The organism is Pseudoxanthomonas sp. LH2527, assembly GCF_022539275.1.
In the GTDB taxonomy this organism is placed as follows: domain Bacteria; phylum Pseudomonadota; class Gammaproteobacteria; order Xanthomonadales; family Xanthomonadaceae; genus Pseudoxanthomonas_A.
The window spans coordinates 1-55910 of record NZ_JAKZBW010000012.1 but is presented as its reverse complement, the minus strand read 5'-3'; the positions used below and the strand labels follow the sequence as shown (position 1 = coordinate 55910).

The 55910-nt window shown below is 64.8% G+C and carries 55 protein-coding genes, 1 tRNA gene and 1 pseudogene (1 of these 57 running past the window's edge); 27 read left to right on the top strand and 30 right to left on the bottom strand.

All coding sequences use genetic code 11. The features are described 5' to 3' along the window. Positions 1-183 carry the 5' end (the start) of a helix-turn-helix transcriptional regulator gene (locus tag MMG85_RS08715; protein WP_277399803.1) on the bottom strand. It extends 210 nt beyond the left edge of the window, so the window shows 183 of its 393 coding nt (coding positions 1-183); it begins with the start codon at positions 181-183; its stop codon lies off the left edge, out of view. 329 nt (positions 184-512) lie between these two features. On the opposite strand from MMG85_RS08715, the gene MMG85_RS08710 reads away from it, so the two are divergent. Both MMG85_RS08710 and MMG85_RS08705 read left to right on the top strand, forming a co-directional pair. Continuing rightward, on the top strand, positions 513-740 hold the full coding sequence (locus tag MMG85_RS08710) for a hypothetical protein (protein WP_241045686.1): 228 nt from the start codon (positions 513-515) through the stop codon (positions 738-740). Positions 741-784: 44 nt separating this feature from the next. Further along, the gene (locus tag MMG85_RS08705) at positions 785-1129 is read left to right on the top strand and encodes a hypothetical protein (protein WP_241045685.1); all 345 of its coding nucleotides are present in this window, start codon (positions 785-787) and stop codon (positions 1127-1129) included. Positions 1130-1250: 121 nt separating this feature from the next. Here MMG85_RS08705 and MMG85_RS08700 read toward each other — a convergent pair whose 3' ends face one another. The 3 genes from MMG85_RS08700 to MMG85_RS08690 all read right to left on the bottom strand — a co-directional run bounded on the left by MMG85_RS08700 (position 1251) and on the right by MMG85_RS08690 (position 4279). Beyond that, positions 1251-2576: a DUF3987 domain-containing protein gene (locus tag MMG85_RS08700; RefSeq protein ID WP_241045684.1), complete on the bottom strand. Its 1326-nt coding sequence runs from the start codon at positions 2574-2576 to the stop codon at positions 1251-1253. Positions 2577-2628: 52 nt separating this feature from the next. Further along, complete coding sequence (locus MMG85_RS08695; protein ID WP_241045683.1) at positions 2629-3921, bottom strand: inovirus-type Gp2 protein; 1293 nt, start codon at positions 3919-3921, stop codon at positions 2629-2631. A 163-nt stretch (positions 3922-4084) separates the two neighbouring features. Beyond that, a complete protein-coding gene (locus tag MMG85_RS08690; protein WP_241045682.1) occupies positions 4085-4279 on the bottom strand; it encodes an AlpA family phage regulatory protein in 195 nt (64 codons plus the stop codon). Positions 4280-4662: 383 nt separating this feature from the next. Here MMG85_RS08690 and MMG85_RS08685 point away from each other — a divergent pair, with 383 nt between their 5' ends. After that, a complete protein-coding gene (locus tag MMG85_RS08685; protein ID WP_241045681.1) occupies positions 4663-5898 on the top strand; it encodes a hypothetical protein in 1236 nt (411 codons plus the stop codon). Between the two features lie 121 nt (positions 5899-6019). Here MMG85_RS08685 and MMG85_RS08680 read toward each other — a convergent pair whose 3' ends face one another. The 5 genes and pseudogenes from MMG85_RS08680 to MMG85_RS08655 all read right to left on the bottom strand — a co-directional run bounded on the left by MMG85_RS08680 (position 6020) and on the right by MMG85_RS08655 (position 12319). Then, complete coding sequence (locus tag MMG85_RS08680) at positions 6020-8206, bottom strand: xanthine dehydrogenase family protein molybdopterin-binding subunit (RefSeq protein ID WP_241045680.1); 2187 nt, start codon at positions 8204-8206, stop codon at positions 6020-6022. Positions 8207-8217: 11 nt separating this feature from the next. Further along, complete coding sequence (locus MMG85_RS08675) at positions 8218-9210, bottom strand: xanthine dehydrogenase family protein subunit M (RefSeq protein ID WP_241045679.1); 993 nt, start codon at positions 9208-9210, stop codon at positions 8218-8220. Positions 9211-9292: 82 nt separating this feature from the next. Continuing rightward, a pseudogene (locus MMG85_RS08670) lies at positions 9293-10015 on the bottom strand (2Fe-2S iron-sulfur cluster-binding protein); the annotation flags it as partial. 303 nt (positions 10016-10318) lie between these two features. Beyond that, positions 10319-11344, bottom strand: a complete 1026-nt coding sequence (locus MMG85_RS08660; RefSeq protein ID WP_241045678.1) for an XdhC family protein — start codon at positions 11342-11344, stop codon at positions 10319-10321. 87 nt (positions 11345-11431) lie between these two features. Then, a complete protein-coding gene (locus MMG85_RS08655) occupies positions 11432-12319 on the bottom strand; it encodes a LysR family transcriptional regulator (protein ID WP_241045677.1) in 888 nt (295 codons plus the stop codon). Positions 12320-12458: 139 nt separating this feature from the next. On the opposite strand from MMG85_RS08655, the gene MMG85_RS08650 reads away from it, so the two are divergent. From MMG85_RS08650 to MMG85_RS08625, 6 genes are read left to right on the top strand one after another with little or no spacing between them, the layout of a single operon-like run. Next, positions 12459-13508: an NAD(P)-dependent alcohol dehydrogenase gene (locus MMG85_RS08650; protein WP_241045676.1), complete on the top strand. Its 1050-nt coding sequence runs from the start codon at positions 12459-12461 to the stop codon at positions 13506-13508. Positions 13509-13521: 13 nt separating this feature from the next. Next, a complete protein-coding gene (locus MMG85_RS08645; protein ID WP_241045675.1) occupies positions 13522-14550 on the top strand; it encodes an alpha/beta hydrolase in 1029 nt (342 codons plus the stop codon). Positions 14551-14608: 58 nt separating this feature from the next. Continuing rightward, entirely contained in the window at positions 14609-15100 is a 492-nt protein-coding gene (locus tag MMG85_RS08640; RefSeq protein ID WP_241045674.1) for a cupin domain-containing protein, read from the top strand. After that, positions 15078-15866 carry a carboxymuconolactone decarboxylase family protein gene (locus MMG85_RS08635; RefSeq protein WP_241045673.1) on the top strand — a complete coding sequence of 263 codons (789 nt, stop codon included), beginning with the start codon at positions 15078-15080 and terminating at the stop codon, positions 15864-15866. The genes MMG85_RS08640 and MMG85_RS08635 overlap by 23 nt, the downstream gene beginning before the upstream one ends. A 54-nt stretch (positions 15867-15920) precedes the next feature. Continuing rightward, positions 15921-17135 (top strand): MFS transporter, encoded by a 1215-nt coding sequence (locus tag MMG85_RS08630; RefSeq protein ID WP_241045672.1) that lies wholly within the window; start codon positions 15921-15923, stop codon positions 17133-17135. Between the two features lie 27 nt (positions 17136-17162). Then, positions 17163-17684 (top strand): cyclophilin-like fold protein, encoded by a 522-nt coding sequence (locus MMG85_RS08625; protein WP_241045671.1) that lies wholly within the window; start codon positions 17163-17165, stop codon positions 17682-17684. 119 nt (positions 17685-17803) lie between these two features. On the opposite strand, the gene MMG85_RS08620 is transcribed toward MMG85_RS08625, so the two are convergent. Continuing rightward, positions 17804-18664, bottom strand: a complete 861-nt coding sequence (locus MMG85_RS08620) for a hypothetical protein (protein ID WP_241045670.1) — start codon at positions 18662-18664, stop codon at positions 17804-17806. 52 nt (positions 18665-18716) lie between these two features. Beyond that, on the bottom strand, positions 18717-19001 hold the full coding sequence (locus MMG85_RS08615; protein WP_241045669.1) for a transposase: 285 nt from the start codon (positions 18999-19001) through the stop codon (positions 18717-18719). A 278-nt stretch (positions 19002-19279) separates the two neighbouring features. Here MMG85_RS08615 and MMG85_RS08610 point away from each other — a divergent pair, with 278 nt between their 5' ends. The 5 genes from MMG85_RS08610 to MMG85_RS08590 all read left to right on the top strand — a co-directional run bounded on the left by MMG85_RS08610 (position 19280) and on the right by MMG85_RS08590 (position 24038). Then, positions 19280-19504 (top strand): IS3 family transposase, encoded by a 225-nt coding sequence (locus tag MMG85_RS08610; protein WP_241045668.1) that lies wholly within the window; start codon positions 19280-19282, stop codon positions 19502-19504. 147 nt (positions 19505-19651) lie between these two features. After that, positions 19652-21937 carry a TonB-dependent receptor gene (locus MMG85_RS08605; protein ID WP_241045667.1) on the top strand — a complete coding sequence of 762 codons (2286 nt, stop codon included), beginning with the start codon at positions 19652-19654 and terminating at the stop codon, positions 21935-21937. A 31-nt stretch (positions 21938-21968) separates the two neighbouring features. After that, entirely contained in the window at positions 21969-22247 is a 279-nt protein-coding gene (locus MMG85_RS08600) for a hypothetical protein (protein ID WP_241045666.1), read from the top strand. Further along, a complete protein-coding gene (locus MMG85_RS08595; protein WP_241045665.1) occupies positions 22237-22512 on the top strand; it encodes a hypothetical protein in 276 nt (91 codons plus the stop codon). Before MMG85_RS08600 ends, MMG85_RS08595 begins: the two co-directional genes overlap by 11 nt. Then, complete coding sequence (locus MMG85_RS08590; protein ID WP_241045664.1) at positions 22509-24038, top strand: PepSY-associated TM helix domain-containing protein; 1530 nt, start codon at positions 22509-22511, stop codon at positions 24036-24038. The genes MMG85_RS08595 and MMG85_RS08590 overlap by 4 nt, the downstream gene beginning before the upstream one ends. Before the next feature lie 39 nt (positions 24039-24077). Here the strand turns inward: MMG85_RS08590 and MMG85_RS08585 are convergent, their stop codons facing one another. From MMG85_RS08585 to nirK, 5 genes are read right to left on the bottom strand one after another with little or no spacing between them, the layout of a single operon-like run. Next, positions 24078-24317, bottom strand: a complete 240-nt coding sequence (locus MMG85_RS08585) for a hypothetical protein (RefSeq protein ID WP_241045663.1) — start codon at positions 24315-24317, stop codon at positions 24078-24080. A gap of 59 nt (positions 24318-24376) precedes the next feature. After that, positions 24377-24832 carry an azurin gene (azu, locus tag MMG85_RS08580; protein WP_241045662.1) on the bottom strand — a complete coding sequence of 152 codons (456 nt, stop codon included), beginning with the start codon at positions 24830-24832 and terminating at the stop codon, positions 24377-24379. A gap of 55 nt (positions 24833-24887) precedes the next feature. Beyond that, complete coding sequence (locus MMG85_RS08575; protein ID WP_241045661.1) at positions 24888-25454, bottom strand: SCO family protein; 567 nt, start codon at positions 25452-25454, stop codon at positions 24888-24890. Further along, positions 25451-26233, bottom strand: a complete 783-nt coding sequence (locus MMG85_RS08570) for an SUMF1/EgtB/PvdO family nonheme iron enzyme (RefSeq protein ID WP_241045660.1) — start codon at positions 26231-26233, stop codon at positions 25451-25453. The genes MMG85_RS08575 and MMG85_RS08570 overlap by 4 nt, the downstream gene beginning before the upstream one ends. A 7-nt stretch (positions 26234-26240) precedes the next feature. Continuing rightward, complete coding sequence (nirK, locus tag MMG85_RS08565; RefSeq protein ID WP_241045659.1) at positions 26241-27299, bottom strand: copper-containing nitrite reductase; 1059 nt, start codon at positions 27297-27299, stop codon at positions 26241-26243. Positions 27300-27513: 214 nt separating this feature from the next. On the opposite strand from nirK, the gene MMG85_RS08560 reads away from it, so the two are divergent. Further along, positions 27514-29577 (top strand): TonB-dependent copper receptor, encoded by a 2064-nt coding sequence (locus MMG85_RS08560; RefSeq protein WP_241045658.1) that lies wholly within the window; start codon positions 27514-27516, stop codon positions 29575-29577. Between the two features lie 198 nt (positions 29578-29775). Here the strand turns inward: MMG85_RS08560 and MMG85_RS08555 are convergent, their stop codons facing one another. Genes MMG85_RS08555 through MMG85_RS08535 form a run of 5 tightly spaced genes read right to left on the bottom strand, consistent with a single transcriptional unit; the run spans position 29776 to position 33077 of the window. Continuing rightward, positions 29776-31011 (bottom strand): hypothetical protein, encoded by a 1236-nt coding sequence (locus MMG85_RS08555; protein ID WP_241045657.1) that lies wholly within the window; start codon positions 31009-31011, stop codon positions 29776-29778. After that, a complete protein-coding gene (locus tag MMG85_RS08550; RefSeq protein ID WP_241045656.1) occupies positions 31008-31274 on the bottom strand; it encodes a DUF2249 domain-containing protein in 267 nt (88 codons plus the stop codon). Before MMG85_RS08550 ends, MMG85_RS08555 begins: the two co-directional genes overlap by 4 nt. Next, positions 31259-31408: a hypothetical protein gene (locus MMG85_RS08545; protein WP_241045655.1), complete on the bottom strand. Its 150-nt coding sequence runs from the start codon at positions 31406-31408 to the stop codon at positions 31259-31261. The genes MMG85_RS08550 and MMG85_RS08545 overlap by 16 nt, the downstream gene beginning before the upstream one ends. A 5-nt stretch (positions 31409-31413) precedes the next feature. Next, on the bottom strand, positions 31414-31815 hold the full coding sequence (locus tag MMG85_RS08540) for a SirB2 family protein (RefSeq protein ID WP_241045654.1): 402 nt from the start codon (positions 31813-31815) through the stop codon (positions 31414-31416). Positions 31816-31820: 5 nt separating this feature from the next. Continuing rightward, positions 31821-33077, bottom strand: a complete 1257-nt coding sequence (locus MMG85_RS08535) for an NnrS family protein (protein ID WP_241045653.1) — start codon at positions 33075-33077, stop codon at positions 31821-31823. Positions 33078-33241: 164 nt separating this feature from the next. Here MMG85_RS08535 and MMG85_RS08530 point away from each other — a divergent pair, with 164 nt between their 5' ends. After that, positions 33242-33484, top strand: coding sequence for a hypothetical protein (locus MMG85_RS08530; protein WP_241045652.1), 243 nt, complete (start codon positions 33242-33244; stop codon positions 33482-33484). A gap of 235 nt (positions 33485-33719) precedes the next feature. Here MMG85_RS08530 and MMG85_RS08525 read toward each other — a convergent pair whose 3' ends face one another. The 5 genes from MMG85_RS08525 to hemN all read right to left on the bottom strand — a co-directional run bounded on the left by MMG85_RS08525 (position 33720) and on the right by hemN (position 41811). Then, positions 33720-35936 carry an AAA family ATPase gene (locus tag MMG85_RS08525; RefSeq protein ID WP_241045651.1) on the bottom strand — a complete coding sequence of 739 codons (2217 nt, stop codon included), beginning with the start codon at positions 35934-35936 and terminating at the stop codon, positions 33720-33722. A gap of 70 nt (positions 35937-36006) precedes the next feature. Next, positions 36007-36825 carry a restriction endonuclease gene (locus MMG85_RS08520; RefSeq protein ID WP_241045650.1) on the bottom strand — a complete coding sequence of 273 codons (819 nt, stop codon included), beginning with the start codon at positions 36823-36825 and terminating at the stop codon, positions 36007-36009. A 329-nt stretch (positions 36826-37154) separates the two neighbouring features. Continuing rightward, positions 37155-39428, bottom strand: coding sequence for a nitric-oxide reductase large subunit (locus MMG85_RS08515; RefSeq protein ID WP_241045649.1), 2274 nt, complete (start codon positions 39426-39428; stop codon positions 37155-37157). 210 nt (positions 39429-39638) lie between these two features. Continuing rightward, positions 39639-40394 carry a helix-turn-helix domain-containing protein gene (locus MMG85_RS08510; protein ID WP_241045648.1) on the bottom strand — a complete coding sequence of 252 codons (756 nt, stop codon included), beginning with the start codon at positions 40392-40394 and terminating at the stop codon, positions 39639-39641. A 19-nt stretch (positions 40395-40413) separates the two neighbouring features. Continuing rightward, positions 40414-41811 (bottom strand): oxygen-independent coproporphyrinogen III oxidase, encoded by a 1398-nt coding sequence (gene hemN / locus MMG85_RS08505; protein ID WP_241045647.1) that lies wholly within the window; start codon positions 41809-41811, stop codon positions 40414-40416. Between the two features lie 196 nt (positions 41812-42007). Here hemN and MMG85_RS08500 point away from each other — a divergent pair, with 196 nt between their 5' ends. The 8 genes from MMG85_RS08500 (at position 42008) to MMG85_RS08465 (ending at position 48547) form a co-directional block, all read left to right on the top strand. Beyond that, a complete protein-coding gene (locus MMG85_RS08500) occupies positions 42008-43231 on the top strand; it encodes a molybdopterin molybdotransferase MoeA (protein WP_277399801.1) in 1224 nt (407 codons plus the stop codon). An 8-nt stretch (positions 43232-43239) separates the two neighbouring features. Further along, complete coding sequence (locus MMG85_RS08495; protein WP_277399800.1) at positions 43240-43788, top strand: molybdenum cofactor guanylyltransferase; 549 nt, start codon at positions 43240-43242, stop codon at positions 43786-43788. A 98-nt stretch (positions 43789-43886) separates the two neighbouring features. Beyond that, complete coding sequence (locus MMG85_RS08490; RefSeq protein ID WP_241045645.1) at positions 43887-44057, top strand: periplasmic nitrate reductase, NapE protein; 171 nt, start codon at positions 43887-43889, stop codon at positions 44055-44057. Between the two features lie 21 nt (positions 44058-44078). Then, a complete protein-coding gene (gene napF, locus MMG85_RS08485; protein ID WP_241045644.1) occupies positions 44079-44573 on the top strand; it encodes a ferredoxin-type protein NapF in 495 nt (164 codons plus the stop codon). Further along, entirely contained in the window at positions 44570-44887 is a 318-nt protein-coding gene (locus MMG85_RS08480; protein ID WP_241045643.1) for a chaperone NapD, read from the top strand. Before napF ends, MMG85_RS08480 begins: the two co-directional genes overlap by 4 nt. After that, positions 44884-47376: a periplasmic nitrate reductase subunit alpha gene (napA, locus tag MMG85_RS08475; protein WP_241045642.1), complete on the top strand. Its 2493-nt coding sequence runs from the start codon at positions 44884-44886 to the stop codon at positions 47374-47376. Before MMG85_RS08480 ends, napA begins: the two co-directional genes overlap by 4 nt. 10 nt (positions 47377-47386) lie before the next feature. After that, a complete protein-coding gene (locus tag MMG85_RS08470; protein WP_241045641.1) occupies positions 47387-47944 on the top strand; it encodes a nitrate reductase cytochrome c-type subunit in 558 nt (185 codons plus the stop codon). Positions 47945-47947: 3 nt separating this feature from the next. Further along, positions 47948-48547, top strand: a complete 600-nt coding sequence (locus tag MMG85_RS08465) for a NapC/NirT family cytochrome c (protein WP_241045640.1) — start codon at positions 47948-47950, stop codon at positions 48545-48547. A 69-nt stretch (positions 48548-48616) separates the two neighbouring features. Here MMG85_RS08465 and MMG85_RS08460 read toward each other — a convergent pair whose 3' ends face one another. After that, positions 48617-49873 carry an integrase arm-type DNA-binding domain-containing protein gene (locus MMG85_RS08460; RefSeq protein WP_241045639.1) on the bottom strand — a complete coding sequence of 419 codons (1257 nt, stop codon included), beginning with the start codon at positions 49871-49873 and terminating at the stop codon, positions 48617-48619. 176 nt (positions 49874-50049) lie between these two features. Beyond that, a tRNA-Met gene (locus MMG85_RS08455) sits at positions 50050-50126 on the bottom strand. Positions 50127-50242: 116 nt separating this feature from the next. Between MMG85_RS08455 and MMG85_RS08450 the strand changes: the two genes are divergently transcribed. The 3 genes from MMG85_RS08450 to bfr all read left to right on the top strand — a co-directional run bounded on the left by MMG85_RS08450 (position 50243) and on the right by bfr (position 51716). Beyond that, positions 50243-50839, top strand: a complete 597-nt coding sequence (locus MMG85_RS08450; protein ID WP_241045638.1) for an RNA pyrophosphohydrolase — start codon at positions 50243-50245, stop codon at positions 50837-50839. Positions 50840-50905: 66 nt separating this feature from the next. Next, complete coding sequence (locus MMG85_RS08445) at positions 50906-51118, top strand: (2Fe-2S)-binding protein (RefSeq protein WP_241045637.1); 213 nt, start codon at positions 50906-50908, stop codon at positions 51116-51118. Between the two features lie 121 nt (positions 51119-51239). Next, entirely contained in the window at positions 51240-51716 is a 477-nt protein-coding gene (gene bfr / locus MMG85_RS08440; RefSeq protein ID WP_241045636.1) for a bacterioferritin, read from the top strand. Here the strand turns inward: bfr and MMG85_RS08435 are convergent. Together MMG85_RS08435 and MMG85_RS08430 are read right to left on the bottom strand one after the other, a co-directional pair. Next, the gene (locus MMG85_RS08435) at positions 51683-54163 is read right to left on the bottom strand and encodes an ATP-binding protein (RefSeq protein ID WP_241045635.1); all 2481 of its coding nucleotides are present in this window, start codon (positions 54161-54163) and stop codon (positions 51683-51685) included. The genes bfr and MMG85_RS08435 overlap by 34 nt on opposite strands. Positions 54164-54192: 29 nt before the next feature. Next, a complete protein-coding gene (locus MMG85_RS08430; protein WP_241045715.1) occupies positions 54193-55899 on the bottom strand; it encodes an EAL domain-containing protein in 1707 nt (568 codons plus the stop codon). Positions 55900-55910 lie beyond the last annotated feature (11 nt).

Sequence of the window (55910 nt, the reverse complement as noted above, 5' to 3'; positions counted from 1 at the left end):
AAAGAGGGACTCCAGGCTGACTGCCATGGACTCGCTCTCGTAGCGGCTTATGCGAGCCGACGCCGTGTCTTTGTCCAGCCCCATACGCACCCCAACTTCCCTTTGGCTCAGCCCACGTAGCTGGCGAGCTTGGCGCAGACGCGCGGCCACCACGCTACGAGGCGCGGACGGGGCGGTGCTCATTTGCTGACGGAAAGCGCTGTACGCATGCCGACAGGATGGCCCATGGGCTACGCCCCGGGTAGACTCTACGTAGCACGTAAGTTAAGTGCAAGCCCTAAGCGGGCGCATGGGGTCGTTTCGCAATGATCAGAAATTTCACATTGAAAGGAGAAGACATGAAGCATGTGGCTGGAGTGGGCTCATTGTTCGTAGCAGTTCTCGTGTCGGGATGCGCAGGGGGCACGCCCGACTGCGGTGACACGGACACGCTTTCCATCCTCGATCAAGCCATCGAGGCAGAGGTGGAGAAGTACGCCCCTCAGACCCAGCGGGGAACGTCTGAGGAGTTCATGGGGATCCTCGACACCTACGAGATCTCCAACATCCGCACGCAGGCCTACGACGAAGACGTCGACAGCTATCAATGCGATGCCCGCGTCACCTACACCTACTACGAGCGCGTTCGATCCGTGGATTTCAGCTACCGCGTGGATACCGATCAGTCCAGCGGAGAGGTCCTGGTCCAGTACCAGAACAAGATGCTCCACCCGATCCTCGGCTACGCCATGGGCTTCTGAGCCGGCCCGATCTACAACCCAATCAATCAAGGAGCAGCAACAATATGGGCGTTTTCATCTACAGCCTTGCGCTGGTCTTCTTCATCATCCCCGTCACCACTCGGGCCTACCTGAGTTTGAAGAGCGGACACTTCCCGCTGCCGTACTTCCAGAACAACGTGGTGGCCAATCGCATCAAGCTGCGCAAAGCCATCGGCGTCTTCTCGCCGCTGCTGTTCTGGGCGTTCCACGTGTTCTTCCTGTTCGTAGCCCTGATGATGGAGGCTTGGCTCTCGGCCGTGGCGGTCATCGTCTACATGGTGGTCAGCCCACTGCTGTCCGGCGAGATCAGGGCCCGGCAGGTCCAGGTGCTTCAGGAGAGCGTCGCACCGTCACAGGAGCAGGGTTGAGACAATCCAGATCATCGCCGGGCTCTGGGGAGCTGATTCGGCTCTGCCGCATAGACGCAGGGAGGGAGCCGCTGGCTCCCTCCCTGCGTGACAGTCCCATTGATTTTTTCTTTCTCTGGGATCAGAGCGTCCCGGTGCTTGTATACCGCTGCAATCGACAGCAGAGCTGGCCTCTCTGAACCCGCGTATTGAGCCGTCCATCATGTTCGAGACGTTGTGCCGCCCGCTTGAGGGCATTGCCGGTCAAATGGGCCCTGCTCCCTGCCTCGTCCAGACTTACCCACTCCTCGCCTCGCTCTGCAGCGATTTCCTCGATCCGTAGTAAGAGCAGCTGAGCCTTCTGGACGGGGCGGGCCCTACTTGTTGCTCGGACAGCGATCAGAGGACGCGTTGCCTTTGCGCTAGCGACGGGCTTGGCAATCGCGTCCACGAAAATCTTGCGGTGTTGCGTGAGCGACCATTCGACGATGGTCCATGCCCGCTCCACCATCTCCAGGCCGATGGCCGTGGTCTGGTTCGCGCACATCACATGGAAAACCGCGCCCAGTCGAAGCGTGTTCTCCCACACCCTGTCACGGGCCTCTTCAACATCGTCGTACTCCGAACCCCACTCCTTGAGCCAATACTTGAGTCCGATCAGGAAGGCGGCCGCCGACTCGTCCAACACAAGTCGTGTGCGCTCAAGCTGGCCATCATTAGCCCGTTCGCTGGCAAGAAGCAGCAGAGCCTTCAGACGATCCTGGAAGGTGGCTAGCGTGAGCCCGGCGGCAGACGGCCGAGGAAATCGTGCCAAGGGCTCGTTGAACTTCGCCGGGTCATGACATGCCGCGATGGCCCGTGGCCAGAGACCTTGGACAAACGTCTTGCTGCTTGTCTTGATGAGAAAGGGATAGAAGATCTTGGGCTGGATGCGCATTCCCAGTGAACAGCGCGCGTCCCGCGCGGCGAGTGAGACACCATGAACCTTGTGCTTGACCGGGGGCTTTCCACTCCAGAGTTGTGTCAGCTTGTCCGGAAAGTCGTTCAGGAGGGGTCCCTCCAGAAAGCTGGCCCCATCCTCATGCTGGATCGAGACGTTACGCCCCGTTCCTGCAACGGAATCCATGAGCCCGCGATAGCTCACCTCTTGGAGGAGCAGGCTGCCATCTCCCGCCTCGGCTTCGAGCTGATAGAACGGCGCGAAGAACCCCCAATAGGATCCTCCTTTCCCCAAGCCACTGCGACACACAGCGAGCGTATTGATTGTGCAGGGCATAAGTCGCCCATCCGGCCCGGCCACGTCGTAGGAAAGGTGCACCGCGGCTGCCGAAGCGGCGATGGCGTCGGTCAATAGCACGCCCGGTGGTATGTCCGTGTCCTCACGATAGAGGTGATAGGCCGCGTTGTATAGGAGATCAGGAAGCGCGTCGACAGGGCAGTGGGGGTACTGACGGGGGAAAGGAAACATCCGGAGCCTGGTTCGAGTCAGTTAACAATGCAGTGGTCGGAAAGCAAGGCCATTACAGGGCGAGCGTTTCCAACGGTCGGTCACGACGCCCGGAAAGCACGCGGCGGAGCGTGGCCATGCTATCGGAACTCGCCCGAGGAGCGCCACGCGGCTTCTTGTCCTTGTCCCGAGGCTTACTGCTTCGGTAGTGCTGGTCCTTGCCGCCGTGAAGCTTGAGCACGCAGTCGCGTTTGGTTAGATACACCAGCGCGGCGCGCAGGCCAAGAAGCTTCTTCGTGTCAGACACATGCACCAGTCCCAAGCCGTTGAACTTGAACCGGTGCGCTCTCACATAGCAGTTGAAGTAGCTTGATCGGTTGACGCCAGCCAGGCGCATCCAGTCCTCCCCGATCCGCCTTGTCAAACCATAGGCGTCGCGGCGACGGTGGCCGTCCAGCATGATCAGCCAGTGCCAATGCGCTCCTCGGCTGATGCCATCCTCGCGCTTGTAGATGGCGCCCAGGTAGTCATCGACGATGCGTCCATCCCGCAGTCGGCGGTAGAACTTCTCGATCAGATCATCTGCGTCCTGGCTGATGCCCAGGGCCTTGGCCCAGGGGCGGAAGTAGAGATCCACCCGCAGTACCAGCAGCCGCGAGCAGCGCGAGAACAGCTTGAACAGCAGCTTGCGACCGCTGGCGAAGTTGTCCTGGGCCTGCCGCTGGATCTTGCGACACGCATTGATGAACGGCCAGGAGCGACAGACCCGCCTCACAAAGCGGGCAAGCCGGCTCAAGGCGATCACCGACTCCATATCCGGGGAGTCATCGCAGGCAGGAACGCCAGGCTCCAGCCACATGCCGATGGGCTTGGCCCAGCGCTGCAGCGCGCGCAGCATCACCGTGACTTGGGGACTGAAGACATAGTCGGCGTAGGCGCACAGCCAGTCGGGTGTGCGCTCCTCAAGGGCAAGGTAACGCACACAGCACGTATGCAGTGACCTACCCAAGCCGGAGAGGGCGTACTGGTCCACGGCCACCCCGGGCGCTGGCCGCCACGGACCAATGCGCCTGACCGGACTGCGGTCGTTAGCCAGCAGCGCTTTGTGCACGCTGGTCAGCAGGTCCATGAGCTCCTTGAGTGCACGGTCCTGGGTGTCGGCTACAAACTGGCTGCCGTCATCGGTCTGACGGCAGAGAAACCGTTCAGCCGCCTGCTGGTGCTGACGCTCGCGACGCAGAATGTCCTGCGTGCGTTGGTCGGCGTAGTCGTCCTCGCCCTCAGGCTCCAGGGGCGGATTGCGTACCAGGGCAGGCAGCGGCTGCACGCGCTGGTTAAGGTGCATACGATAGGTAACTGCTTTCATAGCATTAGTGGTTATGGATTGGTGTTGCGCTTCGCTATTGGATACAGATCCGCAAATCTCATCTCTTCAAGACGTGGAGAATCTGGAACTGCCCGGGATCGTTGTGCCCATGAACGGCCCGATCTGGCTGAGCGATGGCGTCGTCGAATTAGCGTTAGATGACTCAGGCGGCAAGCTCACGCGCCGCTACCCAGGCAAACACTTCGCTGGCGAACCAACCCACCGCGCGGGCACCAAGCTTGCGCGGCTTGGGAAACTTGTCTTGGCTGATGTAGAGGTAGAGCGTCGACCGCGAGAGGCCGGTTACCTCAAGCACACGGGCCAGGCGGAAGATGGTTTCAAGGGGATACGTGGTCATGCGGATCTCGGTGGGTGAACACGGATCGCATGCTGCCGATCCACGCGGGATAAGGCATTCATTCCGCCGGATTGTTCCAACATTCCGTCATGTGGACGCCGACGAAAGCCATGTGAGACAAGGCTTTGTTCCATTGGAGATGACGATTTTTCCGCGCCCCGGATTTTCTGGTCTACGGGGTTAATTCGACTGTGTCCGAGGACGTCCGTGCGGGAACCGGTATGCGATTCTGAGAGCCGCGAGCGGGGTGTTGCACGACGACCAGTTAGAGAACGACGCCTACGTCGGTAGTTGCTGCAGACGAAGATGCGGGCCGTTGCCTAACCGAGATCTTGTGCGCAAAAATCCGTCCGCCAGATTCGGCAGGCCACACGGATGGGTTGATGAAGAAAAGGAACGCGCAGGACCGAATGATTCCGCTGACCGATGCCGGCTGGCAGAAGTACAAGCCAGAAGGGGTCGAAGGCCTAGAGTTCCTCGCACAGGAGAATGTGCCGGTATACGTGCAGGTGAGCCCAGCCAGACATCTGGTCTACTGCTATCTGCAGGCGGCCCTCGCCCTACCGAGCAAAGCCCACGAGGTGGACGCTGTCGACCATGACACCGCGGTCACCGGCCCTCTCGATGCCGGGACCTTTCCGGTCAAGCGCTTCTGCAATGACGTGCTGTACTTGCAGTTGTCGAACGATTCCTACGAACAGGTCGCTCACTCCCGCCGAGCCGTTAAGCCGACCTTTGCTGGTGGTGGGCTGAGCCGGCGAAGGGTGTACACGGTAACCGGTCGGGATAAGCGGGGTCGCGAAATCCGGAAGTACAGCGAAGTAAGAATTCACGACCTTGAGCGGGTCGAGTTTGACGGCGCCATTCTCATCGACGCGCCACTTTGGAACGAAGTCCTTGCGTACAGGCGCGACCAGATACTGCGTGGCAAGGGCGATCCAGGGATGGGACCTCCGGAGGCCTTCGCTGTCGGCCTGGACCAAATCCTGGAGGCGGACCTCTACCTCGATGCGGAGGACGTAGAGCGTCTCAAAGCCCAGATCCTGGAGCGAGAGGGCCATGGCAACTATCCGTTCGGCCACAAGGAGCGCATGCCGGGCATCTATCTGATGTTCCAGGCCGCGTGGCTGCTCAATGAGAAGAGGGAGGCCATTGATCCGAAGGCATGGATTGCTTCGGAGGCCAAGAGGCAAGGTTTGACGCTCACGGACAAAGAGATACGCACGGCGGCCAAGTTTTCCAGGTTGGAATTTAGCCGGACAAAAGGCGGTGGAAAAAGAGGAGATCTTCGGACGTCTGACTTCGTTGGTTGGGATGACGGTGCCAAGTACAGATTCGCGTTTGTCAGCAGTTGGCTTTCGTTCGTGTTGGCTCTCGCTGACTGGTGGGATGTCCAGTCAGGAACACAAGCTCCGCCGCCGACCGTGGATCTGGCGAAAAAGCTGTTGCGCGCAAATTTCGCAGGACACGAGGTCGGTCACCTAACCTCAATGATCAGTGGCAACTCATTGCAGGAGACGGATCTTCCAGAGCTCCGGTCGTTCTTCAGGATTCTTCGCAAGCCTTGGAGGCCAGTCTTCGAAATCGACAAACGGCGTAGGAAGAGCAAGGGTCATTAGGATGTCAAGGGGGACGGCTGTCCGTTTTCGACCCGAAGCGGACATGATGTAGTGGCTGCTTGATGCAGCGGGCTGACCGTCTCCTGCACCTGCGCTCGGATACAGGCGAGTTGTCGTCTGGCTAGACCAGCTTGTCGGGCGTGATGGGAAGATCGCGAATGCGCTTGCCTGTGGCGTGGTACACCGCATTGGCAATAGCAGCCGGAATGCCGACCATTCCGAGCTCTCCCATGCCCTTGACGCCCAGCGGATTGACGATGGTGTCGTCCTCCTCGACGAAGATCGTCTCGATGGCGTGGATGTCGGCATTCACCGGCACGTGGTAGTGCTGCAGGCTGGCATTCATGATGCGGCCGTAGCGGTGGTCGATCTCGGTGGCTTCTTCCAGGGCCATGCCGATGCCCCAGACCACGCCGCCGATCTCCTGGCTGTGCGAGGCAAGGGGGTTGAGGATCTTGCCGCACGCGGTGATCTCGATGACGCGGCTGACACGGACCGTCCCAAGCTCGGGGTCGACCTTGACCTCGACGAACTGGGCGCCGTGCGCGAGCGATGCGAACTTCTCGCGCTCGGGGGAAGGCTTTGAGTCGTAGACCTCGGTCAGCTCCTGCGTTCCAGCCCGCTGCATGAGAGCGGCGATGTCGACCGAACGTGTCGCGTCGCTCTTCAGGCGCAGGCGGTTCTCGAACATCTCCACCTCATCGATCGAAGCACCTCGCAGCGGCGAGCCCGCGTCCTGGTTGGCCAGGTCCAGCAGCTTCCCGGTGATCGTCAAGGCAGCGCCGCGTACAGCGGACCCTACACTGGACGTGGTCCAGGAGCCGCCTTGCGCGGGCGCGCGCGGCTGATCGGTATCACCCAACTCGAACTTCACCTTTTCCAGCGCCAAGCCCAGGAACTCGGCGGCGATCATGGTCATGACCGTATAGGTGCCGGGCCCGATGTCACTGGTCGCACTGGCGACGCTGGCAGTGCCATCTTCCCGGTAGGTCACCCGCGCACTGGCCGGCATCTGCATGGCGCCCCACACGCTGGAGGCCATACCCCAACCGACCAGCAGGTTGCCATCGCGCATCGAGCGTGGCTCGGGATTGCGCTTGCTCCAGCCGAACTTTTCGGCGCCCAGCCGGTAGCATTCGCGCAAGGCCTTGCTGGAAAACGGTTTGCCGCTCTCCGGATCCACTTCGGCGTAGTTGATCAGGCGAAGTTCCAGCGGATCGATCTTCAGCGCGTAGGCCAACTCATCCATCGCGCTTTCAAGAGCGAACATGCCGCTCACCGCTCCGGGAGCTCGCATCCACGTGGGGGTGGCCAGGTCGGTGGCGGCGATCTTCAGCGGCGCGTGCAGGTTGGGGCAGGCGTAGACCTGCTTTAGAAAGCCCGTGGTGTTGTCCGAGAAGGACTCGAAGGAGGAGGTGTTGTGGAAGGCCTCGTGGATGATGGCCTGCAGCTTGCCGTCGGGTGCTGCGCCCAGTGCGACCTTCTGGATCGTCTCGGGGCGGTACCCGTGTCCGGTGAACATCTGCGCGCGGGTGAAGACCACCTTGACCGGCCGCTTGAGCTCGCGCGCGGCCATGGCGGTCAGCGAAGGGTAGTAGTTGGGCTTGAGCGAGGCGCCGAAGGCACCGCCCACGAAGGGAGACACCACGCGGATATTGCCGGTCGGCACGCCCAGACCTTGCGACAGATGCTGCTGTACGCCGTAGACGTTCTGGGTCTTGTCGAAGATCGTCAGTTGATCGCCTTCCCAGAACGCGATGGCGGCGTGCGGCTCCATCGGATTGTGGTGTTCGATCGGAATTCGATACTCGGAATTGACCTTGACGGCAGCGGCTTGCAGAGCAGCCTTCGGATTGCCGCGCGGTGGCGCCTCTAGGGGCGCTGGCTTGGCCCGATCCAGCAGGGTGGCCACGTTGGTCTCATGTGGCTGCGCCTGGTAGCTCACCTGCACCAGCCGCGCGGCGTGACGCGCTTGCTCGTAGGTCTCTGCCACCACGAGGGCGATCGGTTGGCCGTTGAAGAAGACTTGGTCCGATTGCAGGGGCCAGGCCCACTTGGGCGACGCATCGGCAGCCGGGGGCTTGCCCAGTTTGCCGGCATTGAGATGGGTAAATACCTTGATCACGCCGGCAGAGGCTTCGGCCGCACGGGTGTCGATCCCGGTGATCCGCCCCTTGGCGATCGTGCTCAGGACGATGAAACCGTACGTCAGGTGAGGGATCTGGAACTCGGCGGCGTACTTGGCCTTGCCGGTGACCTTGGCGATCCCGTCTACGCGTGTTGTTTCCTTGCCCAGGTAACGAGCCATGGTGGTTCTCCTCAAGCCAGATGCGCAGCGCGTATCAGGGCGCGCACGATGGCGCGTTGGGCCAGTTCGACCTTGTAGCCGTTGTAGGCCAGGGGCCGCGCCTGCTGCAGCGCCACCTGCGCGGCCTGCTGGAAAACGGCTTCACCAAGTCGCTGGCCCTTCAATGCCGCCTCGGCCTCGGCGCTGCGCCACGGCTTGTGTGCCACGCTACCCAAGACCAGCCGTGCATCCTTGATGGCGCCGTTCTCCACGCGGAGCGCAGCCGCCACGGCCACCAGGGCGAATGCGTAGGAACTGCGGTCGCGGACCTTCAGGTAATACGAATGGCGGGCAAATTCGGCCGAGGCCACCGGCAACTGGATGGCCACGATCAGATCGCCATGCTCCAGCACAGTGTCCCTGTGCGGCTCGTCGCCTGGCAGGCGATGGAACTCGCCAATGGGAATCAAGCGTTCTTTCCCGCCGGCACCACGGACACGCACGCTCGCATCCAAGGCGTAGAGCGCATTGGCCATGTCGCCGGGATAGGTCGCCACGCAGGCCTCGCTCCAGCCCAGGATCGCGTGGATCTTGTTCAGGCCCTCGCGCGCGCCACAGCCACTGCCCGGCTCGCGCTTGTTGCACGGCATGGCGGTGTCGTAGAAGTAGTTGCAGCGCGTGCGCTGGAGCAGGTTGCCACCGTTGGTGGCCATGTTGCGAAGTTGGCCGGAGGCCCCGGCCACGATGGCCTGGGTCAGAAGCGGATAGTTCTCGCGGATCAGCGGATGGTTGGCCGTCTGCGTATTGGTGGTCAGGGCACCCAGCGACAGGCCCGCACGGGAACGCTCGATCTTGTGGAACGGCAGGTGGGAGATGTCCACCAGACGTGTGGGCCGCTCCACGTCCTCCTTCATCAGGTCGACCAGATTGGTGCCACCGGCCAGGAACTTCGCCCCGGCCACGCCGGCTACAGCCTCCACCCCGGCACCCGCGTTCTCGGCGCGGACGTACTCAAACGGTCTCATGGCCCGCCTCCTTGCGTACCGCAGCCAGCTGGGTTTCGGTCGCGAACTGCCAGGTCTGGGCGCTCTGACGTCCCGAATGCGCTTCCTGGACCGCCGCCACGATGCCGGGATAGGCACCGCACCGGCAGATATTGCCGCTCATCCGCTCGCGAATCTCGTCATTGCTCAAGGACGTCGTGCCAGCACCCACATCAGCGGTGACATGGCTGACGTGGCCGCGACGGGCTTCGCTCAGTACGCCGAGGGCCGAGCAGATCTGGCCCGGGGTGCAATAGCCGCACTGGAAGGCATCGTGCTTGATGAAGGCGGCCTGCATGGGGTGCAGTTGATCGCCCTCAGCCAGCCCCTCGATGGTGGTGACCTTGCGCCCTTCCAGCGTGGCGGCCAGCGTCAAACAGGACAGGGCGCGCTCACCGTCGATGAGCACGGTGCACGCACCACACTGGCCCTGGTCGCAGCCCTTCTTCGTGCCGGTCATGCCCAGCCGCTCACGCAGGGCGTCGAGCAATACCACGCGGGAGTCCAGTTCCAACGATTGAGGCTTCCCGTTGATGGTCAGGCTAACCTTGACCACGTTCTGGGCCTTGATGGGTGCCATCGCTGCACCCTCGGCCAGGGGCATGTGCGCGAGCGCCGATTCCTGGGCAAGAAGGTTGGCGGCAAACAGACCAATGCCACCGACGGCCGAGGTAACCATGAAGTCGCGACGCGACTGGCCCACCCCATCCAGCGTTGGCATTTCTGCGAGAAGGGCCGCCTCGTCTTCATTCAACTCGACGGGCTCGTTCGGGGGCGTGTGCGGCATGACAGGGTCCTCTCTGGAACGCGCTAAGCGTCGGCGATGTGGCTGGCCCAGGATGGATCGGTCGCAAGTACGGCACGTGCAGGGACCAATCGGGAACTTATCCAATTCCTGGTTAAAAATGCATATCCGTCCGAAACTAGCCCCTATAAGCCGGGCTAATCAATCGGGCTTGCGATGAAGGGTGCGGTATCCGGGGTGAAGTGGATCCCTGGGGAAAGCAGGTAAGTCGGACGGGCATCTGGTGCCTGACCCATCCGCAGGAAGGTCCTGCCTGATGCCTGCCATCGACGTCGCCCGGTCCGGTTACGCTTCCACCCTAGTGTGTACAGGGGCGGCGTCGGGCTGGGCAGCCGTCGGCAATAGATCCCCGCGCCGCTGACGGCCGGGTCCTCCGCAGACGCGTTTCTGCCAAGCCACTGCAATGTCTGCCAGGACGGAAATCGCCAGTGAGCTCGCATCCCTTGCCTTGGGGAAGATACCGATCGGTGCCTTGATTCTCGCAGCATCCTCGGTCCGGTAGCCCAGCGCGAGCAGCGCACGTGTTCTGCGCTCGTGCGTTCGCGTGCTTCCCAACGCGCCTATGTAGAAGGGCGCTGCATCCAGGGCTGCCCGCAACGGTCGCACCTCGCGGTCCAGGTCATGGAACAGCAGCACGATCGCGGTGAACTCATCGATCGACGGCAACGCCGCTGCGTCATTGGCCAAGGCCACCTCGTACCCTGCAGCGCGTGCGAGCGATGCAGTGCATGAAGCCTCAATGGAGCTTCCGAAGATCACCAGCCTGGGCCTGGGGGACAGGGCGAGAAGGAACTGGCCATCTCTCCAGCCTGTAAATGCAGTGTGGGGAACAAAGGCAAGGGACGAGTCGGACGGAACGTATGCCAGTCCTGTCGACTGCCGTCGATAGAGTCGCTCCAAGGTGTGCTGGAGGGGGGCGCCGCTCCGGATAACGTGGATGGCGAGCGTGATCCCTCCACCACATGGCAGCACGATGTCGAAATAGTCGGAGCCCTCGCCAAAGCGAACAACACGGTCCCGCCCAGAGGCAATGGCGTCAGCTGCCTCACGGGCCGCTGCCGCCTCTACACAACCGCCAGAGACGAATCCGCAGTAGCGGCCATCAGCCAGGACCACCATTTGCGCGCCAGGCTGACGGGCAGCTCCGCCATGTACTTCCACCAGGGTCACCAGCGCGGCGGGGATGCCAGCAGCGACTGCGTCTGCGGCGTACTGAAGAATCTCCAGCGCATCGTCAGTGAGTACGTCCTGCCGGGCAGCGGGGATACCGCCGCGCGGCGGAAAATCGTGGGTGTGAGTGTTGGGTAGCACGGCAGCGCAGGTTCCTTGGAGTGATCGTGCCGGCGAAGGCGCACCCGCGAAAGCCGGGACGCCGTTGGCGTCTGTGCTTGCGTGGCGTCAGAGCCGAAGGGCTTCAACGACAAGCGTGAAGGCAGGAGACGGCTGCCGACGGCTGGGGTAGTACAGGTGGTATCCCGGGAACGGAGGGCACCAGTCCTCCAACACCCGGATCAGCCTGCCGTCTTCCAGATGAGGCGCGAACTCACCCTCGGGCAGAAAGGCGATACCCAAGCCCATCACTGCGGCCTCCACGATATGGGGCGAGGTATTGAAGATGGCCTGTCCGCTGGCCCTGAAATTGAGCTCTCGCGCCTTCTTCTCGAATTCCCAGACGTAAACCCCACCGCGTGTGGGCTGGCGGATGTTGATGCAGTTGTGATCGACCAGATCCTGTGGCTTCTTGGGTAGCGCACGCGTGGCGAAGTAGGCCGGCGCGGCCACGGCGGCCATCCGCAGCGGCGGGGTGATCGGCACAGCGATCATGTCCTGGTCGATGGCCTCGCCAAGGCGAACGCCCGCATCGAAACGGTCGGCCACGATGTCGCGAAAGCCGTAGCAGACATCGAATTCGATGTTGATGTCGGGATACTCCCTCATCAGCGGAACCAGCTTGGGCAGAAGCACCGACTTGAGGACCTGATCGCCTGAGGTGATCCGCACCGAGCCGGCGGGCTTGTCCCGCAGCTCCGTGATGGCGTCCAGTTCGGCTTCAATTTCATCGAAACGATGGCCGATTGCCTTGAGCAGGCGCTCGCCCGCGGCCGTGGGAGACACGCTGCGTGTAGTACGCGTCAGCAGCCGGATCTCAAGCCTGGCCTCCAACGCCTTGATCGCCTGGCTCAACGCCGACTGGGTAACCCCCAAGATCGCAGCGGCGCGGGTGAAGCTGCCTTCCCGGGCCACGGTCACGAAGGCGACAAGATCATTGAGGTTGCGCTTAGCCATGAGGCTAGTCTGCCATCACTATTGATTAGGTGCGCTTATAGGGTAAATCAGTATTTATTATCTAATCAAAGCGGCGCGCGCCCGACAGAATGACCTCCGATACCCGTGCCACCAGGCACGCCATCCCTCCGGAGCCGACATGACTGTCAATGCCTATGGCGCCCACGCAGGCGACAAGCCGCTGGAACCCATCGAGATTACCCGCCGAGCCCCTGGTCTCCAGGATGTCCAGATCGACATCGCCTACTGCGGCATCTGCCATTCCGACCTGCACCAGGTCCGCGCTGAATGGGCCGGCACCCTGTTCCCTTGCGTGCCGGGCCACGAGATCGTGGGCCGGGTGTCCGCCGTCGGTGCGCAGGTGTCGGGCTTCGCCGTCGGTGACCTGGTCGGCGTGGGCTGCCTGGTCGACAGCTGCCAGCACTGCGAGGACTGCGAGAGCGGGCTGGAGAACTACTGCGACAACACGGTGCTGACCTACAACTCGCCTTCCGCCGATGCGCCTGGCCACACGCTGGGCGGTTACTCCGAGCAGATCGTGGTGCACGAGCGATATGTGTTGCACGTGCGTCATCCGGAGGAGCAATTGGCCGCGGTCGCTCCGCTGCTCTGTGCAGGCATCACGACTTACTCGCCTTTGCGTCATTGGAACGCCGGCCCGGGCAAGAAGGTGGGAATCGTCGGTATTGGTGGCTTGGGCCACATGGGTGTGAAGCTGGCCCATGCAATGGGCGCCCATGTCGTGGCCTTCACCACCTCCGATTCCAAGCGCCAGGCCGCCCTGGATCTCGGCGCCGACGAGGTGGTGGTGTCGCGTAATGCTGAGGAAATGGCCAAGCACGCCACCAGCTTCGACTTGATCGTCAACACCGTGGCCGCACCGCACGACCTGGATGCCTTCCTGTTGCTGCTCAAGCGCGATGGGACGATGACCCTTGTCGGTGCGCCTGCCACCCCGCACCCGTCGCCCGGGGTCTTCAACCTGATCCTGAAGCGCCGTTCGATTGCGGGCTCGGCCATCGGTGGCATCCCGGAAACCCAGCAGATGCTCGATTTCTGTGCCGACCACGGCATCGTCGCGGATATCGAGCTCATCCGCGCCGATGAAATCAACGATGCCTACGAGCGGATGCTCAAGGGCGATGTCAAGTATCGCTTCGTCATCGACAACGCCACGTTGTCCGCGTAATCGAGGAACAAACATGAAGAAGACATTGCTGTCACTGGCCCTGCTGGCCAGCTCCTTCACTGCGTTGGGGCAAGACATGTCAAATGGTGCAAACAACTTCTACAAGAGTGATCGGCTGGTCGCGGAGAAGGTCGCCTTCGACAACCAGTACCGGATGAAAGTCGCCGGCAACCTGTTCCTGCCCAAGGACCGCAAACCGGGCTTCCGGTATCCGGCAATCATCGTGGGCCACCCGATGGGCGCGGTGAAGGAGCAAAGCTCCAATCTGTACGCGCAGAAGTTGGCCGAGCAGGGTTTCATTACCCTGGCGATCGACTTGCCGTTCTGGGGCGAGAGCGAGGGTCAGCCACGCAACGCGGTAGCGCCGGATCTCTATGCGGAAGCATTCAGTGCAGCCGTGGACTACCTGGGTACCCAGACGTTCGTGGACCGCGAGCGGATTGGCGTGCTCGGCATCTGCGGCAGTGGCAGCTTCGTCATCAGTGCGGCAAAGATCGATCCGCGCATGAAGGCCATCGCCACCGTGAGCATGTACGACATGGGGGCTGCCAACCGCAACGCGCTCAACCACTCACTGACGCTCGAACAGCGCAAGCAGATCATCGCTGCGGCGGCGGAACAACGCTACGCCGAGTTCGAAGGCGGGGAAGTTGCGGTGTCGGGCGGCACGGACTTGGAACTGACCGAGGATACCCATCCCATCCAGCGCGAGTTCTACGATTTCTATCGCACCTCGCGCGGCGAGTTCACCCCTGCTGGCGCCTCGGACCAGAGAACCACCAAGCCGACCGTCACCAGCAACGTCAAGTTCATGAACTTCTACCCGTTCAACGACATCGAGACCATCTCGCCACGGCCCATGCTGTTCATCACTGGCGATCAGGCGCACTCGAAGGAATTCAGCCAAGAAGCCTATCGACTGGCCGGTCAACCCAAGGAACTCCATTGGGTGAAAGGCGCGGGACACGTGGATCTCTACGACAGAACCGACTTGATCCCGTTCGAGAAGCTGGCTTCCTTTTTCAAGCAGAACCTCCGGTAGGACCTGTCCATGGCAACCGCAGTTCGGTTTTTTGCCATCACATCCGAGGAACCTTTGAATGAATACCTCTTTTCTTGGAGCCAGCCTATTGGCAGCGATGCTGCCCATCGCTTCGGTCGAGGCGACCGAGGCCGTCGGGCCGGCTGACGCCCAACAGATCAGGCGGGTGGGAAGCCAGCCATCACAGACTGGCCCGGCTGACTACTTCACCGGCCGCGTGCGGGTTGACCACGTCTGGCAGGCGGACGAACACCTGAATACCTCGGGCGCCATGGTGACATTCGAGCCAGGCGCGCGTTCCGCGTGGCACACCCATCCCGCAGGCCAGCGCTTGATGATCGTCTCTGGCGTGGGGCTTACGCAGCAATGGGGCAAAAGCGTGCAGGAGTTGCATCCTGGTGACGTGGTCGTGTGTCCACCTGGGATCAAGCATTGGCATGGTGCTGCGCCGACCACGGCGATGAGCCACCTAGCGGTCACAGGCACGGTGGATGGCAAGAATGTGGAGTGGATGGAGAAGGTCAGCGATGTCCAGTACAACGCTCGTTGAAGCGATCCGTCCCCAAGCGAGGCTTGGCTTCCTTGCCGGGTTTCTCTGCTGTGTCACGGCGGTCTGTCAGGCGGCGCCCAATGCGCAGGACGGCCCGACAATACGCAGCGCTCAAGCTTCATCCGACACGCTCTCGGATCGGCAGCGTGCGATCGTACCCATCGCGGCATTCGCTGCGTCGGGAGAGATGCACAAGCTCGGCACCGCCCTCAATCAGGGCCTGGATGCGGGACTGACGGTGAGCGATGTCAAGGAAGTCCTGGTGCAGGTGTACGCCTACGCGGGCTTTCCCAGAAGTCTCAACGCATTGGGAGAGTTCATGGCCGTTCTGGATGCGCGCCGGCAGCGCGGCATCAAGGATGCGCCTGGTCGCGGACCAGGCAAGGCAATTCCGCAAGGTGATGCGCTCTTGGCTGCGGGCGCTTCCAACCAGACCAGGTTGTTGGGCGGCCCTGCAGAGGGGCCGCTGTTCGACTTCGCCCCGGCCATTGACGAGTACCTCAAGACACATCTGTTCGGCGACATCTTCGAGCGCGACAACCTCGACTGGAAGAGCCGGGAGATCGCCACGGTCAGCATGCTGTCCGTGCTGCCGGGTGCGGAATCCCAGTTGCAGGCGCATATGCGCATCAGCATGAATGTAGGTATCACCGCCGACCAACTGCGGCAACTTGCTGAAGTACTGGCTGATCACGTGGAGAGTGAACCTGCGCACCGTGCTCGGCAGGCACTGTCCAACGCGACACGGGCAACAGGTGCCAATTGATATGCAAACCGTCCCTTACCGTCATCAGCGCGCCAAACGACCGGAGGTCCCGGCATGACTGGCGCTCCAACAACGCTGCCGGCTGACGGCATGGAAGAGGTGACGAAGGCACAACCCGCAAGTTGGGGTGGTGTCTTCGCCATGACGCTGTGCGTGTTCGCATTGATTGCGTCCGAGTTCATGCCTGTCAGCCTTCTGACGCCAATCGCCGCCGACCTGGCGGTCAGCAAGGGATCGGCGGGCTACGGCATCGCGATCTCCGGCGCATTCGCGGTGCTGACCAGCCTGTCGATCTCCACCGTGGCCGGCAGCATCAACCGCAAGACGCTGTTGCTGGTGCTGACGGGCCTGATGGCAGTTTCAGGTGCTGTCGTGGCATTGGCACCCAACTACCCCATTTACATGCTGGGCCGCGCGCTCCTGGGGGTGGTGGTCGGCGGTTTCTGGTCGATGTCCGCCGCCACGGCCATGCGCCTGGTGCCGCCTTCAAAAGTGCCGCGCGCGTTGGCCATCTTCAACGGAGGGAACGCGCTGGCGACCGTGATTGCGGCGCCACTAGGCAGCTATCTGGGCTCGATCATCGGCTGGCGCGGCGCGTTCTACTGCCTCGTGCCCGTGGCGGTCATCGCACTGGTATGGCAATGGATCAGCTTGCCTACCATGCCCTCCGCGAATGCGTCCGCATCTGCCAGTGCACTCCGGTTGCTTCAACGCCGATCCGTCGCGCTGGGTATGGCCGCCTGTGGTGCGTTCTTCATGGGGCAGTTCGCATTGTTCACCTACGTCCGACCCTTCCTTGAAACGGTCACGCACGTAGAGGTGTCCACACTTTCGCTCATCCTTCTGGTCATCGGTGTGGCCGGTTTCATCGGCACCGCCGTCATCGGCACCTTCCTGAAGCGCGGCCTGTATCGAACCCTGATTGCCATCCCGCTGTTGATGGCCTTCATCGCACTTGCGCTTATCCCGCTGGGCGACTGGGTGACTGGCGTAGCGATCCTGTTTGGTCTTTGGGGGCTGATGGCCACTGCCGCCCCCGTCGGCTGGTGGAGCTGGATTGCGCAGGAGTTGCCGAAGGACGCCGAAGCTGGCGGCGGATTGATGGTGGCAGTGGTCCAACTGGCCATCGCCCTGGGCTCAACCGCAGGCGGGATGCTGTTCGACCACGCCGGCTACCAGGCTACCTTTGCAATGAGCGCTGCCGTACTGCTGTTTGCCGCCTTCCTGACACGGGCGGTCGCACGATCGTGCGCGCAGCCCTCGGTATAAGCGGTCCATCCTTCGAGGAATCGTGCCATGAGCTCAGATACTGGGGACCTCACTCAAAACCGCTTGTCGAAACGTGGATGCCTGCGCGGGTTGGGCGTGCTGCTCGGCCTGACGATCCTGGGGGGCTGCAAGGCCAGCCAGTTCGAGGCACCCGTCATCGTCGCCCAGGATGCGCGTCGCGCATCCACCACTCCGGAGGATGCTCGCATGTGGATGACCATCGGAGAACGCCGTTTCGCCATCACCTTGGCCGATACCGCGGCCGCGCGCGCGTTCGTGGCCAAACTTCCCTTGACGCTTGATATGGCAGAGCTCAACGGCAATGAGAAGCACGTTGATCTGCCGCAAGCGCTACCAGCCCACGCAGAGCGTCCAGGCACGATCCAGAACGGCGATCTTATGCTCTACGGCTCCAGTACGTTGGTCATCTTCTACAAGACATTCCGTTCACCGTACGCCTATACGCGGCTCGGGCGTATTGACGATCCCAATGGCCTCAGCGAGGCACTTGGACCGCGCAACAGCAGAGTGACGTTCACCGAGAACTAGCCAGTTTGAAGCAGACGATCGGCCGAGTGCGCTTAGGTCCGCTTCTGGCCGGAAGCGGACGTGTCCGGCCATATCAGTGTCAGGCTAGGAAGAGCTTTTCCTATTGCAACACAGATTCCTCATTGTGAGTTTGAGATTTGTACGCCGACCGCCAAACCAAATCCCAGTACGCCCACGGCCAGGATCAAATAGCCGACATTGCCGAGAAGCCGCTGTAACAGGCGTTTCCTTTCATGGGCCTGCGACGCTTCGAAGCTCGGAAACTCTACAACCCCGCCCGCAGAGGTGTTGTGGAACTCATAACGCGCGAGGGAGGAACCAATTCTGCGCGCAAGCGTGAACAGGATGATGCCGATAGCCAGCGGAATCAACGAGAGCCCCCCGAGAATGAGAGGTAGCTTCTTCCGGAATTCGCGTCCGCGCTCGGCACGTCCAGCTTCGCGGCGTTCACTCTGATAGTCGGCGAACCGCTGACGGCTACCGCCCACGCCGGTCAGGTCCACGAATCGATCCTGATACCCAGGCGGAAAATACAGCTGGGCCGTCTCCTGCGCCGCTTGCGGACTCGCCTTGAAGTAGTTCTTTTCTCTGGCAAAGCGCTGGCGGCGGCAGGTATCGAACAGGTTGTCCAAGTAGCCGCACTTCTTGCGCCAGTCGGGATCCGCCTGCATCTTTTCTTCGAGTGCGCGATACGCCTGGCTGTACGCGCCGAGCAGTTGGCGGGCAGGACGCGACGCCTGGGACACATTGCCACTGCTGCTCGCCGTATGCGCCAGGGCGCTGTGCAGCATCATCAGCCGCCCGGCCTGACGGCCGGCGATTTCGTCGGGTTCCGCGTCCCCTGCGGTCGCCAGAAGGTCGGACTGGACCTGCTCCACGGAAGGATAGTAGGCCAGGGCAGCGGCATCGTCGTCATTCGCCCATGCCAGTCCCGCCTGCGTGCCAAGCATGGCGAACATCAACACCGCGCCGATCTTCATACGCTCCCCCCGTGAGTGACGACATCCCCACCGATTTCAGTAGCGGGGCTCTTTAGAGTCCGGGTTTCATCGTAGCGGCTTTGGCCGCCAGTTGTTCGGCGTAAGTGGCCGGGGCCAAGCCACCTAGGGTCTTCTTCGGTCGCTCCTCGTTGTATTCCCGTCGCCAGGTCTCGATCTCGGTGCGGGCGTGCAGCAGCGTCGGGAACCAGTACTCGTTGAGGCATTCGTCGCGCAGGCGGCCGTTGAAACTTTTGATGTAGGCGTTCTGGTTCGGCTTGCCTGGCTGGTGGCGGCCGACGGACTGGCTGGTGTGCCGCAGCGGTGATGCTGGAAGCACAAGTCTCCAGGCGTTCGCCCGACCTTCGTGCGCAACCATCTGGCCCGTGACTTCACCGCCAACGAGCCCAACACCAAGTGGGTCGTGGACATCACCTACATCCGCACAGGGGAAGGTTGGCTGTATCTGTGCGCGGTGCTCTATTTGTAATCGGGCAAGGTCGCCGGCTGGTCGATGGCGCCAGTGCAAGACCGTCACCTGGTGCTGAAGGCGGTGATGATGGCGTGCTGTCAACGGCCGGATCGCAGTGAGGTGATCCTGCACTCGGAGTCAGCAGCATGAGCGACGAGGGTCGCTGCGGCGACAACGCGGCAGCGGAAGGCTTCTTCGGCAAGCTCAAACGCGAGCGGATCTATCGGCGGCGCTACCTGACGCTGGCAGAAGCCAGGACCGATACGTTCGATTACATCGAGCGGTTCCACAACCCGCTCATCCAGCGAAGGCTTGATGCCAAGGATCGGGCCTTTGGATTCTTAACCGAATCGTTCGTGGAAACGGGATAGAGCCCGTCCGAGACGCGTCCCGCCGAATCAGAAAGGGGGTCCGTATTGCAAGTGACTCCTATTCGCATATAGCATAGTGCGGTCGGACGTCAGCCTGCCGCCGCGTCCTTGGTGACCTGCCCAAGGTCTCGTTCTGGGGAACCACCCGTGCAGTACCCCCTGTCCCACGTTGCCGGCCAGCGCGTGTCCGTGCTGGCCGCGTGTCTGTTCGTCGCCTTTCAGGCCAACGCCCAAACCGCTTCCTCGCCCGGCCCCGAACCGACCACGCTCGACGAGATCGTCGTGCGCGGCGAGAAGACCGACCGCTCGCTGCAGGACACCACCGCCAGCGTCGCGGTGTCGACGTCGGTGAGGATCGAACAGGAAAACCTGCTCAGTCTGTTCGACATCCTCAACCGCACCGCCAACGTGTCGCAGATGTACGGCGACCGCGGCTTCACCATCCGCGGCATCGCCAACGAGGCCGGCGCGCCCAACCCGCTGGCCACGATCTACGTCGACGGTGCGGCGCTGCCCAGCCAGGTCAGCGATGCCGGTCCGACCGACCTGTGGGACATCGCGCAGGTGGAAGTGCTGCGTGGGCCGCAGTCCACCATCCAGGGCGAGAACGCATTGGCGGGCGCCATCGTGCTGCGCACCGAGGATCCGACGATGGACTGGTCCGGTCGCGCCCGCGCGCTGTTTTCCGATCCTTCCGATCGTCGCATCGCGTTCGCCGGCGGCGGCCCGCTGGTGGCCGACGAACTGGCGTTCCGCGTAGCGGTGGAAGACCGTTCGTTCGACGGTTTCGTCTATAACCCGACACGCGGCGTGGGCGAGGACGAGCGCGAATCGACGATGACGCGCGCCAAGTTGCTGTGGTCGCCCAAGGACATCGAGGGCCTGACCGCGCGCCTGACCTACACGCGCGACGACCGCAAGGGTCCGTACATGTACGCCTACGCGCGCAACGACGTGCCCAGCTACTACGACGACCGCATCAACACCTCGGACTATCCGGGCGCCACCGACGCACTCGGCCAGATCGCCACGCTGGAAGTCGACTACGCGCTGTCCGATCGCTGGTCGTTGTCGGCGGTGACGGCGTGGTCGGACACCGACATGCAGCGCCAGTTCGACACCGACCTGACCAAGCGTCCCGAAGCGTACGGCGACACCGACGAGCAGTACGGCACCTTCTCGCAGGAGTTCCGCGCTCATTACCGCGGCGAGCGTTTGCGTGGCTTGGTCGGCCTGTATGCCTCGCAGCGCGAGACCGACAATGTGAGTATCAACCGCACCAACGTGGATACGCCGGTGTCCACGATCGCCGCCGTGCTGCAGGGCGCCGGCCTAGATGCGTTGACCGCGAACTACGTGGCCGGCCTGTACGCACAGGCGCTGCCGGTGATCCCGGTCGACTACGCTAGCGACGGCCAGTCGCGTTCGCGCAACATGGCGCTGTTCACCGACTTCGAGCTGGACCTCACCCAGCGCCTGACGCTGCTCGGCGGGTTCCGTTACGACCAGGAGGAGTACCTGTTCGGTGCCGTCGCCGTCGCGGACTTCGCTGGCACGCTGCCCGATCCCGCCGTCTTCGGTTCCCAGCTGGCGCCGGCCATCGCCGGCATCAACCAGGCCGTGCTGGGCATGGTGCAGCAGGCCAACAGCCAGACGCCGCAATCCACTCGGGATTTCGATGCGTTCCTGCCCAAGCTGGGCGTGCGCTACGCGTGGACGGACGATGTCTCCACCGCCTTCGTCGTGCAGCGCGGCTACCGCTCCGGCGGCTCGACATTCAACATCGCACGCGGGCAGAACTATGCGTACGACCCGGAGTTCACCTGGAACGCCGAACTGTCGCTGCGCTCGCAGTGGCTGGACGACCGGCTGACGCTCAACGCCAACCTGTACTACATCGACTGGGAGGACAAGCAGGTCACCGCGCTGTTCGGCATCAACGATTACGACTACCACACCGTCAACGCCGGCAAGGCGCACCTGTACGGGTTCGAGATCGAAGCCAGCCATCGCGTGGGCACCGGCTTCGACTGGTATGCGTCGCTGGGCTACTCGCGCACGCGCTACGACGAGTTCAAGACCATCCTCGATGCGCAGATCAGCGACTACACCGGCTCCGAGTTCGCCTATGCGCCGCGCTGGACCTTCGCCGTGGGCGCGAACCTGCGCTTGGGCGAGCACTGGCTGGCCAATCTCAACGTCAACCACCGCAGCGACGTGACGCCGGACATCGGCAGCGACGCGCGCCGACTGTCCTCGCGCACGCTGGTCAACGGCCGCCTCGGCTACGAGAACCCGGACTGGAGCGCCTACGTGTTCGCCAGCAACCTGTTCGACAAGGGGTATACGCAGTACGCCTGGTCGGAAGACAGCCCGAACGTGATCCTGGGTGCCCCGCGGGTGTTCGGCATCGGGTTCGACTACCGCTGGTGAAGCCTGGCATGTGCCGCATGGAGTCCACACGATGAACATCCTGTACCTGCTGCCGGCGCTGGCCGCGTCACTGGCCTTCTACCTAGCCTGTGCGCACCAGCGCTTCGTGCCGGGCGTGATCGCAAAAAAGCGTCCGTTGCGCGCCTTCGCATGGCTGTGCACGCTGCTGTCTGTCGCGCTGGCCTATGCGCAACTGGGTGTATGGGGCGGCGTGTTTGCCGCGCTGACGGCTCTGATGACGGGGTTGGTGGCGCTGCCCTACCTCGATGCGTGGTGGCATGCACGGCAGGAGAAACGCCATGTGGGGTAAGTCGCTGGCTGCGGCGCTGCTGGGCCTGCCGCTGACCGTGGGTATCGTGGGGTTGGTGGCGCTGCACTGGCCAGGCGAGCTGACGCGAGTGACGCTGCCGTGGTTGTTGATGTCGTTTCCGGTCTGGGTCGCGGTGATGTCCGTCGCCTTCCTGTTCAAGTCTGGATTGCGCGCATGGCTGTGGATGGGCGGCGCGACGCTGCTGTGCTTCAGCCTGATCCATGTGTCGAAGATGCTCGGCTGGGCGGCGGAGCTGCCGGCATGAAGGCGGCCACGTTGAGAACGTATCTGTCGGTGCACACCTGGGTCGGCCTGGTGGCGGGCATGGGCCTGTTCATCGCCTTCTACGCGGGCGCGATCATTGTGTTCGTGCACGAATTGCAAGGTTGGGAGCGTCCCGCCGAGGCGGCGCCCGCGCGGGATGCCGGGTTCGCGCAGGCGCAGGCGCTGATGGACCGCGTACTGGCGAAGCATCCGGAAGCGGACCACGCCTTCTTCGTCACGCTGCCCGGCGAGCATGGTCCCCGGCCGCAGCTGTACTGGTTCGACGAGAAAACCTCCGAACAGCACAAATTCACGCTGGAAGGGGAGGGGCTGCAGCAGGCGCCCGCGCGTGCCGGCTTCGTCGAGTTCATCTACGACCTGCATTTCACCGCGGGACTGCCGCGCACGTTCGGCATGTACCTGTTCGGTGTGTTCTGCATCCTCTACGGTCTGGCGCTGGTCAGCGGCGTGGTGATCTATGCGCCGGGGTTCCTGAAAGACCTGTTCGCGCTGCGGCTGGGACGGAACATCAAACGCATGTGGCAGGACGCTCACAACGTGATCGGCATGCTGTCGCTGCCATTCCACGTGATCTTCGCCTGGAGCGGTGCGGTGCTGACCATCGGCTTCCTCATGCTGGCGCCTTTCCAGTTCCTCGTGTACGAGAACAAGCTGCTCGGCATCCTGGAGAGCGACTTCGACGTGGCGCCGCATGTGGAGCCTGCCGGCGTGGCGCGCCCGATGTTGCCGGTGGCCGAGTTGGTACGCAGGGCGGAGCTGGCGCTGCCGGGCATCGTCATCGAAAGCCTCAACTACCACGAGGCCGGCGACGCCAATGCCCAGGTCACCCTGTATGGCGAACTGCCGCAGCGACGGCTGAACGCCATGGGCGGCGTGGCGCTCAATGCCGCCAGCGGCGAGCTGATCAAGGCACTGCCACCGAAGGACTACCCGCCTGGCATGGCCTTCCTGCGCGGCCTGCAGCACCTGCATTACGGCAACTTCGGCGACGTGGCGGTGAAGTGGCTCTACTTCGTGCTCGGCATGGCCGGCGCGTTCCTGTTCTACAGCGGCAACCTGCTGTGGATCGAGGCGCGCCGCAAGCGTCGCGAGGTGGCGCAGCCGCGGCGCACACGGGTGATGGCAGCGCTGACACTCGGTGTCTGCCTGGGCTGCGTGGCGGGCGTGTCGGCGGTGTTCGTCGCGGCCGCGCTGCTGCCGACATGGGCAGCAGCGTCGGTGTATTACGCCGTCTTCTTCGCGTGTCTGGCGTGGGCGTTGTTGCGCCGTCCCGCGCACGCGGCGAACGAACTGCTGTGGGTGTGCGCCGTAGTGACTGCCGCCATTCCCGTGGCCGGCGCAGTGGCGTCAGGCGAACACCTGGTCTCAGCGTTCGGGCACGGCCACTGGCACCGGTTCTTCATCGATGCGACCGCACTGCTGATGGCGATGGCGTTCTGGCGGATGGCAGCCGCGGTACGCAAACGCGGCAGGACGGGCGACGTCCATAGCGTGTGGGCCTTGTAGCGCGACGCCGGATCCTGTGGCTGTGGCTGCGACGGGCGGTCACCCGCTGCATCCACCGCAGCACACCGACGGCAGGCGTTCGATGGTGTCGGGCGTGACGCGATGGCCGGCCTGCGCGAGGGCCATCAGCAGTTCCACCGCGAGTGCGCTGGTGGAACAGCGCAGGCATCCTGACGGGGCATCCAGGTCCAGCACCGCTGCGGGATCCAGGTCCTGCAGGTGGCGTTCGATGACGGCCAGGTCGATGGGGGCATCGCCCAGGCGGATGACATATTCCATGGCCTGCACCACAAGAAAGATGCACCGCCCGCAGGCGGCGCATCATCTGACGGATCGGATTACTTGGTGACGACCAGCTTGCCCTTCATCAGGGTGGAGTGGCCGGGGAAGCTGCAGAAGAAGCTGTAGTCGCCGCCGGCGGTGAGTTTCTTGCCAGGGAAGGTGATCTTCGTCTTCTGGCCGCCGCCCACCAGCGAGGTATGTGCGATCACGCGTGCGTCGCCTGCGGGCACGTAGGCGCCGGTAGCGCCCGCCTTCATGCCGTCGCGGGCGACGCCTGCCAGGTCGGCGGTCTTCGACACCACCACGTTGTGACCCATCGCGGCGACCGGCAGCTTGCCGCTGTGGATCAGTTCGATGGTGATGGTCGGGCAACTGGCGGAAACGGTGGCTTCCTTCAGGTCGAACTTCATCGCATCGTCGCCCTTCAGGCTGACGGTGCAGTTGCCGGCGGCCTGTGCCATGCCGGCGGCGCTGAGCAGGGCGATGGCGACGAAGGTGCGGGACAGTTTCATGGAGAGGCTCCTTGGGGAATGATGAGAATCGGGAAGAGGTGTGGCTGCCATGTCATCACGGCTCGGCGAGCACTGCCTTGACCTGGATCAGGAACGCGGGATCCGCCGCGGCTCCGGTCACCACGCTGCGCGCGCGCACGCGGCCGTCGGCGTCCAGCAACACCAGCATGCTGGTATGGTTGATGCTGCCGTCGTCGCGGAAGCGGTAGCGCACATCCAGCACGCTGGCGATCGCACGCACGTCGTTGCCGGCGGGCGCCAGGAACTGCCAGCCCTTCGGCACGCGATGGCGGCGGGCGACCTCCTGCAAGGCGGCCGGCGTGTCGCGCGCCGGGTCCAAACTGACCATCACCATGCCTAGCTTCGCCCGTTCGCGCGGCGCGAGCTGCTTCTTCACGCTCTTGGCGTTCTCGATGATCAGCGGGCACATCAGGTGGCAGTTCGTATAGAACATCGACACCACGCGCGGCTGGCCGCGCAGCGACGACCACGCGACGGGTCGGCTGCCGGCATCCTGCGTTGTCGCCTGCAGGTGGTAGACCGAATCGCCCGGCAGCGACTGCGCGTGCAGGCTGCCGACAAGGGCCAGCGTGGCGGACAGGAAGAAGGACAAGCGTTTCATGGCGTGCTCCTTGCGCAGCGGAAACCGAGGTTGCCCAGGGTGGCCCCGGGTTGCAGTGCCGACAGCAGGACGAAGCGCTTGACCACGCCGTAGTCGCCGGGATCGTTGAAGGCCAGCGCAGTGGCGCCGCAGTAGCGCAGGCTGTCGCCATCCTGCTGGCCGCGACGGTCGCCATCGCCCAGCAGCGAGGCGTAGTCCTCGCTCCACTCCCAGTACGCGCCGTGCAGGCCCTGGATGCCGTAGGCGTTGGCTGGCGCATCGGCGGCTGCATCCATCGCATGCGGCGTGCCGTCGTTGACCTGGCGCATCCGCCATCGCGGATCGCCGCGGGCGTCGCGCCGGGTCGCATCGGCCGCCGCCGCGTATTCCCACTCCACGAAGCGGGGCAGGCGCGCCTGCTGCTCGCGGCAGTAGGCATCGGCGGCGTACCAGTTGACGTGCACGGCCGGGGCGTCCGGATCTACGCCATCGCCCGGGGCATCGGCGCTGGCCCAGTGGCCGAGATATCCCGGGCTGGCGAACACCGTGGGAATGCGGTCGCGTCGCCACTGCGGCTGGCGCGCGACGAAACCGGCGAACTCGCGGTTGCTGACCGGTCGCGCCATCAGCGAGAACGAAGCCACCCGCACCACGCGGGTGGTCTCTTCGAAACGTACCGAAGAACGGAAGTCGCCGCCCTCGACGTGCCGGTACCCGTTGCCTGCATCGCCGGCAATGGCGAGCGCCGACGCCATGGCGAGCAGGAAGAGCGAGGCGGTCGAGGGCAACGTCCGTTTCATCGAGGGCTCACTTCCTGTCGGCCGGTTTGGCTTCCGGGTACTCGATGTCGTGCTGCTGGCCCGTATAGATGTCGGGGTTCTTCTCGCCCTCCACCTTCAGGATGCCCAGCGAGCCCTTGTGGAACGTGCGGAAGATGCTGTGGTCCACCAGCACGAAGTTGCCCGGCACGTCCGCCTTGAACTCGACCATGGCCGAACCGCCCGCCGGGATCAGCGTGGTCTGCACGTTCTCCTGGTACTTGCTGCCGCCTTCGGTGTAGACCTTGTCGAAGATCTCGCCGATCACGTGGAAGCTGGACACCAGGTTGGGGCCGCCATTGCCGACGAACATGCGGATCGTCTCGCCCGCCTTGGCCGTCAGCGCGTTGTCGCCCTGCAGCGCGTCCACCGAGCCGTTGAACACCACGTAGGTCGGATGTTCGTCGATCGCTTTCTCCAGACTGAAGGGCTGCAGGCCGGGTTCGCCGTACGCGCCTTCGGTGTAGAAGTCGCCCTGCACCACGTAGAACTCCTTGTCCACCGGCGGCAAACCTTCTTCCGGCTCGACCAGGATCAGGCCGTACATGCCGTTGGCGATGTGCATGCCGACCGGCGCCATCGCGCAGTGGTAGATGTACAGGCCGGGATTCAGCGCCTTGAACGAGAACTGCGTTTCCTTGCCCGGCAGGGTGAACGTGGCTTCTGCGCCGCCGCCCTGGCCGGTGACGGCATGCAGGTCGATGTTGTGCGACATGTGCGAGTCGTGGCGGTTCTTAAGCTTGAACTCCACCGTGTCGCCCTTGCGCACGCGGATGAAGCTGCCCGGCACCGTGCCGCCGAAGGTCCAGAAGTTGTAGGTCACGCCATCGGCCATCCGCATGTCCTTCTCGATCATCTCGAGGTCGACGACGACATGGGCAGGCGTCTTGCGCGTGATCGGTGCCGGCACCATCGGCGGCGCCGTCAGCACAGCGTGGATGGTTTCACCGGCGGGGGTGATCTTGCCGCCCTCTCCACCCGCGAAGGCGGGGCCGGCGAACATCGCGGCGAGGGCACAGGCAAGCAGGGATGGGTAAAGGCGTCTCATGGCTTTTCCTTCGTTGGCTCTTCGGTGGGTGTGGGGTTATGGTGGAAACGCCATGCCGATGTAACGTTGATTTCGATCAATCCGGCGGGGTGGAACGCGGGGATTCGCGCGCGGGCTTGACCAAAGTCAAGCGTCGCCACGCCTGCGACAACGCGTCGCATCTGCGCTCTAGGGTGCGTCGCGAGAATGGCCGCATCACACGAGGAGATGCGCCATGACCCGTAACCTGCTTGCCGCAGCCCTGCTGGGCGCGCTCGCCAACATGCCGTTGGCGCATGCGGGCGACGCGCACGCTGCGACGCACGCCGACGCGATGCCGACGACCGCGCTGGACGGCATCGTCGTGGTGGGCGTCGCGCCCGCGATGGCGACCACCTTCATCACCGACCCCAAGCTGCCGCGCCAGCCGGTGCCCGCCAGCGACGGTGCCGATTACTTGAAGACGATCCCCGGCTTCTCCACGCTGCGCAGCGGCGGCACCAATGGCGATCCGGTGCTGCGTGGCATGTTCGGCTCGCGCATCAACCTGATGACCAACGATGGCGCGCTGAGCGGCGCATGCCCGTCGCGCATGGACAACGCACTGTCGTACATCGCGCCGGAAACCTACGACCGCCTGGTCGTCATCAAGGGGCCGCAGACCGTGCTGTGGGGCGGCGGCGCTTCCGCCGGTACGGTGCGCTTCGAGCGCGAGATCCCGTACTTCGCCGAGCCCGGCGTGCAGGCTTCAGGCAGCGTGCTGGCCGGCAGCCACGGCCGCAACGACCAGGTGCTGGACATCAGCGCCGGCACGCCGCGCGGCTATGCACGCGTCTCGGCCAACCGTTCCGAAGCCGACGACTACGAAGACGGCAACGGGGAGCGGGTGCCTTCCGCATGGAAGAAGTGGAATGCCGATGCTGCGCTCGGCTGGACGCCGGACCAGGACACCGTGCTGGAGCTGAGCGCAGGCATCGGCGATGCGGAGGCCCGCTATGCCGGGCGCGGGATGGACGGCGCGCAGTTCGAGCGCGACAGCCTCGGGCTGCGCTTCGAGAAGAAGCACATCGGGGGCGTGCTGGACGCCGTGGTCGCCAACGTCTACCAGAACGACGTGGACCACGTGATGGACAACTACACGCTGCGCGATCCCGACCCCACCGGCAGCATGCCGATGCCGATGGCCAGCAACGTGGCGCACCGCACGCGCGGCGGCCGCGTGGCGACGACCTGGCAGAAGGATCGCTGGGAAGTGACCGCCGGCCTGGACCTGCGCGCCAGCCGCCACAGCAAGCGCAGCGCGATGGGACGCGGCGCCTATCTCGCCATGCCGTGGTCGGTGGACGCCAAGTTCCAGAGCTGGGGCGCCTTCGCCGAATCGCACTGGCACATCACCGACAAGCACCACCTGATGAGCGGCCTGCGCATCGATCGCGCGGAGGCGCAGGATCTGCGCGCCACCACCGCCGGCATGATGCCGGCGCCGAACCCCACCGCCGGGATGACACGCAGGGAATCGCTGCCCAGCGCGTTCGCCCGCTACGAGTACGACATGGGCGGCCGCTGGGGCGCGTATGCCGGCCTCGGCCACACGCAGCGCATGCCGGACTACTGGGAACTGTTTTCGCCCACGCGCGGTCCGGTGGGTTCCGCCAATGCCTTTGCCGGCGTCCAGCCGGAGCGCACCACGCAGCTCGACATCGGCGCGCAGTACAAGGGTGCGAAGGTGGATGCGTGGGTATCGCTGTATGCCGGGCGCGTGCAGGACTTCATCCTGTTCGATTACGCCGCCGGGATGATGGGCAGCACCACCCGGGCCCACAACGTGGACGCGAACATCCGCGGCGGCGAAGCCGGCATCGACTGGCGCCCGGCGCCGGGGTGGAAGCTTTCCGGTTCGGCGTCCTATGCGTGGGGCGAGGTGCGCGACACCGGCACCGCACTGCCGCAGATGCCGCCGCTGGAAGCGCGCCTGGCCGCCAGCCGCGAACACGGGCCGTGGACATGGGGCGCACTGTGGCGCGTGGTGGCGGCACAGGACCGCGTCAGCACCACGCAGGGCAACGTGGTCGGACGCGATCTCGGGCCGAGCGCGGGCTTCGCAGTGTTCTCGCTCAATGGCGGCTACCGCTTCAGCGAACGCGCGCAGCTGACCGCCGGCATCGACAACCTGTTCGACCGCGCCTACAGCGAACATCTCAACCTTGGCGGGAACAGCGCCTTCGGCTATCCGGCCGATCCGGTGCGCATCAACGAACCCGGCCGCACCGCTTGGGTGAAGCTCAACCTGCGCTACTGACGCGAGGGAATCGGCGGGCACCGTCGCCGCGCGGTCGTGCCCCTCAATGCCGTTCGTGGTGAACCTGTCGAACCGCGCTCTTTGCGAGAGATCAACGGCCATGGTCGCCCCGCTTCCGCGTGGAAAGCGTGGTTCGACAAGCTCACCACGAACGGGTCTGTCGTTCAGAACTTCCCGCGCGCGAGCAGTGCCGGAGAATCAGCCATCGTCGCGCCGCCACGTCGCCGCCTGCCGCCAGCAGCGCCACTGCCCGTGCAGGGTCGCCGCATAGGCGATCGCGATCGCGAAGCCGGCGGTACGGGCCACGACCGGTGCGGGCGCGGCCACCACCAGCAGCAAGTCCGCGATGACATGCACGGCGAACGCGCGCCGCTTGTCCACTTCCGCGAACAGGCTGCCCACGCCCGGTACGCGCATGCCCCGCGGGACACGCTGGCGCAGTGCGATCCAGGTCAGGAAGCCGGTGATCTCCATTGCCATGCCCACGACCAGCAGGGGCAGGCCGACGCCGAGGACCAGCGTGCCCACCAGCAACAACGGCGTGCCGGACCACGAGGCCGTGACGCTCGCGGCAAGCAGGGATGCACAGCCCGCTTGCCAGAACCGGCGCAACGTGGGATTGCGTCGATGCGGCGCGCGTGCCTGCAATACGAACACGGCGATGCCGAAGACGGCGAAGGGCCATGCCGCCACGCGCCACGCCGCGTCGGGCAGCAGGTTCACCTGTGCGGCGGCCACGATGCCGAGCGTTGCCACCAGGCTCGCTTGCCACACGCGTGACGCCACGGACGACACCGCATGCGTGCCCTGCAGCATCGGCAGTGTGATGCTGCCCACGGCGGCCAGCAGGCCCAGGACCCAGCCCAGCGTGCCGAACACCGCATGCAGGTCCACCAGACCAGGCGGCGCGGGCACACGCCAGCCGGTGCGTGCAGCAAGCAGCAGCAATCCCAGCGCTGTCGTCATCGCCAGCGCGATCAGCGCCAGCCCGATGCCATCGCGGACGACGCGCTGCCCGTTGCCACGCAGGACGGCAACCAGCGCCAGCACCGTGAACACCGCAAGCGATCCGCATAGCAGCACGCCGGCAGGCACGGCGCACGCACGCGCCTGCGATGCCAGGGTGACCAACAGCAGGACGAGGCCGAGGTTGAACGTCGCGTGCAGCCACGGCACCAGGCGAGGGCAGGGAAGCGGACTGCCCGCCGCCACCGGCAGGAACTGCACCAGGCTGCCCAGCATGGCGTTGCCGAGCAGGCCCAGCGCGAACATGTGCACCAGCACGAGCGTGGCCGGCGTCCAGCGCGAGAGCAACGCCACCTCGCCCTGCCACGCCAGCCACAGGCCGGCGACAAGGCCCCAGGCCAGCGCGGACTGCAGGAAACGCACCGGCACCAGGGGCGGAGGCGCCTGCGCGAATGCCAGCCCGCTCATGCCGCGCGCGGCGGTTCCAGTGCGTGCCTGTCCTCTGCGTGGCAGATCGCGATGCAGGCGCTGCCCGTGGTGCCCGCGTAGACGTGGTAGGCGAAGCCTTCGTCATCGAGGATTGGCAGCAGCGGCACGGGCGGGTGCGGTGTCAGCGCGACCAGCCGCTCGCCGCGCCGCAGCGTGCGCAGGCAGTCGAGGATGCGCTGCATCGGTTCGGGTGCGGCCAGGTCGCGCAGATCCAGTCGCAGCAGGGTCACGGCATGTGCCATGCGTCGTCCTCCGTTTCGTCCCGGGTGGATGCGCAATCGAGCAGTACCCCCGCCGCATCCAGCGATTCGCGCACGCAGCACGCACAGGTGGCGAAGGCGTCCGGCAGCAACGAGGTGTCCAGTGAAGTGTCCATGACGTTCAATTCCCCAGCCAGAGCAGCCAGCCCAACGGGTCATGCGCGCGCGCAATGCCGTAGACCTGCAGGAAGCACAACACGGCCGCGCCCACCAGCAGCGCACGCGCACCAGCCGCGCGTGTGGGACGGAAGGCCGCGATGCCCAGCCCGACATACGCGACAAGAAAGGCGATCTTCGCCACCAGCCAGCCATTGGCGAACAGGCTGGCCGGGAGGATCGTCAGCAGCATCATCGCGCCGGTCAGCAGCACCGTGTCGATGCTATAGCTCAGGTAGCGCACCGCCGCCGCGCGCGGCCAGTGCATGCCGGCCAGCAGGGCGAGCGCACGCAGCGCGAACAGCGTGCCGCTGGTCATCGCGGCGCCCATGTGGACCAGCTTGATGTCGGGATAGAACATCATCATGGCGCTCATCCCGGCCGCCCATCCGCGCGCGGACGCAGGTAGATGCCGCCGATCCGCCCCACCCACGGCGCCAGCGCCAGCAGCCAGCTCACCGCAGCGGCCGCCTGCCACGCCATCGTGTCCGGTGCGAGGTCGGCGATGACGCGCATCACTGCGACCGCCTGGATCGCGACGAAGGCGAACCACGCCACGTTCGGCATCACCAGCGGCTGCCCCGAGTGGCCTTGCGTCACCCGCGTCACCATCGCCACCAGCAGGCTGCCGAAGAACCCGATGAACATCGCATGCATCGGTGCGCGCCCGAGCACGAACTCATCGGTGGCGAGGAAGGTCACGCTCTGCACCACGTACAGCAGGAACGTCACCGGCAACCACGCGGTGCCGATGAACAGCACGGCCAGCAGGCCCGGCATCCTGCCGCGCGGCCACCACCGATGCACCGCCCATGTGGTGAGCACGAGCAGCGGCACGTCGGCCAGCCACAGCCATGCATAGGCGTGCATCAGTTCCAGGGCGAGATGCAGCGTCAGCAGCGCCCACACCACGCCCAGCCACGGCAGCGAGCGCCACGGCACGTAGCCCGGTACCACGTTGCCGGCGAAGAACGGGAACATGCGGTGCGCCACCGTCACGTACACCGGCAGCAGCAGGCCGAAGCCGCCGAGCTTGATGCTGGCGAAGGCCCAGGTCGGCGATGCACCCAAGGCGAAGGCGATGAACATCACCAGTCCCAGCCAGCCCAGCAGCAGCCCGGCGAAGCACGAGCGCGCATGCCAGGTCTTCGCGCTGTCGTCGGCAAGCAACCGGCCAAGTGTCAGGAGCGCGGCGGTCCAGCCAGCCAACGCCATCCACAGGCCGACGGTCAGTCCCGCCTGCCAGCCTGCGACGCCGAGCAGGATCGCCAACTGTCCGCCCATCAGGCCCAGCCCCACCGGCACGTAGTGCCAGCGCTTCAAGTCGGCCATGCCCATCCAGCGCGGGAACACGGTCAGCAGGAAGCCGAAGATGAAACTGGGCAGCACCAGGTACTGCATCAGGAACGCGTGCAGCCAGCCGGCGTAGATCGCGGTCTCGGGCATCGTCCACAGGCCCCAGCGCGTGGCCACCAGCCACAGCGCCCACCACAGCATTGCCAACACCACGTTGCCCGCGCCGACGAAGAACATCAGTCGGTGCGGCGCGTGCGCGAGCCACGCGGGCGACAGGCCGGGCATCGGTGGCGTGGCACGCGGGCGGGGTGGAGGCACGATGTCGATCTTCATGCGGGCAGCTTGCCCGCGCCCGCATGCGCTCGCCTTGACATGGGTCAGGCGGGCCGTGATTCGGTGGCTGTCGTCGTCTTGATTCGGGTCAAGGCTGCGCGACTGGCAAGCCCCTACAGTTCCGTCATCCGCGCAAGCGCGCACTCACGACGACAGCAAGCCCGATGTCCGACCACGCCCCCGCATCCTCCGAGCAACGCCAGCAGGCCATGACCGAGGCGCTTCGCGCCTGGGACCCGGAAGCCGAAGTGACGATGGAATCCGGCACCGGCCGCCTGGTCGTGATGACCACGCTCCCCACCGAACGCGTGATCGCCATCCTCAAGGAGGCCGGCGAACATGCAGAAGCCAGCGAGAACGAATCGCGCGGCCACAAGGCGGGGCAGTGTTGTGGTGGGTGTTCGTAGTGATCGACGAATGATCGCGAAGGATTCCGGCGCCATGTCCGGCAGCAGGAAGCAATCACTGTCCGAGCCGGGATCCGCTCCACCCGTAACACTTGGGTAACCCTGGGCGCCGCACCCGGAGTTATCCGGACGTCGCGCGAGGTCGTAGCAAATAGCCCTGGTAAGGCCAAAGGCCGCGCCCGGGGAAACGTAGCGCCTCCGTGTGAAGCGCCAGGGGTGCGCTGCGCTTACCGGGCTACGCTGCCTCCTCCACAAAGGCATCGCCCATCATCATTCTGTAGTGGGCCCCGTGACCCGATTTACCAAAGATTGCCCTAAACACTTTCAGATAAGCATCCACCATCGCGTCATCAATCGTGACGTAAAGGTCGTCATGTGCGTAATGCGACCCATCGTGTATCCACGAACACAGTGATTTGCAAATTAGCTTCTCCTTTCCTTCAAAGAGCGAACAGAGTTGATCAAACTCCATTCCTCCTAGAATTTTGAAGTAATTCTCCAGGATTCGTCGCAGCGTATTCTGGATGGCGAGATTGGATCGTTCAGGTTTTCTAACCTCCGCCCAAAGTAACTCGTAAGAAGTTCTGATTGGGTTAGTCTGATGCTTATCTAACTTCGACATGGGTCCAGACCTGCGAACAATCCAGAACGTTTCTTCGTTCATTGCCACGCCCGTCCTTTTGGGGTTGTAGGTAACCTCCTTGTGAAAGTAGACGTTGTGCGTGAGGACGAAAATTTGCTTGATATTACCGGTTCCAGAGCGCATTTCGTCGAAAAGCCCTTTTATTAGGCTAGCAACAATGAACAGTATGTCGCTGTCGAGGCTTGAGACTGGATCATCGAACACCACGATTCGGTCAGTAGTCATCCCGCTGTCTGTATCGCTGCCTTTAAGTAGATGGTAGAAGTAGAGGAAGGTGACGAAGGTTTTCTCGCCCTCACTCAACGTAGCCTTAGCATCGGAACCATCCGAACGCACCAACTTGTAGGATGTGCCACTTGCTGCTTCCGCGAGCTTGAAGCCTTGGAATCCAAACGACGACAAAAGACTGTTAATACCTTCAATCGTCGGATGGATACTTGTCGTTTGCTTTTCTAGCTCACGAATTTCGGTCGTCTTTTCCGTCTTATCTGTCGTCGCGGTTGCGATCTGCGTCGTTAGTGACGCTGTGGCCTTGTCTAAGCCATCTTTCGCTGTCTTGAACGCTGCAAGGTCAGCTTTCAATTCTTCTAGAACGAAGCGCCAAACTTGTGTTGTTAAGGTCGCGCGTTCAGTCGCAAGGTTGTTAACCATGCTGTTGTGTTCAGCCACCTTTGTGTTGGCTGCATCAATTAAGGCATTTATCGCCGCGAAGACGTTGCTCAGCGATTCCAGCTCCACGACCTGGCTTGCCTCCTTCTTCTTTCCTGCCAAGCGCTGATTGTTTAGCGTGACCTTCGCATCAAACAGTTCTTTCTCTGTTTTCAGCTTGTCGATAGCTAGGAATTTGGACGGCGACTCAATGATCGAAGCGATCTGTTGCTTGACACGAGCCGCTTCAGTCGCATAGTCGGTGACGAGGTCCTCGATCGCCGTACTGTCCTTTACAAACGTCTCGTCAAAGTACTCTTCTAGACTTCGGGCAAATGCATTGCTCGTGCCTTGTTGGCAAAACGGGCACGTTCCATCGTTTGCTTGGTAGAAGTTACGACCTTCGCGGACCCAGTCGCTATTTCCTAGCTTTTTGATCATTCCGGCAATGTCGACGTCGTCCTTGCCAATGACCCGCTTCTTCAGAATGGGATCTGCTTCCTTGGCAAGTAGCGTCGTCGTCGCGACGTTGGGAACTGATGCCTCCGTCACAGGTGTTGGCCCAAAGATACTTTCCGCCTTTTTCTCCAACTCTGCCAAGGTAAGAAGTGTTGCTGTATTCGACACTTGCTCATGAAGAACTTTTCTCTTGAAGTTCTCCGCGCTGTTTCGAAATCCCTCGAAACCACTCTGCAGCTTTGAGTCGTACTTCTGCTTTTGCGCCCAGCACTTATCTTTTAGTCCGATCTCAAGTGCTGCCAACTCGCCTTTCTTTCCGCCATTTCCATCTATGCCATGCAGTCCATGATTGAGTGATGCAATCTTGGCTGCCAGAGCGTCAAGTTCACCTTTGGCCGTTGCTATCTTTGCAAGCGTGTCCTGCTGTTGCTCGCCTAAGGTGAACACTCCTTTGAGCTCAGTCGATTGGTTGAAGTTCCGTTCGACGAAGTCATGGTTGTAGACCAACGGCTGGAGTTTCGCTCCTGCCTTCCATGAAACGTTGCAAGTTGGGAACTTTGCCTCATCCGCAATCACACGGCTGATAGTTGTTTTCCCGGTGCCATTCGAGCCGAACACGAAGTTGAGTTTCGATAGCCCATTTAATTGCTCGCCTGGGGCTCCATAGGTTGCAACGCGGGAGAATGCTATAGATTCAATCATGGTCAGCACATCCCTCTAAAAGGGCGAGTTCAGAGTGCAGCTTCATTTCTATGCTCATAGCGTAGTTGGCCTAAAATATTCGCGTCCCCCTGCACATCGGAAACGCCGGGCACCCCCAAAACGTTTCGCCCGTGCGCCGATTGCTCCGCCGCACCATCGCCGTATCGCAGCGTGGACACGTCGGCGCGGATGAATCCTTCGGCCCTTTCGCGCTGATCGCAGGTTCGCCCCTTGCCTGCACACCTTTGGCAGCACCGCCCGTCCTCTGCTCCTGCCGGATCATCGCCAGCAAGGCGGGCCCGTCTATCAACGCAATCGGCTTGCCTGCCGCAAATCGCGCCGCATCCGGCGTGAATCCCACCAACGCCGCGATGCGCACTTCATCCGCACGGTGATGCGCCAGCAACCCGTACATCTCGCGCACCACGTTGACCGGCACACGCTCGCGCCGCCACTGCTTGCATTGCACCAGGATGCGCCGGCCCTCACGGCGCAGCACCAGATCGATACCGCCATCGGCGCCACCCAGGCCCGTTTCTTCCACGGCGTAGCCGCGGCGGCGGAACGCCTCGCCCACCAGCCGCTCGAAATCGCGCCAACCCAGCGCGGCCATGCTGTCCAGGCCGGTGCGGGTATCCAGCAACCGGCGCGTGTTTCGCGCCCTGAAAAACGACATGCCGGCTGCGATCATGCACAGGCCCAGGAAAACCCACGCCAGCGGCAGGAACGGATTCAAGTCCCGGAAGGCGCCGGGCATCGCACTGTTGCGCGCGAACAGCAGCGGGATGCCGTGCGCGACGGCCAGGTAGCCCACGCTCCCTACGCACAGCCCAACTGGCCATGGCAGTGCAGCCAGGTTGTCGATGAAACCGCGACCACCACGTCCCATGTGGCTTCCCTTTTCACCCCGTGACGGACCATAACGCGATCAGCGGGGCCGCGCACCATCGGCCCTGCGCCGTTCGTCGGGAATCGGCGTGTTCGTGCATGCGCGCGTCGAGTGAGGGGTGTGGACGTTGCGCCGGGAGAGCTTCCGGACGCGTGTGGGTCTGCAGCTTCGGCGCCCCTCATCCGGCCTTCGGCCACCTTCTCCCCGTGAACGGGGAGAAGGATTCTCCTCCGATGCCAGCAAAAGAATGAGAGCCGCTTTCGCGGCTCTCGGGCTGCAACCTGCAGCAGGTGGCCCGGCCTCCCCACCCGGAGAGGCCGGTTCCAGGGTCAGGCTTCGCTGGGTTGTGCGACCGGCAGCGGCTCGCGGCGCGGGGCCAGCCACAGGCTGGCCACGAACCACACCAGCGCCAGCGCGCCCACGCTGAAGAGCGTGTCGGCCGGGACGCGCATCCACACCAGCATGTCCACGATCGGCTGCTGCATGAATTCCGCCGAACGTGCGAACCAGTAACCATGCTCCAGCGCCGCATGGAGCTGCAGGATGCCCAGCGGCAGCAGCGTGAGCAGCGACATGCCGGCCAGGCCGATGTTGAGCGACCAGAACGCGGTCTTCAGCAGCTTCTCTTTCCACACCACGTCCGGCTTCAGGCCGCGCAGGCAGAACAGCATCAGGCCGATGCCGAGCATGCCGTACACGCCGAACAGCGCCGTGTGGCCATGGTTGGGCGTCAGGTTCAGGCCCTGCATGTAGTACAGCGGCAGCGGCGGGTTGATCAGGAAGCCGAACAGGCCCGCGCCCACGAGGTTCCAGAACGACACCGCGATGAAGAACTGGATCGGCCAGCGGTAACGCTGCATCCACGGCGTGGCCTTGCCCATCTTCCAGCTGTGGTACGCCTCGAAGCCCACGTAGGCCAGCGGCACCACTTCCAGTGCCGAGAAGCTCGCGCCCAGCGCGATCACTGCCGTCGGCGTGCCGGTGAAGTACAGGTGGTGCAGCGTGCCCAGCACGCCACCAGCCATGAACACGATGGTGGCGAACAGCACCGCCACCGTGGCGGTCCTGGTCTGCAGCAGGCCCAGGCGGGTGAACAGGAAGGCGATCACCGCCACCGCGAACACCTCGAAGAAGCCTTCCACCCACAGGTGTACCACCCACCAGCGCCAATACTCGACCATCGACAGGTGCGTGTGCTCGCCCCACATCAGGCCGGCCGCGTAGAACAGGCCGATCGCCACGGTGGACAGGAACAGCAGGCTGACGATGCTGCGCGACTCGCCTCCGTTGCGGATGGCCGGCCACAGCGCGCGGCCCACCAGCACCAGCCACAGGGTCAGGCCTATGAAGAGGAACCACTGCCAGAAGCGGCCGAGGTCGACGTATTCCCAGCCCTGGTGGCCGAACCAGAAGTTGTGCTCCAGGCCGAGCTTCTGCATCACCGCGAACCATTGTCCGGTGAACGCACCGACCACGATGATGATCAGGCAGGTCCACAGGAAGTTGACGCCCAGGCGCTGGAACTTCGGTTCATGCCCGGAGATCGCCGGGCCGATGTACAAGCCCATGCCCAGCCACGCGGTGGCGATCCACAGCACCGCGAGTTGCGTATGCCAGGTGCGCGTGAGCGAGTACGGCAGGATGTCGGCCAGCGCGAAGCCGTAGGCTTCCTGGCCTTCCACCTGGTAATGCGCGGTGATCGCACCCAGCAGGATCTGCACCACGAACAGGGCGATGACCACCCAGAAGTATTTCGCGGTGGCGCGCATCGAGGGCGTGATCCTGATCTTCGCAAGCGGATCGCTATTCGGCAGCACCGGCGCCATCTCGTCGCCGTGGTTGACCGCGTAGTGCCAGCCCAGCAGGCCGATGCCGGCGATCAGGAACAGCACGCTGAAGACCGTCCACATGAAGGCGCTCGGCGGCGGCGTGTTGCCGACCAGCGCATCCGCCGGCCAGTTCGCCGTGTAGCTGATCTTCTCGCCGGGACGCTCGGTCACCGACGACCAGGCGGCCCACCAGTAGAACGCGGTCAGCTGGCGACGGTGTTCGGCGTCGGGCACGGTGTCGTTGCGCATGGCATAGGCCTCGCGCAGGTCGCCGGTGGCCGGATCGGCGGAGAACAGGCTCTGATAGTGCAGGCCGACCATGGCGATGGCGTCGGCGCGATCGTTCGACAGCGTGATCGTGCCCGTCGCGGCGTCATGGGTGTTCGGCCGCATCAGCGCCTGCACGCGCGCGGCGTACGCCGCCTGCGTGGCGGCATCCAGTTGCCTGTAGCTGTCCGCACCGGTGTCGCGCTTCGCCCATCCATCCAGGATGGCCTCGGCCTCGCGGTGCAGCCAGTCCGCGCCCCAGTCGGGCGCCACGTAACCGCCGTGACCCCAGATGGAACCGAGTTGCTGGCCACCGATCGACTGCCACACCTGGCGGCCGGTCTCGATGTCCTTGCGGGTGAAGATCACCCGGCCGTCCTCCGCCACGACCTGCTCGGGCAACGGTGGCGCCTGGCGATGCACTTCGCTGCCGACCCAGAGCAGGACGGCGAACGACGCAATGAGCAGGGCCGCCAACCCCACCCACAACTTGCGTGTCGAATTCATGATGCGGCTCTCCTGAAGGAACGGCCGCATCATCGGCGCGCCGGCCCGGAGGCTCCATGACGCAGGTCAAGCGGGGAGCGGATCGGACGGTGTGCTCTCTGTAGGAGCGACGTGAGTCGCGACCGCACGGCCCGACTGCCGATCAGCCACACGTAAACCGGAGAACGTCCGGTCGCGACTCACGTCGCTCCTACAAGGGATCCGCCGCCCTCAATCCCGCAGCACGGCGAGCGCGAGGGCTTCCAGGCGGGACAGGTCGAGGATCTCGACATCGCGCTGCTTGATGTGCAGCAGGCCGTCCTTCTCGAAACGGCGCAGCACGCGGCTGACGGTTTCCGGGGCCTGGCGCAGGTAGTTGGCGATGTCGGTGCGCGCCATCGTCAGCTGGAAGCGGCGCGGCGAGAAGCCGCGTGCGGCCAGCCGGCGCGAGAGGCCGATCAGGAACGCGGCCATGCGTTCGTCGGCCGTGTTATCGCGTGCGAACAGCGAGGCCACGCCGATGTCGCGACTCATCAGCTTGAACAGGTGCGCCTGCAGGTTGGGCAGGCGTGCGGCCAGCAGCGCGATCTTGGGGAACGAGAACCGGCACAGCATCACCGTGTCCAGCGCGATGGCGTTGCACGGGTATCGGTCGCCGTGGATGGCGTTGAGGCCGATCACCTCGCCGGGCAGGTGGAAGCCGAGCACCTGTTCGTGCCCGTTGCGGTCGATCTGGTAGGTCTTCACCGTGCCCGCGCGCACCGCGGCGATGGCGCCGAACGGATCGCCTTCGCGGAACACGTGCTCGCCTGCGCGCAGCGGGCCGACGTGTTCGACCAGCACGTGCAGGTCCATGAGCGCGCGCTTGTCCATGCCTTCGGACAGGCAGGCCTGCGAGAAAGCACAGGTGGAGCAGAAGTGCAGGGCATCGCCATCGTCGGCAACCACGCTCGCGTCGGTGCGCGGGAAGACCAGCGGCGAGGTCATGCGGATACTCCCGTCGAGGTCACACCGTGCGCGAGAAGCGAGGCGTCGAGGCTGCGGCGGTGGGCAGGTAGCGGTCGAAGCACATCGCGATGATACGCAACAGCAACCGCCCGTGCGAGGTCGCGCGCAGTCCGTCGGTCGCCAGCTCCACTAGGCCGTCGTCTTCGAGCGGGCGCAGGCGCTCCAGGGCGTCGGCGAAATAGGTCGTGAAGTCGATCACGTGGCGCCGGCCGAGGTCGCGGTAGTCCAGTGCGCCGTCGCACATCAACCGCTGGATCACGTCGGCGCGGATCACGTCGTCTTCTTCCAGCCGCATGCCGCGCCACACCGGCAGATGGCCCTGGTCGATGGCCTGCTCCCAGCTGCCCAGGTCGCGCGGGTTCTGGCTGAAGCTCGGGCCGATGTGGCTGATCGCGCTGACGCCAAGACCCAGCAGGTCGCTCTCGGCGTGCGTGGTGTAGCCCATGAAGTTGCGGTGCAGGTCGCCGCGTTGCTGGGCCAGCGCCAGGCTGTCGCCGGGCAGGGCGAAGTGATCCATGCCGATGTAGACGTAACCGGCTTCGCCCAGCTTGTCGATCGCGCATTGCAGCAGGCCCAGCTTCACCTCGGGCGTGGGCAGGTCGTCGGCGTTGATGCGTTGCTGGGGGCGGAACATCGACGGCAGGTGCGCATAGCTGTAGATCGCCAGGCGATCGGGTCGTGCCTCGAGGGTGATGTCGAGCGTGCGCGAGAAGCCCTCCAGGCTCTGCTTCGGGAGGCCGTAGATCAGGTCCACGTTCACGGACTGCAGGCCATGCGTGCGGCAGGCCTCGATGATCGCCAGTGTCTGCTCGACGCTCTGGATTCGGTTGACGGCGCGCTGCACGTCCGGATCGAAATCCTGCACGCCCAGGCTCGCGCGGTTGAAGCCTGCGGCGGCGAGTTCGCCCACCTCGTCCGGTGTGATGAAGCGCGGGTCGAGCTCGATCGAGCAGTCCAGCCTGGAGGCGGGCGCGAACGAGAACTGCCGGCGCAGCACGTCCATCACTTCGGTGATCTGCGCGGGCGACAGGAAGTTGGGGGTGCCGCCGCCGAAGTGCACCTGCTCCACGTCGCGGTCGCGGTCGAACAGCGCCGACGTCATCGCCACTTCGCGGTACAGCCGGGTGAGATAGGCGGCGCCGCGCGCGGTATCGCGGGTGATGATGCGGTTGCAGCCGCAGTAGAAGCATGGACTGGTGCAGAACGGAATGTGCAGGTAGAGCGACAGCGGGCGCGGAATCGGGTCCCCGTTGGTGATCGCCGCCATCTCGCGCAGGTCGGCTTCCTGGAAGCCCGGCGAGAACTGCGGCGCGGTGGGGTACGAGGTGTAGCGCGGCCCCGGCGTGTCGTAACGCCGCAGCAACTCGGGATCGAACAGGTAGGACAGGCTGGCCATGGGTGCAGCCTAGGCAAGCGCCACGGGACTGTCCTTGATATGGGTCAATCGGCTGCGGCTTTCCGTCGCAGGCTTCAGGGTCGTGAGGGCGCGGGCTGGTGCGCTCAGGTTGGCAATACTCCAGCGCGGCACTAGGCTGGAGCCGGCCGTCGGGCCTTGGGCACAGGGAGGCGCAGTGATCGGATACCACGAGGCGTTGGCGCGGATGCTGGAGGGCGCGCGCCTGCTCGCCGTACAGCAGGTCGCGCTCGCCGCAGCGACAGGTCGCGTGCTGGGCCGTGACGTGGTGAGCGGCATCGCGTTGCCGCCGTTCGACAATGCGGCGATGGACGGCGTCGCGCTTGCATCGGGCGGACAGCCACAGGCCATCGGCAGTGAGTGGGAGATCGCGGCCCGCATCGGCGCGGGCGACATGCCGCGGGACGATGCGGCATCCGCGTGGGAGATCATGACCGGCGCGCCGCTTCCGGCGCGCGCGGACATCGTGGTGCCTGTGGAGCGCATCGAGGAACTCGCCGTGCGGGACGCAGGGGCACCGCGCATCCGTCTGCTGGAGCAGGCCGAGCCGGGCGCGAACATCCGGCGCCGGGGCGAAGACGTGCCGGCGAGATGCGTCGTGCTGAAGCAGGGCACGTTCGTCGGCGACGCACAGATGTTGCTGCTCGCCGGGCTCGGTATCGATCGGGTCGACGTGGCGCGCTGTCCGCGCGTTGCGGTGCTGGCGACGGGCCGCGAACTGGTGGCGCCGGGCGAGCCGTTGCCGCCGGGCGCCATCCATGACGCGACCTCGCCGTATCTCGCCGCCGCCCTGGCGACCGCGGGCGCAGAAGCCGTGCGTGTCGTGCGCGTCGGCGATGAGGTGGCGGAGTTCCAGGCTGCGCTTGATACGGCGCTCGCGGACGGTGTCGACCTGGTGCTGAGTACCGGCGCGGTATCCAGGGGCTATTACGACTTCATTCCATCCGCACTGGATGCACGCGGCGCGGAGAGGATTTTCCACGGCGTGGCGTTGCGCCCCGGCAAGCCGGTGTTCTGTGCGCAGTTGCGCGAGGGGCCCTTGTTCGTCGGTCTGCCGGGCAATCCGCTGTCGACGGCGGTGGGTTTCCGCTTCCTGGTCGAGCCGCTGCTGCGCGCATGGCTGGGCATGTCCGTGGAACAGGAATGCCGGTTGCCGCTCGCCGCCGCATGCAGCAAGCGTGCCGGGCTGCATGCCGCTTTCCATGCCACGCTGCGATGCGATGGGGAAGGATGCATGCGCGTGCATGCCGGCGCTGAGCAGGCCTCGTTCCGCCTGCTGCCTTTCTCGCGATCTTGCGCATGGATCACCCTGCCTGCCGAAGCGGAGCACGTCGACGCTGGCACGCTCGTGCAGGTGCATGGCTACAGCCATCTGCGGCCCCCGCCGTGGGCCCCGGCGTGAATCGGCCGTTGCCCGCGTGGCGCGCGGTTCTCCTTGCGGGTGGGCGATCGTCGCGGATGGGCACGGACAAGGCACTGCTGCCCTGGGGCGACGGCACGTTGCTGACGCACATGCCTGCGTTGCTGCGGGCGGCGGGTGCATGCGAGGTGATCGTCAGCGGCGATCGTCCCGGCTTCGACAGCGTGCCGGACGCGCAACCCGATACCGGTCCGATGGGTGCGCTTGCACAACTCGCCCCACGCCTGCGGGATGGCGCGTGGATCGTGGTTCCGGTGGACATGCCGTTGCTGTCCATCGAACTGTTGCACGCATTGCTCGCGACCGATGCTGCATGCACGTGCGTGGAAGGCCATGCCTTGCCGATGGCGCTGCGCCTGGATGCCGACGTGCGCGCCACGCTGGAGCAGATCGGCGGCCTCACGGGACGTGCGTGCTCGCTGCGAGCGCTGCAGCAGCGATTGCACACCGTCCATCTGCCGTCATCGCCATGGAAGCAGGTGCTGCGCAACTGCAACACACCGGAAGACTGGGCCGCGCTGCAGCATCCGACTTCCTGACCTTCACCATCCGATGACCGGGGCGGGCCCGCTGCATGAATGTGATAGCCTGCGGCCGCAGCATCGTCGCACCAGTACCCACCTGCAAGGTAGGCAACATGGAGCAGAGCGAAGGATCAGTCGTTGCGAGCAAGCAGCAGGAGCGCACCGCGTTCCTGTTGCTGACGGTGGTTATCTTCCCGTTGATGGCCGTACTGATCGTGGCGGGGTACGGCTTCCTCGTGTGGATGTGGCAGCTGCTGTTCGCCGGTCCGCCGACGGGACCCTGAGCGATGGACGATGTCCGCTCGATGTCGCGTCGTGACCTGCTGTTCGGTCGCGCGGCGACAGTATCGGCATCCGTCGTCTTCCGTCCGCCCTGGGCCAGGCCCGAGGCTGAATTCACGCACGCCTGCACGCAGTGCGATGCCTGCGTGCGCCAGTGCCCGCAGCAGGTGCTGGTGCGCGGCGCGGACGGCTTGCCGCGTTTCGACGCGACGGCGGGCGAATGCACGTTCTGCGGCGAATGCGTCGCCGCCTGCGACAGCGACGCGTTCGCTCCTTCCCTCGATCCCCCGTGGACCATCGTTGCCCAGGTTGCGGATCGCTGTCTGTCCGCGCACGGCGTGGTCTGCGCCAGTTGTCGCGACCCGTGTCCCGCCTCCGCCATCCACGTGCCGCCCGCAGCACGGGGTGCGGCCCTCGTCGACGCGGAGCGATGCACGGGCTGCGGTGCCTGCGTCGGCACGTGCCCCGTGGATGCCATCACCCTGCAGCACGCACCGGCCACGGAGGCCATCGCATGAGCCCGCCAGGCACTGAAGCCGAAGTCCACATCGCCAGCTTCGTGGTCCAGCACCGCGACAGTGCATCCACTGCGCTCGCCGCGATGATCGACACGCACGACGATCTGGAACTGGCATTGAGCGGCGATACCCGCAGCGTGGTGATCTGCGAATCCGCAGACCGCCATGCGGTGATGGAGCGCGTGGACCAGCTGCAGTCGGTGCCGGGGGTGTTGAACGTGCTGCTGGTCTACCACCATGCCGAGCCTGCGCGTGCGCTCGATGAGCCCCTTCCCAGCCTCTCCATCCTGTCCCCGACCGGAGCCACGCCATGAGCACACGCCGCGAGTTCATCCGCCACAGCGCGCTGGCCACGGCCGCGGCGGCGGCCGGGCTGCCGCTTGCCGGGAGCGGCAGCAATGTGGTCACCGAAGGCGACCGGACGACACTGAAGTGGGACAAGGCGCCGTGCCGCTACTGCGGCACGGGCTGCGGGGTGAATGTCGCCGTGAAGGAAGGGCGCGTGGTGGCCACGCACGGCGACGTGCATGCGGAAGTCAACCGCGGCATCAACTGCGTGAAGGGCTACTTCCTGTCCAAGATCCTGTACGGCGCCGACCGCCTGACCCAGCCGCTGCTGCGCAAGAAGAACGGCGCGTACGCCAAGGATGGCGATTTCACCGCGGTGAGCTGGGACGAGGCCTTCGACGTGATGGCCGCGCAGTTCAAGCGCGTGCTCAAGGAGAAGGGAAGCGACGCGATCGGCATGTTCGGCTCGGGCCAGTGGACGATCTTCGAGGGCTACGCCGCCAACAAGCTGATGAAGGCCGGATTCCGCAGCAACCACATCGATCCGAACGCGCGCCACTGCATGGCGTCGGCGGTGGCGGGGTTCATGCGCACCTTCGGCATGGACGAGCCGATGGGCTGCTACGACGACATCGAGGCCGCCGATGCGTTCGTGCTGTGGGGTTCCAACATGGCCGAGATGCATCCGATCCTGTGGACCCGGGTGACCGACCGGCGGCTGTCGCACCCGCACGTGAAGGTGGTGGTGATGTCCACCTTCGAGCACCGCAGCTTCGAGCTGGCCGACATTCCGATCATCTTCAAGCCGCAGACCGACCTGGTCATCCTCAACTACATCGCCAACCACATCATCCGCACCGGCAAGGTCAACCAGGCGTTCGTCGACAGGCACACCACGTTCAAGCGCGGCAACGACGACATCGGCTACGGCCTGCGCCCGGAACATCCGTTGGAGGTCAAGGCGAAGAATGCCAAGGACCCGAACGGCGGGCAGCCGATCAGCTTCGAGGAGTTCGCCGCCTTCGTGGCGCCATACACGCTGGACAAGGCCGTCGAGATGACCGGCGCGGAGCGTGGCTGGCTGGAGCAGCTGGCCGAACTGTACGCGGACCCGAAGACCAAGGTGATGTCGTTCTGGACCATGGGTTTCAACCAGCACACGCGCGGCGTGTGGGCCAACAACATGGTCTACAACATCCACCTGCTGACCGGGAAGATCGCCACCCCTGGCAACAGCCCGTTCTCGCTGACCGGCCAGCCGTCCGCCTGCGGCACCGCGCGCGAAGTGGGCACTTTCAGCCACCGCCTGCCGGCCGACATGGTGGTGACCAATCCCGAGCATCGCAGGCACGCGGAAGAGATCTGGAAGCTTCCGCACGGTACCGTCAATCCGAAGGTCGGCTATCACGCGGTCGAACAGAACCGCGCGCTGAAGGACGGCAAGCTCAACGCGTACTGGGTGATGGTGAACAACAATATGCAGGCCGCGGCGAACCTGCGCGAGGAGACCTGGCCGGGCTACCGCAACCCGGACAACTTCATCGTCGTGTCCGATGCCTATCCCACGGTGACCGCACAGGCGGCGGACCTGATCCTGCCGGCGGCGATGTGGGTGGAGAAGGAGGGTGCCTACGGCAATGCCGAGCGACGCACCCAGTTCTGGCATCAACTCGTGAAGGCGCCCGGCGAGGCGCGCTCGGACCTGTGGCAGCTGATCGAGTTCTCCAGGCGCTTCACCACCGACGAGTGCTGGCCGGCCGACCTGCTTGCCGCGAACCCGCAGTACAAGGGCAAGACGCTGTTCGACGTGCTGTACCGCAACGGCAACGTGGACAGGTTCCCCACGACCGACATCGAAGCCGGCTACGCCAACGACGAGTCCGCGCTGTTCGGGTTCTACGTGCACAAGGGGCTGTTCGAGGAGTACGCCGCGTTCGGTCGCGGCCACGGCCACGACCTGGCGCCGTTCGACGACTACCACAAGGCGCGCGGCCTGCGTTGGCCGGTGGTGAAGGGCCAGGAGACGCGCTGGCGCTATCGCGAGGGCGCCGATCCGTACGTCAAGCCGGGCAAGGGCTTCGAGTTCTACGGCAACAAGGACGGCAGGGCGGTAATCTGGGCGCTGCCGTACGAGCCGGCCGCCGAATCGCCGGATGACGAGTTCGACCTGTGGCTGGTCACTGGCCGCGTGCTGGAGCACTGGCATTCGGGGTCGATGACGATGCGCGTGCCGGAGTTGTACAAGGCGTTTCCGGCGGCGGTGGTGTTCATGAACCCGGACGATGCGAAGGCGCGCGGGCTCAAGCGTGGCGACGAGATCATCGTCGCGTCGCGGCGGGGCGAGATGCGCTCGCGCGTGGAGACGCGCGGCCGCAACCGGATGCCGCGCGGGCTGGTGTTCGTGCCGTGGTTCGATGCCGGGCAGCTGATCAACAAGGTCACGCTGGACGCGACCGATCCGATTTCCAAGCAGACCGACTACAAGAAGTGCGCCGTCAGAGTCGTGGCCGCCTAGGAGTACGCCCGTGCAGAACAAGCATCTCTGGATCGCGGTTGGGCTGACCGTCGCCCTGATGGCGCTGGTCTTCGTGGCGGGATGGATGACAGGTCGCCCGGACCGGCACGAAGCGCCGGTGGCGGCGGTATCCACGCCCGTGGACGCGCGCGCGGTCTTCGTGCCCGGCGCAGGTCAGATCGATGCCCTCCGCCGCGGCGTGCCGGTGGACAAGGAGGGCCATCCCCTGCCGATGGCGCACGTGGAGAACGCCGACCTGAAGCGTGCGCGCGCCTACCCGATGCAGCCGCCGACCATCCCGCATGCGATCGACGGCTACCAGGTCGACAGGAACAGCAACCGCTGCATGCTGTGCCACGCCCGCGCCAACGCGGCCACCTTCCAGGCGCCGCCGGTCAGCGTGACGCACTACATGGATCGCGACGACCAGTTCCTGGCGACCATCTCGCCGCGACGCTACTTCTGCAACCAGTGCCATGTCGTGCAGACCGATGCGCCGGTGCTGGTGGCAAACCAGTTCCGCGACATCGACAGCGTGTTGTCGTCGCCGCCGGCCGCGAAGGAGTAGCCCATGTGGTCACGGACCAAGGAGCGGGTGTCGGGCCTGTGGCGCACGTTGCGCCTGCCCAGCCGCCATTACAGCCTGGGTTTCCTGACGGTGGCCGGGTTCCTGGCGGGGGTGATGTTCTGGGGCGGGTTCAACACCGCGCTGGAGGCGACCAACACCGAGGCGTTCTGCACCAGCTGCCACGAGATGCAGGACAACGTCTTCGAGGAACTGAAGACCACCATCCACTACACCAACCGCTCGGGCGTCCGCGCCACCTGCCCCGATTGCCACGTGCCGCACAACTGGACCGACAAGATTGCGCGCAAGATGCAGGCATCGAAGGAGGTTTGGGGCAAGCTCTTCGGCACCATCAACACGCGCGAGAAATTCCTGGACGAGCGCCTGATCCTGGCCACGCACGAGTGGAACAGGCTGAAGGCGAACGATTCGCTGGAGTGCCGCAACTGCCACGACTACGATTCGATGGACCTCACCCGCCAGGGCTCGCGCGCCGCGCAGGTGCACAAGCTGTGGCTCGGCACCGGCAAGAAGACCTGCATCGACTGCCATAAGGGGGTAGCTCACCACTTGCCGAACATGGAAGGGGTGCCGCAGGGGTAACCGGCGAGGAAATGATTTTTTGTCAATGCCGGCTTCTGGCCGGAAGCTGACTCGTATCTCTGAGGAAATTCAGGCCGCTTTGGAATCAAGCTGTCGATCAGTTCCCATCGTCTTGCAGGTGTCCAAATAGTCCGCCCAAGCCTGCATCATCTTCTTGCGTTCGGGCATGTGCTTCGCAAGATTGTAGATGGCCCTTACACCTTGCCCTTTGTGGGCGAGTTGGCGCTCGATCGCATCTGGATTGAATCCGAGCTCGTTGAGTAATGTGGACGCCATGTGGCGAAATCCGTGGCCAACAATGGTGTCGCCGTCGTAGCCAAGGTTTCTCAGGGCGGCGTTGATAGTGTTCTCGGACATGCAGCGCTTCGGGTTGCGCACTCCAGGAAAAACAAACTCTCGGTGTCCAGTGAGCGGCTGCAGATCGCGGAGGACGGCAACCGCCTGTTCCGCCAGCGGTACGACATGCGGCTCCGTACTTGGATCTTCTTTAGCGGCTTTTGGCAACTTTCTTCGCGCGGCAGGGATGACCCAGCGTGCGCCTTCCGGATTGTCCAGATCGAACTCGTCCCAGCGAGCGCCACGGAGTTCTCCCGGTCGCACAAAGGTCATAGGCGCCAACTTCAACGCCGCAGCGGTCACAGGTTCGCCGCGGTACCCGTCCATAGCACGCAAGAGCCCTCCGATCATCTTCGGATCGGTGATCGTTGGAAAGCTGCGCTTCCTACGTGATGGTAGGGCCGCGCCCAAATCGGCTGCCGGGTTCCGCTCGGCCCGCTCCGTAGCCACGGCGTACTTGAATACACTGCTGATCGCGGCCATGACGCGATGTGCCTGTTCGTGATGACTGCGCTCGACCATACGGTTGAGTAGTGGCCGTAGATCCGACACGCCCACATCGGCGATCGGCTTTTTGCCTATCCATGGCAGGACATGGGCTTCGAGGCGAACCCTTTGCTTTGCATGATGGCTTTCGGTCCAGCCATGAGCCTTTACGGCCAGCCATTCGCGTGAGATGACCTCGAAGCTGTTGCTGGCTCGTTCGGCCCCGGCAGACTGCTCCGCTTTTCGGTGCTCGCCGGGGTCAATCCCTGCGGCTAGCTGCTTGCGGGCCCGGTCTCGTTCAGCGCGCGCCTCTGCAAGCCCTGTATCGGGGTAGGTACCCAGGCTGAGGGTATTCCGCTTGCCTGAAAGAGGGCGCCGGTAATCCAGCCGCCACCAGCGCGCGCCATCGGGCCTGAGGATCAGGTACAGACCCCCTCCGTCGCGCAATTTTATGGGCTTCTCTTCAGGCTTCGTTTTGCGAATGGCGGTATCGGTCAGGGGCATGCCTCAGGCTCCATGGCGGTAACAACTTTGGCGGGCTACCGCCTACCGCCAAAGTTACCGCCTGTTACCGCCGGCTTGCAATGGATGCCCTCGGACTGCTGAGGACACAAAAAAGGCCGGAAGCCTTGATTTTGCTGGGCTTACCGGCCTTCGTTGGACTGCTTCGGACTATCACGTGGTGGCTATGGGTGGACTCGAACCACCGACCCCAGCATTATGAGTGCTGTGCTCTAACCGGCTGAGCTACATAGCCGCGTGAACCGCGTATTCTTCATTTCGACCCCCTGCCTGTCAAGCCGGTGCGGCGCGCTTGTCGCCTGCGGCGGGTCGTGGCAGAGTCGGTGACAGTAGATTTCAGGAGTCCGCATCGTGATCGATCCGGACGGCTACCGACCCAATGTCGGTATCGTGTTGATGCGGCCGGATGGTCGGGTGTTCTGGGCGCGACGGGTGCGCCGGGACGGCTGGCAGTTCCCGCAGGGCGGCATGAACACGGACGAGACCCCGGTCGAGGCCATGTACCGCGAATTGCGCGAAGAAACCGGCCTGTTGCCCGAGCATGTCGAAGTGCTGGGCGTCACCCCCGGCTGGCTGCGCTATCGACTGCCGCCGCGCGCGATCCGGCGCAACGAACGGCAGGTCTGCATCGGCCAGAAACAGGTCTGGTTCCTGCTGCGCCTGGTCGGCGACGAGGCGCATCTGCGCCTGGACCTGACCGAAAGTCCCGAGTTCGACCACTGGCGCTGGGTCGATTTCTGGTACCCGCTGGACCATGTGGTCATCTTCAAGCGCCGGGTGTACGCCAGCGCGCTGGAGCATCTGGCCACCTTCGCGCGCACCGCCGCCGGTCCGCAGGCGATTCCCCCGCAGATGCCGGCCCCGCGGGCGCCCGACCTGACCCGCCGCCGCGGGCGCGACCAACCGCCGCGTAAACGGGGCGGCGCCGGCGAATCAATCAAGAATTGACAATCATTCTCATTGCGGGTGAAATGTTCCCGGGCCGTTCCGTGCCCGCCGCCTCGCCCCGCCATCGTGTACGTCTGCATCTGCAACGGCATCACCGACCATCAGATCCGTGAAGCGGCCGCCGCCGGTTGCGCCACCGTGGCCGAGCTGACGATGCGCACCGGTGCCGGCGCCAATTGCGGCAGCTGCCTGGAGATGGCGATGGACGTGCTGCAGGCCGCGCAACCGGCTCCCCGCGAGTCCGTGTTCCCGATCCTCACGCTGTCGCACGCGGCCTGAGTCGGCACGCCTGCCGTCCATGGACGGCGGCATCCCCTACAGAATGATCACGATTCGCGTTCCGACACGGTGCGCGCGCGCCGGCTAACCTTTGCCATTCTTCCGCCCACGGAGCATGGCCATGAAAGGCGACGCCAAGGTCATCGAGTACCTCAACAAGGCGCTCTACAACGAGCTCACCGCGATCAACCAGTACTTCCTGCACGCCAAAATGCTGAAGAACTGGGGCTTCAAGGAACTGGCCGAGCACGAGTACAAGGAATCCATCGACGAGATGAAGCATGCCGACACGCTGTCGGAGCGCATCCTGTTCCTCGATGGCCTGCCGAACTTCCAGGCACTGGGCAAGCTGCGCATCGGCGAGACGCCGCGCGAGATCCTGGAATGCGACCTGGCGCTGGAGCAGGAGGCGCTGCCGCTGCTGCGCGACGCGATCGCCTACTGCGAATCGGTGGCCGACTACGTCAGCCGACAGCTGTTCGCCAAGATCCTGGATTCGGAGGAAGAGCACATCGACTGGCTGGAAACGCAGCTGTCGGTGATCGACCGGATCGGCGAGCCGAACTACCTGCTGACCAAGCTCGAAGGCGACGACTGAGCGGTCGTCGCGGATGAGGACTGCGCCAGCAGGGGGCGACCCAGCTGCTGCGCCGCGTAGCCCTGCAGCGCCATGCGCGCACGCGCGTATTCGGCGATGACCAGTGCGACGGCCACGGCCGGGCGCTCCAGCTTGCGGGCGCGTGCGCCCAGTTCCACCCGCTTGGCGGCGGCCGACAGGGCCATCGCGCCGACATTGGCGCTGGACGACTTGAGCGTATGCGCGGCATCGCGCATCGCGTCCAGGTCCGGCACGGCGGCCGCCTTTTCCAGCGTGCCGATCAGGCGCGGTGCGTCTTCCAGGAAGATGCTGATGATGCGCGTGGTTTCATCGCCGGCGATCTCGCGCAGTTCCTCCAGCATGGTCTGGTCCAGCACCGGGAAACTCGGCGACGGCGCGCGCGCGGTGGCAACGGCCGGCGTCGGCAGCGGAAGCTCCGCCGGCGTGACCAGCGCGGCGTTGCGCAACACGAAGTTCATGCGGTCCGGCAACCAGCGGTGCAGGCAGCTTTCCAGTTGCTCGCGCGACACCGGCTTGGCCAGGTAGTCGTCCATGCCGGCATCGAGGCAGCGCTGGCGGTCGCCGGCCATGGCGTTGGCGGTCATCGCCACGATCGGCAGGCGGCCGGCATCGGCGCGCTGCGCCTCCAGTTCGCGCCAGCGACGGGTCGCCGCATAGCCGTCCAGCACCGGCATCTGGCAGTCCATCAGGATCAGGTCGAAGTGCTCCACCTGCATGCGCTTGAGGGCGATGTCGCCGTTGGCCGCGGTCTCGCAGGTGAAGCCGAGGGCGGACAGCAGCTTCTGCGCCACCAGCAGGTTGACCGGGTTGTCCTCCACCAGCAGCAGGCGTGGCTCGGTACGCATGGCGCTGACCACGGCCGGTTCCGGTTCTGTCGCCGCCGGCGCCGGGTTCTCCGCGAGGGGCGCCACGGCGGGCAGGTCCCGCACCTCGGGCACGGCGGGAAGCATGCCGTCGTCGACCGGCTCCGGCGTGCCGGTCGGTTCCGGAAAAAACTCTTCCATGTCGACCGTGGCCGCGGCGGAATCCGGCTCCGGTGCCGCGCCTGTCAGCGCGGCGCGCAGGTCCGCATCGGGTGATTGCCGCGACAGCAGTGTGCTGCGGGGATGCAGTTCGGTGGGCACCGTGTCGTCGCCGTACAGCCACACCAGCCGCAGCGCGTCGGGCGACGGGCGCCGCGTGATCGCGCGGTGCAGTGCCAGTGCCGTGCTGCGGATGCTGCCGATGTCGGCCAGGACGGCCAGATAGTCCTGCTGCCCCTGTTCACCGACCAGCCGCAGGCGGTCCAGCGCTTCCTGCGTGGTCTCGACCGCGACCGGCTGCATGCCCCAGTTGGTGGCCAGCAGCGTGAGGCGCTGGCGCAGGCGCGCTTCGGCCGACACGATCAGCACACGGCCATGGTCCAGGGCGCCGTTGTCGCGCTGGCGCAGGTCGCCGATGACCTTCATCAGCGGCACTTCGAACCAGAACGTCGACCCGCGACCGACTTCAGAAACGACGTCGATGCGGCCGCCCATCAGGTCGACGATGCGCCGGCAGATCGCCAGTCCCAGGCCGGTGCCGCCATACAGGCGGGTGGTGGAAGCGTCGGCCTGGCTGAAGGAGTGGAACAGGCGGTGGCGGGCGTCTTCCTCGATGCCGATGCCGGTGTCGCGCACCTCGAACCGCAGCAGGTGTTGCGCGGCGGTTTCGCCCAGCCGCCGCACCACCAGCGTGATCGAGCCGCGCTCGGTGAACTTGATCGCGTTGCCGACCAGGTTGCTGAGCACCTGGCGCAGGCGCACCGGGTCGCCGCGTACCGGCAGGCGGACCGCGGGATCCAGCTGCAGGCTCAGCCGCAGGCCCTTGTTTTCCGCCGGGCGGTGCATCAGCTGCAGCACGCCGTCGAGCAGTTCGCGCAGGTTGAAGCCGGTGATCTCCAGGTCGAGCTTGTTGGCCTCGAGCTTGGAGTAGTCGAGGATGTCGTCGACGATCCGCAGCAACTGGTGCGACGACGCCGTGGCGGTGCTCAGCATCTCGCGCTGGTCCGGCGCCAGCGGCGCGCGCGACAGCATTTCCAGCATCGGCACGATGCCGTTGAGCGGCGTGCGGATTTCGTGGCTCATGGTGGCCAGGAACTCGCCCTTCGCCATCGCGGCCGATTCGGCGGCCTGTTTGGCGCGCATCAGTTCCTGTTCGAGGCGGTCGTGGCGCTGCAGGTCACGCTGCAGGCTGTCGCGCTCGGATTCGGCCATGGCGGCGCGCGCGTGGATGCCGGCATGGCGGTGTACCTCGGCGCGCAGATGCAGGGCCGACAGGACAGCCGCCACGACGCTCGCGCCGCCGGCGCCTGCGGCCACCGGCAGCCACGGGCCGGGCTGGCCCGCCCAATGCAGGCCCAGCGAGACGATCGACGCGGCGGCGCAGGCCACCGTTACCCAGGGCATCACCGGCATGCGACCGGCCGTGGGCATCGTTACAGCACCGCGTTATGGAAGTCGAAGCCGAGTTCGCTGCCGACGGCCTGCACCAGGTTGCCCTGGATGAAGTCGACGCCGCCCATCCACATGGCGGCGGCGGCCTGCGGGTCCTCGATCTGCTGGCCGATCACCTGCAGTCCCTGGCGATGGGCGTTGTCGATGATGCCGCGCAACTGGTCGCGCAGCACCGGGTCGGCGTGCGCGCTGGCGTACTTGCTGGAGACGCGGACGAACCCCAGCGGCAGCTGCGTGAGCAGGGCATCGGCTTCCGCGCCCGGTTCGAACTGGCTGAGGCAGAACTGCACGCCGGCCGGCATCAGCTGCTGGCAGAACTGGCGCAGCGTCACCGTGTGGATCAGGGCGTCGGCCAGGCGCAGGTCGATGACCAGCGAGGTGCCTTCGATGCCGCGCGCACGCAGCGCCTCGAGCAGCCACGACGCGTGCGATTCGCGCGCCAGCGAGCGCGGCGACTGCGACACGAACAGGCGCAGCGACGGTCCCGCCGCCTGCCGCTCGGCCAGCACGAACAGCGCGTGCTCCAGCACCCAGTGGTCGATCTGGGCGATGCCGCCAGCCAGTTCCGCCGCCGGGATGACCTGCGACGCCGGCAGCAGCGAACCGTCGGGTTGCCGCATGCGCAGCAGCACCTGGTACTGCGCCTGGTCGCTGCCGGCGACGGCGACGATGGGCTGATAGGCGAGCTCGAACTGCCCGTCCTCCAGCGAGATGCGCGGCGCTTCGTCGTCGACTTCGGCGGGCACGTACTCGGCCAGGCTGTCGGGTTTCAGGCGGGCCTGCAGCACGGCGCGTTCGATCGCCTCCAGCGCACTGCCGGCATCGGCGAAACCGAGCGACAGGGCGGTGTAGCCGACCGAGCCGCGCAGCTTGAGGTTTTCGTTGGGGCGGGTCTGGAAGTCATGGCCGGCCAGTCCGTCGCGCAACTGCTGCGCCAGTGCGGCCAGGGTCGCTTCGTCGACGCTGTCGGCCAGCATCAGGAAGCTGTTGTCGTTGAGCCGGGCGACCGGATTCGGCGATGCCGCGGCCGCCAGCTGCCGGCCGGCCTGGCTCATCAGGTGCTCGAACACCGCGTAGCCATAGCGTTCGCGCAGGCTCAGCGCGCTGTTGACCTCCACGAAGAACACGCCGCCGCGCGATTCCCGCTGCAGCGAGTCGGCCAGCTGCTGCAGCACGAAGGTGCGGGTCGGCAGGCCGGTGTCGGTGTTCATCGACGGACGCGGCGACTGCAGCGCCTGGTTGCGCTGGCGCGCGCGCTGGATGCGGTTGGAGACCGCCGCGATCAGGTGGCGCGGCCGGATCGGCTTGTTGAGGAAGTCGTCGGCACCGCTTTCGAGCACCTCGAACTGGCGCTCCGGATCCGGATCGCCGGTCAGGAACACGATCGGCAGGTGCAGGTATTCCGGCTGCTGCCGCAACAGCATGGTCAGCGACATGCCGTCCTTGCCGGGCATGTGCAGGTCCATCAGCACCAGGTCGGGGCGGAAGCGGCGCATCGTGTCGAGCAGCCCGTCGGACTGCATCTGCACGTCGGCCTGCATGCCGGCGCCATGCAGCACGCTCTGGGCGAACAGCGCCTGGCCGCGGTCGTCTTCGACGATCAGCACCCGGTACGGGGATTCCGGATCGACAGGTTCCGGTGGCGTGGCCGGCGTCGCGGCGGTTGGCGCGGCTGGCGGCCACGCCACCGGAACCTGTC

Excerpts from the sequence above, each read along its gene's own strand:
- MMG85_RS08710 (WP_241045686.1), top strand. The coding sequence starts at position 513 with ATGGGGATCCTCGACACCTACGAGATCTCCAACATCCGCACGCAGGCC.
- MMG85_RS08705 (WP_241045685.1), top strand. The coding sequence starts at position 785 with ATGGGCGTTTTCATCTACAGCCTTGCGCTGGTCTTCTTCATCATCCCC.
- MMG85_RS08700 (WP_241045684.1), bottom strand. The coding sequence starts at position 2,576 with ATGTTTCCTTTCCCCCGTCAGTACCCCCACTGCCCTGTCGACGCGCTT.
- MMG85_RS08695 (WP_241045683.1), bottom strand. The coding sequence starts at position 3,921 with ATGAAAGCAGTTACCTATCGTATGCACCTTAACCAGCGCGTGCAGCCG.
- MMG85_RS08690 (WP_241045682.1), bottom strand. The coding sequence starts at position 4,279 with ATGACCACGTATCCCCTTGAAACCATCTTCCGCCTGGCCCGTGTGCTT.
- MMG85_RS08685 (WP_241045681.1), top strand. The coding sequence starts at position 4,663 with ATGAAGAAAAGGAACGCGCAGGACCGAATGATTCCGCTGACCGATGCC.
- MMG85_RS08680 (WP_241045680.1), bottom strand. The coding sequence starts at position 8,206 with ATGGCTCGTTACCTGGGCAAGGAAACAACACGCGTAGACGGGATCGCC.
- MMG85_RS08675 (WP_241045679.1), bottom strand. The coding sequence starts at position 9,210 with ATGAGACCGTTTGAGTACGTCCGCGCCGAGAACGCGGGTGCCGGGGTG.
- MMG85_RS08655 (WP_241045677.1), bottom strand. The coding sequence starts at position 12,319 with ATGGCTAAGCGCAACCTCAATGATCTTGTCGCCTTCGTGACCGTGGCC.
- MMG85_RS08650 (WP_241045676.1), top strand. The coding sequence starts at position 12,459 with ATGACTGTCAATGCCTATGGCGCCCACGCAGGCGACAAGCCGCTGGAA.
- MMG85_RS08645 (WP_241045675.1), top strand. The coding sequence starts at position 13,522 with ATGAAGAAGACATTGCTGTCACTGGCCCTGCTGGCCAGCTCCTTCACT.
- MMG85_RS08640 (WP_241045674.1), top strand. The coding sequence starts at position 14,609 with ATGAATACCTCTTTTCTTGGAGCCAGCCTATTGGCAGCGATGCTGCCC.
- MMG85_RS08635 (WP_241045673.1), top strand. The coding sequence starts at position 15,078 with ATGTCCAGTACAACGCTCGTTGAAGCGATCCGTCCCCAAGCGAGGCTT.
- MMG85_RS08630 (WP_241045672.1), top strand. The coding sequence starts at position 15,921 with ATGACTGGCGCTCCAACAACGCTGCCGGCTGACGGCATGGAAGAGGTG.
- MMG85_RS08625 (WP_241045671.1), top strand. The coding sequence starts at position 17,163 with ATGAGCTCAGATACTGGGGACCTCACTCAAAACCGCTTGTCGAAACGT.
- MMG85_RS08620 (WP_241045670.1), bottom strand. The coding sequence starts at position 18,664 with ATGAAGATCGGCGCGGTGTTGATGTTCGCCATGCTTGGCACGCAGGCG.
- MMG85_RS08610 (WP_241045668.1), top strand. The coding sequence starts at position 19,280 with ATGAGCGACGAGGGTCGCTGCGGCGACAACGCGGCAGCGGAAGGCTTC.
- MMG85_RS08600 (WP_241045666.1), top strand. The coding sequence starts at position 21,969 with ATGAACATCCTGTACCTGCTGCCGGCGCTGGCCGCGTCACTGGCCTTC.
- MMG85_RS08595 (WP_241045665.1), top strand. The coding sequence starts at position 22,237 with ATGTGGGGTAAGTCGCTGGCTGCGGCGCTGCTGGGCCTGCCGCTGACC.
- MMG85_RS08590 (WP_241045664.1), top strand. The coding sequence starts at position 22,509 with ATGAAGGCGGCCACGTTGAGAACGTATCTGTCGGTGCACACCTGGGTC.
- MMG85_RS08585 (WP_241045663.1), bottom strand. The coding sequence starts at position 24,317 with ATGGAATATGTCATCCGCCTGGGCGATGCCCCCATCGACCTGGCCGTC.
- azu (WP_241045662.1), bottom strand. The coding sequence starts at position 24,832 with ATGAAACTGTCCCGCACCTTCGTCGCCATCGCCCTGCTCAGCGCCGCC.
- MMG85_RS08575 (WP_241045661.1), bottom strand. The coding sequence starts at position 25,454 with ATGAAACGCTTGTCCTTCTTCCTGTCCGCCACGCTGGCCCTTGTCGGC.
- MMG85_RS08570 (WP_241045660.1), bottom strand. The coding sequence starts at position 26,233 with ATGAAACGGACGTTGCCCTCGACCGCCTCGCTCTTCCTGCTCGCCATG.
- nirK (WP_241045659.1), bottom strand. The coding sequence starts at position 27,299 with ATGAGACGCCTTTACCCATCCCTGCTTGCCTGTGCCCTCGCCGCGATG.
- MMG85_RS08560 (WP_241045658.1), top strand. The coding sequence starts at position 27,514 with ATGACCCGTAACCTGCTTGCCGCAGCCCTGCTGGGCGCGCTCGCCAAC.
- MMG85_RS08555 (WP_241045657.1), bottom strand. The coding sequence starts at position 31,011 with ATGAGCGGGCTGGCATTCGCGCAGGCGCCTCCGCCCCTGGTGCCGGTG.
- MMG85_RS08550 (WP_241045656.1), bottom strand. The coding sequence starts at position 31,274 with ATGGCACATGCCGTGACCCTGCTGCGACTGGATCTGCGCGACCTGGCC.
- MMG85_RS08545 (WP_241045655.1), bottom strand. The coding sequence starts at position 31,408 with ATGGACACTTCACTGGACACCTCGTTGCTGCCGGACGCCTTCGCCACC.
- MMG85_RS08540 (WP_241045654.1), bottom strand. The coding sequence starts at position 31,815 with ATGATGATGTTCTATCCCGACATCAAGCTGGTCCACATGGGCGCCGCG.
- MMG85_RS08535 (WP_241045653.1), bottom strand. The coding sequence starts at position 33,077 with ATGAAGATCGACATCGTGCCTCCACCCCGCCCGCGTGCCACGCCACCG.
- MMG85_RS08530 (WP_241045652.1), top strand. The coding sequence starts at position 33,242 with ATGTCCGACCACGCCCCCGCATCCTCCGAGCAACGCCAGCAGGCCATG.
- MMG85_RS08525 (WP_241045651.1), bottom strand. The coding sequence starts at position 35,936 with ATGATTGAATCTATAGCATTCTCCCGCGTTGCAACCTATGGAGCCCCA.
- MMG85_RS08520 (WP_241045650.1), bottom strand. The coding sequence starts at position 36,825 with ATGGGACGTGGTGGTCGCGGTTTCATCGACAACCTGGCTGCACTGCCA.
- MMG85_RS08515 (WP_241045649.1), bottom strand. The coding sequence starts at position 39,428 with ATGAATTCGACACGCAAGTTGTGGGTGGGGTTGGCGGCCCTGCTCATT.
- MMG85_RS08510 (WP_241045648.1), bottom strand. The coding sequence starts at position 40,394 with ATGACCTCGCCGCTGGTCTTCCCGCGCACCGACGCGAGCGTGGTTGCC.
- hemN (WP_241045647.1), bottom strand. The coding sequence starts at position 41,811 with ATGGCCAGCCTGTCCTACCTGTTCGATCCCGAGTTGCTGCGGCGTTAC.
- MMG85_RS08490 (WP_241045645.1), top strand. The coding sequence starts at position 43,887 with ATGGAGCAGAGCGAAGGATCAGTCGTTGCGAGCAAGCAGCAGGAGCGC.
- napF (WP_241045644.1), top strand. The coding sequence starts at position 44,079 with ATGTCGCGTCGTGACCTGCTGTTCGGTCGCGCGGCGACAGTATCGGCA.
- MMG85_RS08480 (WP_241045643.1), top strand. The coding sequence starts at position 44,570 with ATGAGCCCGCCAGGCACTGAAGCCGAAGTCCACATCGCCAGCTTCGTG.
- napA (WP_241045642.1), top strand. The coding sequence starts at position 44,884 with ATGAGCACACGCCGCGAGTTCATCCGCCACAGCGCGCTGGCCACGGCC.
- MMG85_RS08465 (WP_241045640.1), top strand. The coding sequence starts at position 47,948 with ATGTGGTCACGGACCAAGGAGCGGGTGTCGGGCCTGTGGCGCACGTTG.
- MMG85_RS08460 (WP_241045639.1), bottom strand. The coding sequence starts at position 49,873 with ATGCCCCTGACCGATACCGCCATTCGCAAAACGAAGCCTGAAGAGAAG.
- bfr (WP_241045636.1), top strand. The coding sequence starts at position 51,240 with ATGAAAGGCGACGCCAAGGTCATCGAGTACCTCAACAAGGCGCTCTAC.
- MMG85_RS08435 (WP_241045635.1), bottom strand. The coding sequence starts at position 54,163 with ATGCCCTGGGTAACGGTGGCCTGCGCCGCCGCGTCGATCGTCTCGCTG.